Below are 56,242 nucleotides of genomic sequence, written 5' to 3'. Positions count from 1 at the left end.
CAGTTCCTCGGAGGTATTGGCCGTAACCTGGCTGCCAAAACCACCAGTGGCCATATTCAGGAATACCTGCCCACCGACCTCCCCGAGGTCGATGGCACTGGGGGCAACGTCCAGAAGCGCCAGTGCCTCATCCGGCTCCAGTGGAACACCGGCAGCACGGGCAAAATCGTTGGCGGTTCCCAGCGGCATCAATACCAGGCTGGCCTGCTGCGACTGTCCGGCCATCGCTTCGGCGATATCGCGCAGGGTACCGTCGCCGCCACCGGCGATGATTTGCCGATAACCTGCATCCAGCGCTTCACCCACCAGCCTTTGCGCATCCCCGGCCTCCCACGTCAATCGAACGGCCAGCTCCCAGCCTTGTTCACGCTTGCTGTCGACGGCGGCCCGAACCGCTTCGTTGAGCGCCTGCTTGCCATGCAAAATCAACAGCGCCTTGCGTTCGCTCATTGTCGTCACTCCCATTATTGAATGGCGTATGGGACATGTGACCTTGCTTCCCTGCGGAAAAGTCGCAAAAAACTGAATTATTTACACTTGAGTCCAATAAGGAGATTTTTCTTACAAAACGTGAGGAAACGGCTCAATTGACCAGAAATGGCGATTGGTCCACTTTTGTGTCAGCGGTTTTCAGTCATCAGCAGGACAGACGCAAGGATGTGCAATGCAACAACATGACATCAGGTCACCGGTGGTTCCGGTGATGCCGCTCGTAATGAAACGGGCCAATCATCAAGCTGAATTCGTCAGCGATGGAAAATCCAGCGGAGAAGTTGATATGCCACATCGCCTCAACGAGCTTGAGACACTGGACACCCTGCGCAGCGACCTGGAAAAGATTCGCAGTGACATCAAGTCCGTCAGGCACAGGCTTGCCTATTCGGCGGTCGGAACAGCCGTAGTGCTGGGGCTGCTGGGCTGGATCGCCAACAGCCGTTTTGATCAGGTGGTACTGCTGCTGTTGGCCCATTGATCGGACAGGGGTGCAAAACCCGGCGCGATCGACCGGGCTTGCACGCCTGGCGGCGGCCAGACTCAGCCCAACACTTCGCTCAGCGGGATGAAGTAGACGACATCGCCTGGCACCAGTGTTCGCTGCTCCATGACCTCGACCAGTCCATCGGCCCAGGCCGCACTACGCAGCACACCGGAACTCTGATTGCTATAGATGATGGCCCGGCCGTTCTCCAGCCGACCGCGCAGGTACTCGCGTCGGTTGCCGGCCTTGGGCCAGTCGAACCCAGCTGGCACTTGCACCTTCAGAGGCTCCACTTCCAGGACACCCATGCGCCGCAGCAGATAAGGCCTTGCCAACAAGGCAAAGGTCACCAGGGTCGAGGCGGGATTGCCTGGCAAGCCGATCACCGGTACGCCACGAAAATGCCCGAAAGTCAGGGGTTTTCCTGGTTTGATGGCGAGTTTCCACAGCGCCAGCTCGCCCTCTTCTCTCAGGGCGATACCCAGAAAGTCGGCCTCCCCCACCGATACGCCACCGGTCGAGAGAATCAGGTCGACATCCCCCAACTCGCCCAGGCGTGTGCGCGTGGTGTCCAGGTCATCCGGCAGAATCCCGGCATCAATGACCTCGCAACCCAGGCGCTGCAACCAGCTGCAGAGCAACACACGGTTGCTGTTGTAGATTTGCCCTGGCCCCAACGCCTGACCTGGCTCGATCAGTTCGTCGCCAGTGGACAGCACCGCTACGCGTACCTTGCGAATCACTTCCAGCTCGGCACACCCCAGCGAGGCTGCCAGGCCTTGTTCGATTGGCCCCAGCCGTGTTCCTGCGGGCAGGATCAGTTCGCCCACGGTGGTTTCCTGTCCTTGCGCACGAATGTTCTGCCCGATGACCAGGGTTTCGGTGAAACGTACACGTTCATCCGCCAGGACTTCGGCGTTCTCCTGCATCTCGACACAATCTGCACCGGGCGGCACAGGTGCCCCGGTGAAGATTCGTGCACAGGTGCCCGGCGTCAACTCAACAGGGGCCTGGCCAGCAAACACTTTCTGACTGACGACCAGCGGCTCTGTGTTCCAGTCGGCCACGCGCAGGGCATATCCATCCATCGCGCTATTGGGCCACGGCGGCAGATCGAGGGACGACAGCAGATCATCGGCCAGCACCCGGCCCTGGACTTGCGCCAATGGCAAACGCTCGCGCTCGACAATCCGTGAGGCGTCCGCCATTTCCAGCAAGCGTGCCAGGGCCACCTCGACCGGCATCAGGGTGCCAGTCTTGCCCGGCTTACCCGCGGGATTCACAGGGTGCCGCCTGTTTCAGGTGAGTCACGAAATTGCACGGGCGATGCCGCGAATCCAGCTGCTCGCCAAGAATGCCATCCCAACCGGTGCGTACCGCATTGGTCGACCCCGGCAAGCAGCACACCAGCGTGCCGTTGGCCAGGCCGGCCAACGCGCGGGACTGGACGGTCGAGGTGCCGATGTCCGCCACCGATATCTGGCGGAACAACTCACCAAAACCATCGACTTGCTTGTCGAGCAGGCAGCTCACCGCTTCCGGCGTGCTGTCACGACCGGTGAAGCCCGTGCCGCCGGTGATCAGCACCACCTGTACGACGTCGTCGGCGATCCAGTTGGCAACTTGCGCGCGAATCTTGTAGAGATCATCTTTGAGCAAGACCCGACAGGCCAGGTTATGTCCGGCAGCCGTCAGGCGGTCAACGAAGACCTGGCCTGAGGTATCGGTTTCCAGGGTACGGGTGTCGCTGACCGTCAACACCGCGATGTTGAGCGGTGCGAAAGGTACATCAGCCTTGGCTTTCATAGGCTCGTCCAGTTGTAGGAGAAACAGCCCGGTGTTATATCACAGCGACCCCATTTTTCGCCGCCCCCACGGAGGCCTGCCATGACTTCAAACCCAGCGTTGCCACCCTGCTCCATTTTGCTCCTGGCAGGCGGCCGTGGCCAACGCATGGGTGGCCAGGACAAAGGATTGCTGGAATGGCACGGCGAGCCGCTGATTGCGCATTTGCACCGCAAGACGCGCCCTCTGAGCGATGACTTGATCGTTTCGTGCAACCGGAACCTGGAACAGTACGCGCCTTACGCCGATCAATTGGTCCATGACGACGAAGGCGACTTTCCGGGCCCTTTGGCGGGCATTCTTGCAGGTCTGAAGGCTGCTCGGCATCCACACCTGCTAGTCTTGCCTTGTGATGTCCCGCGCATCGACAACGCACTGCTCACCCGCATGCGCGAAGCCGCCGCCGAGCATCCCGACAAACCGTTGATGCTGCGCCATGACGATCACTGGGAGCCCCTGTTGTGCGTAATTCCCCTGGCCCTGCGGGTTGATTTCGAAACGGCCTGGAAGGAGGGGGAGCGTAGCCCGGGTCGACTCATGCGCAGGCTGGGCGCTACTGCATTGCAGTGCCCCGACAACGATCCGCGCCTGGCAAACCTTAATACGCCGGAACTATTAAGCATGCCACACGGTGTGTCAGACTGAGTATCAAGGAACTTGCACGCGCTGTTTACGTCTCAACCCCAGCAACCAAAAGAATTCATTTTCGGAGACACTTCCATGACTCAACGGACCCTGGCCACTTTCATGCTCGCACTGGGCCTCGCTACCCTCGCCGGTTGCGCATCGCCTACCGTGATCACCTTGAATGACGGTCGCGAAATCCAGGCCGTCGATACGCCAAGCTATGACAAGGATTCGGGCTTCTACGAATTCGAACAACTGGATGGCAAGCAAAACCGCATCAACAAGGATCAGGTTCGTACCGTCAAAGAGTTGTAATTTTCGCGGTGACTACCGGATACATGAAAATGCCCCGACTTGTCGGGGCATTTTTGTATGCAACCGAAAACCCGGTGCTACGGGTTCGGCTCGTTGTTCAGTTTATCCACCCGTGCCAGCGCCTGGGTGGCTTCGGTGATGCATTTCTTGTCATCCTTGGCAGCCCGGGCCGCTTCAGCGCTGGCCTGCATCCGCTTGATTTCCATGGTGGTGTTTTCGGACGTGGCAGGCAGGCTGGTGACCTTGTCCTTGAGTTCCTGCAGCTTGATGGTGCACAGATCGTTGTCTGCGGCATAGACGGAAGAGGACAACATGGCGGCGCAAATCAACATTCCAGCGAAAACAGTGCGTTTCATGAAAATCTCCTTGCTTGGGAGGTCTCGGCGCGCCTGATAACCCTGCGGCGGCGCCAAGTTCATCGGACGCCACATGCGTGGCGCCTGATCAAAAGACTGTAGCGCTGCGCACAAATTCGATTTTTTTGACGCCCTTGCTCACCATTGCAGTGTGATTGCGCTCTCGAACTCCCTGTCCTCGCCGGTTACCGGGTCTACAAATTTCAGGCCCTGGGCCAGCAGCTTCAGCGGGTTGGCGTAGTCATCCTGCACATCCTTGAGCACCTGGGGATAAAACGGATCGTTGCAGATGCTCGCGCCCAACGCCGTCATGTGCACCCGCAACTGATGCTTCTTACCCGTTACCGGATAAAGACCATAACGCCAGAGATCACCGTTCTTCTCCCGGACTTCGACAGCCGTCTCGGTGTTGCTCGCGCCCGGACCTTCCTGCATGCGAAAGAAAGGCTCGCCATCAATGAGCCGGCTCTTGTGCACCAGGGGGAACGTCAATTCAGGCAATGCCCGGGCAATAGCTTCGTAGCGCTTTTCAATTTTTCGGGTTGGAAACAACGATTGATACGCCGATCGGCTTTGCGGGTTGGCTGAAAACAGCACAAGCCCCGCCGTATGCCGGTCGATGCGATGCAAGGGCACAAGGTGCGGGTTATCCAGTCGACGGATAAGACGGCGCAACAGGGTCTGCTCAACGTACTCTCCCGCCGGGGTCACGGGCAGGAAATGAGGCTTGTCTGCCACGACCAGATGCTCGTCCGCGTACAGGATCGACTCGACCACGGGGATCGATTTTTCATCCGGCACTTCGCGAAAATAGTGAATCCGCAGGCCTTCCTTGTAAGGCAGGTCCAGGGCAATGGGCGCACCCTGCCCATCGAGAACGCGGCCGCGAGCGATTCTGTCCAGCCACTGTTCACGACCGATGGCGCTGAAGTGCTCGCACAGGCAATCGAAAACGGTCTGCCACGGGCCAGGCGGCAAGTACAACGTGCTGGCCTGGCTGTGTGCAGCAGAAAAAGATGAAGTGGACATACAAAAGCTCTTACCTTGAATGCAGAGCGGCATTATCCAACAGCAACGCAAGCGAACCTAGCGCAGAATCCTCAAGCCGGTATCTGCGCACGCCCGGCTGCCTCGGTGTACTCCTTGAGCCAGCGCAACACGTCGACCGCCTCCCAGCGACCCGGGTCATACAGTGCATACAACAACCCCTGATAGCCCACGACATCCAGCTGCCGGTGGTAGCCTGCACGCTGAAACAAGGCTTCGATTTCAGCGAAACAGGTATTGAAATGCAGCTTGTTGAAGGGTGTCTTGCCCTCCGTCACCAAGCCGTCCAGACGCAATTCGGCGACGGCTTCGCGTACTACATCCACCGACATGCGGTTAACGCTGCTCTTCAATTGTTCGACATTGACCACGACTGACCCTCTCACGCCCGGATTTGCCCCGCTCAAAGCCGAAAATCAGCGCAGACAAGGCAACAACCCGAATAACTGTATGCGCATACAGTATCCGAATCCGGCCAATTAAGCCAAGGGGATAGAACCTGAAGTTCGACGGGCGGAACAAAATCATTAACGCAAGAAGGCCACCACTTCGTCGGGACTGAAGGGCCAACCCAGTTCCGAGCCAGTGTCGACCCGACGCAATACCGGAATGCGCAGGCTGTAGGCCTGGAACCATGTTTCGTCTTCAGCGATGTCCACCAGCTCCACCAGCAAGCCATGCTCGACAAAATCCATCAACATGGCTTCGGCCACTTCGCAGAGATGGCACCCAAGCGTGCCGAACAGCTGACATTCAGGAAGCATGAGCGCTCTACCAAAAAATTAAGAGCCTATTCTAGGCCTGCCCCGAAATGCCGTCGAGCCAATGAATCCACGGTTAATCCTGGCTGACGGCGCCGATCTTGTGCACCGACAAGTCCGCGCCGTAATACTCTTCTTCCTGGCTCAGGCGCAAACCATGGAACGCCTTGATCACGCCATACACCGCAAAGCCACCGGCCAGCGCCACCATCACACCCAGTGCAGTGCCGATCAACTGGCTGAGCAGGCTCACACCGCCCAAGCCACCCAGGGCCGCCTGGCCAAAAATGCCGCAGGCAATCCCGCCCCAGGCGCCACACAGACCATGCAGCGGCCAGACGCCCAGCACGTCATCGATATGCCATTTGCCTTGCGCGGCCGTAAAGCACCAGACAAACAGCGCCCCGGCGATGGCACCGGTGGCCAGCGCACCCACCGGGTGCATCAGGTCGGAGCCGGCACAGATCGCCACCAGGCCGGCCAGTGGACCGTTGTGCAGAAAGCCCGGGTCGTTGCGCCCAACGATCAGCGCCGCCACCGTACCGCCGACCATGGCCATCAGCGAGTTCACCGCTACCAGCCCGCTGACCCCTTGCAGGGTTTGCGCGCTCATCACGTTGAAACCGAACCAGCCAACGATGAGAATCCACGAGCCCAATGCCAGAAACGGGATGCTCGACGGCGCGAACGCCACCAGCTTCCCTTCGCGATAACGCCCATTGCGTGGCCCTAACAACAGCACTGCTGCAAGCGCCAGCCAACCGCCCATGGCGTGCACCACCACGGAACCGGCAAAATCGTGGAAGCTGGCGCCCAAGTGCTCCAGCAGCCAGGCCTGCAGACCCAGGTTGCCGTTCCAGATAATGCCTTCGAAGAAGGGGTAGATGAATGCCACGATCAACGCCGTCGCGCACAACTGCGGAACGAACCGGGCACGTTCGGCGATGCCACCGGAAATGATTGCCGGGATCGCCGCGGCAAAGGTCAGCAGGAAGAAAAACTTCACCAGGCCGTAGCCGTGATCGGCATTGATCACTGCCGCCGGTTGCATGAAAGTGACCCCGTAGGAAATCCAATAGCCTATAAAGAAGTAGGCCAGGGTCGAAACAGCGAAGTCGCTGAGAATCTTCGACAAGGCGTTGACCTGGTTTTTTTGCCGAACCGTCCCGACTTCAAGAAAGGCGAACCCGGCATGCATGGCCAGTACCATGACCGCGCCGATCAGGATGAACAACGTATTGGAGCTATGGACCAGGGTGTCCACAGCGCTTTGCAGATTTTCCATGGATTTGGCAGACCTTAAGGCTGAAAAAAGCACCAAAGCAGTTCGCGCGGGCAATCCATGCACCAAGTTGAGACTTCAACAAGTCTCTCCCAATGAACCGTTTTGGAGCACAGGGTTCATCAAGGCCAATCACGACCGGGACATTCGCGCGGGTTTCGATTGTTTGAGTTAAGGTTTTACGGGAATCTTGCCCAGCAACAGCGCAACAGCGCGGGCTGACGCACCACGACACAGCAAAAGTTGTACCAGTCATTTGTACTGAACCTTCGCATAAGGCTCATACTCGAACGATTCAGACGCCACTTATGGAGATCACCAATGGCCAGCATCAAGGCAAAGACTGCTCAAGAAATTTTGATGAGCGATTTTCAGACACTGGTCAGCGATACCGAACGGTTGCTGGAGCACACCGCCTCCCTGGCCGGTGACCAGGCCGATGAATTGCGCGACCAGATCCACGACAGTCTGCTGCGTGCACGTGAAACCCTGAAGCTGACCGAAGACTCCCTGCGCGAACGCGGCAAGGCTGCCGTGACCGCTACCGAGGACTATGTCCAGGCCAACCCATGGCAATCGGTCGGAATCGCGGCCGGCGTGGGCTTCCTGATTGGCTTGCTAGCTACTCGGCGCTGATATGGCCATCGATGAATCCGGCTCGTCCGGGACAGGCCCAAGTTCCTCACCGCGGCGCCTGGGTGCCGCTTTCCTTGGACTGCTGCACAGCCATGTCGAATTGTTCGGCATCGAACTGCAGGAACAAAAAGCCCGCACCGTGAGCCTGTTGCTGTTTGCAGGCCTGGCGCTGGTGTTTGCCTTGCTGTTGCTGGTGGGATTGTCGACCCTGGTGCTGATCCTGTTTTGGGACACTTACCGCTTGCCTGCCATCATCGCGCTTTGCGTGTTCTACACCCTGGCATGCGTCTTCTGCGGCATGCGCCTGAGAGCGGCGATCTTCGATGAGTCCTCGCCGTTCCATGGCACGCTGGAAGAGCTGGCCAATGATCGGGAGCGCCTGCTGCCATGAACCTGCCTGAACTGCCTCGAAACAGCTCGCGCACGGAAATGCGCAAGGCACTGATACGCCTGCGCATGGAAATGCATCGCCAGGAGATCCGTCACGAATCCGCGCAACTACTGCAACCCCTGCAGCGGGTACGTGGAATGACCCAAAGCCTGCAAGACGGGTTCGGCATCAAGCATGCCCCGCTGTGGGGCGTGGCCGCTGTCACCCTGCTGGGGTTTCTGAGCGGCAAGGGTGCCAGGAAGGGCAACGGCGTGGGTAGCCTGGCCCGACTGGTCCGCCTGGGCACCACTCTGGGGCCTCTGGTCAAACTGGTCTTGCAAGGTTCTTCGCGCAAACACTGACCCTGTCAGTATCTGGCTACATTCTTGCAGTACCCACGGGATCGAACCTCTCCATCGAGGGGTTCAATCCTGCGCGCCTATCCGGTGACCCGGGCTTTATCCAAAAACAAGATCCATCAAGGAGGCCTTGTGATCGACGGGCAACCGCTCGCCTGCTTTCAGCCGTTCATCGATACCGCCACCGGCGGTATCGCCGGCGTGGAGGCATTGGGCCGACTGCGCCGGGCCGACGGCCAACTGGTTTCGGTCGGGCCGCTGTTCGCTGATCCCAGAACCAACGCCGTTGCGCTGCGTCGGCTGGACCGCCAGCTACGCGATAACGCGCTGAGCCGCCTGCATGAAGCACCCAGCGACTGGTTTCTCAGCCTGAACATTTCTCCGCTCTGGATCAGCCGCCTACGCCCGGACCAACCGTTGCCGAGCCTAGGCCAGCTGCAAAAGCATGGCGTCGATCCGCAGCGCATCGTTTTCGAAATCACCGAACTGGGTGGTGACGTCCAGCGCCTGGCTCATGTGGTGGCCCGCTATCGGCAAGCCGGCGCACGGATTGCCATCGATGATTTCGGCGCCGGGTACTCTCAGCTCGATCGGGTTCTGGCGCTGCAACCGGACATCCTAAAACTCGATATGCGCCTGTTCCAGGCGGCGGCTCTGGGCGGGCCCAGCAGCGATGTGGTCAAGGCCCTTGCACAAATGGCGGAAAAAACCGGTTGCTGGATCATTGCCGAAGGCGTGGAAACCGAAGCGCAACTGAATTTTGCCCTGGAGTGCGGCTCACGTTACGTCCAGGGGTTTCTGTTTGCCGGGGCACAAGCGGATTTCTTTGCCGCTGACGCCTTCGTCGAGCGCTTTGCGCATCTGCGCCAGCGCTATGTGCAGCAAAAGCTGGCCGAGCGCGTTCGCCTGAAGATCTTGCGCCAGCAACTCAGTGAGCTGATGGCGATCCTGCAGGCCTGGGCACAGGCCAGGGCGCCCCTGAGTGCCCTGCCACAACTGGAGGCCTTTCCCTGGCTACTGCGCTTCTACCAGTGCGACCGTCACGGTACGCAGATGACGCCCAACCTGGAGTGGCGCAATAGCGAGTGGGTCGCCGACAACCGCTATCTGGGCCATAACTGGTCGTGGCGTCCGTATTTCTATCACCTGCTGGCGCAGGGTTGGGACGAGTGTCAGCTGACCCTTTCCAATACGTATCGCGACGCCACCAGCAATCAGTACTGCCTCACCGCCGGGCAATTTTTCGACAACGGCGAACGCCTGCTGCTGATCGATATCGATGCCGTGGGGCTGTAGTGACACTTGCAGGTAACGACGCGAACCGGGAAGCTAGCCAATCAGTCACCTGACGGAGCGAACCAGCCTTGGATTGGCCTACCCTGCTTACCCGCGAACGCCTCGGAAAGCCCCTGTACAGCCCGGAAGAAGTGGGCCGCAGTCCTTTTCACAAAGACCACGACCGCATCATTTTCTCGGGGGCGTTCCGCCGTCTCGGACGCAAGACTCAAGTTCATCCGGTCCACAGCAACGACCATATACACACGCGCCTGACCCACTCGCTGGAAGTCAGCTGTGTAGGCCGTTCATTGGGCATGCGCGTCGGTGAAAGCATCCGTAGCGCCCTGCCCGACTGGTGTGAGCCCAGTGATCTGGGAATGGTGGTCCAATCGGCCTGCCTGGCCCATGACATCGGCAATCCACCCTTCGGCCATTCCGGCGAAGACGCGATTCGGCATTGGTTCCAGCAAGCCGCTGGACGGGGCTGGCTGGATGCGATGAGTGAAGCGCAGCGCAATGACTTCCTCAATTTCGAAGGTAACGCCCAAGGCTTTCGGGTACTGACCCAGCTTGAATATCACCAGTTCGACGGCGGAACCCGGCTGACCTATGCCACCTTGGGCACTTACCTGAAATACCCATGGACAGCCAGGCATGCCGACTCCCTGGGGTACAAGAAGCACAAGTTCGGGTGCTACCAGAGCGAACTGCCGCTGCTCGAGCAGATCGCGCAAAAACTGGGCCTGCCGCAGCTTGAAGAGCAGCGCTGGGCACGCCACCCGTTGGTGTACCTGATGGAAGCTGCGGATGACATCTGCTATGCGTTGATCGACCTCGAAGACGGCCTGGAAATGGAGTTACTGGAGTACGCCGAAGTCGAGTCCCTGTTACTGGATCTGGTGGGCGACGATTTACCGCAAACCTATCGCCTGCTTGGCCCGAACGATTCGCGGCGACGCAAACTGGCGATCCTGCGGGGCAAGGCCATCGAGCACCTGACCAACGCAGCGGCCCGCGCCTTTGTCGAGCAACAGGATGCACTGTTGGCCGGCTCCCTGCCTGGCGACCTGGTGGAGCATATGCACGGTCCGGCCAAACGCTGCGTCCTCAATGCAAAGGACATGGCTCGGCAGAAAATCTTCCAGGACAAACGCAAGACGCTGCACGAAATCGGTGCCTACACCACCCTGGAAATTCTGCTCAACGCTTTCTGCGGTGCCGCACTGGAGCAACACAATGGTCGAACGCCGTCCTTCAAAAGCCGACGGGTCCTCGACCTGCTGGGCAACAATGCGCCCGATCCGAACGGCCCACTGCACAACTCGTTCCTGCGCATGATCGATTTCATCGCTGGCATGACCGATAGTTACGCCAGCCATATGGCTCTCGAAATGACGGGACGCTCCAGCCACTGACAACTATTGATCGATCGGCTATTACCCCTCCGGTAATGGCCGTTCAGTCCTGAAGGTCAAAAAACTTTCAATGAATACCGAATTCCCCTACAGCATCTGTCGAGTGCACTGATCGAACGTGCGGTTTTGACAGGAAACAATCACGCCTATCGGTTCCGATAGAAGAAGCGTGAATAATATGATGGACGACAGTCTGCGCATCATGCTGGTGGAAGATCACCCATTTCAGCTCAAGGCTACTCAATGCCTGCTTGAGAGTTACGGCTTCATTCATTTAACCACCAGTGACTGTGCCACGGGCGCATTGCAACACATGCTCAGGGCAGAACAGCCGTTCGATATTTTGTTATGCGATCAGTGCCTACCCGAAGTATCCGGTATTGACCTGATAAAAATTGCCAGTCATCAGGGAATGATCAAGCAGGCAATACTTTTAAGTAGCCTGACATCTACCGAACTGAGCGAACTTGAAAGGATGGCATTCCTCAATGGATTGCCATTACTTGGCTGCTTGATAAAACCTTTGAAACAATGCGAACTGAGACACCTATTGAAACTTATTCCATAACCCTTCGAACAGGCGCAGATGAAAAATCTGTGACCTGCAAATTTTCGTCTGATCGCCATAATTAAACAGCAACACTAATTGCGCCAACCGCACCAAAAACCAGTTGACACGTAAGTAATTTCTTTTTCGCGTGTAGGAACTTTCCTATATTGCCATGACGGACCCGTCAGTTCATACGGCACCTCAACTATCTGAGCTAAGGTGCGCGCTTTATCTGAGCTCGCATGGGATTTGATTATGAACTCCGTTTTTATCGTCGACGATCACCCTGTCATCCGCCTTGCCGTTCGCATGTTGCTTGAGCACGAGGGCTTCAAAGTCGTCGGTGAAACCGATAATGGTGTCGATGCCATGCAGATGGTGCGTGAATGCATGCCCGACCTGGTCATTCTCGACATCAGCATTCCCAAACTGGATGGCCTTGAAGTGCTGACCCGTTTCAACGCCATGCATACACCCCCGAGAATCCTGATATTGACCGCGCAATGCCCGACACTGTTCGGTATACGCTGCATGCAATCCGGCGCCTCGGGATATGTTTGTAAACAGGAAGAACTGAGCGAACTGGTGAGCGCCATTAAAGCGGTACTGTCAGGTTATAACTATTTTCCCAGTGAAGCCTTGAACCCTACCCGTGGTGACGAAGCGCGGTGCGCAGAACTCGAACTGTTCAAGTCAGTCAATGACAGGGAGCTCATGGTCATGCAACTTTTTGCACAAGGTCGCAATAACAAGGAAATCGCCAAGGGCATGTTCCTCAGCAACAAAACGGTCAGCACTTATAAAAAACGACTCATGCAAAAACTCAAGGCCAAATCACTGGTTGAACTCATCGAGATGGCAAAACGTAACTCGTTAGTGTGAGGCACAGGATGCCCAGTCGCTTGAAGGACTATCTGCTGATCATGATCACAAGCTTGTGCCTGTGCACCCCGCTGCACGCCGCCCAGGCCTCTGAGCAACTCACCTTGCTCAGTCGTTCAGCCCCCCTGCACCTGAAAGTCGAGCTGGATCAATCACAGCGACATTGGGCCCGAGGTAAACAGGAACTGATCCTGGGTACTTCAGCACCCGACTATCCCCCCTTCGACCTGACCAGCAGCGGTCATGACTACGAAGGTTTTACTGCGGACTACGCGGGCATTCTTGGCAAGGTCCTTGACCTGCCCATCAAGGTCCGGCGCTTCAACTCCCGGGGAGCTGCAATCGAAGCACTCGAAAACGGCGAGGTAGACCTGCTGGGCACCGCCAACGGATTCGAGGCGAGCAATGACCACATCGCGCTTTCCAGGCCCTATGCGGTAGATCAACCGGTCCTGGTGACACGTGAAGGCGAAACCCGCACGCTCAATGATGGGCTGTCCGGGTTGCGGCTGAGCATGCTTTATCACTACTTGCCCCTGGAGGAGGTAAAGGCCCTGTATCCGAAGGCAATCATCACGTCCTACCCCTCCTACCAGAACGCGATCAATGCCGTTGCTTTCGGCCAGGCCGATGTTTTTCTCGGTGACACCGTTTCAACCCACTACATGATTAACAAGGGCTATCTGAACAACATTCGCATGGCCAGTTTCGGCAAGCACGAAGCCCATGGTTTCAGCTTTGCGGTGCACAAGACCAATCCACAACTGCTCGACATCATCAACACGACGCTCAAGGCTATCCCCGCCAGCGAACGGGAAAACATCGCCAAGCGCTGGAGCGCCGGGAGCGATATCCTGCTCACCGACCAGAAACTGGAGCTCAGTTACAATGAGGAGCACTGGCTGGCGCAACATCCGGTGGTCCGGGTGGTCGTCAATGAGGCCTATGCGCCACTGACTTTTTTTGACAGTGCCGGCAACTTTCGCGGAATTGCCGCTGATCTGCTCGAGTTGATCAGGTTGCGTACCGGCCTGCGCTTCGATATTCAGCGCAGCCGCAGCGACAGCGACATGATCGAGCTGATCAAGACCGGTCAGGCCGACCTGATCGCCGCGCTGCTCCCCAGCGCGAAACGGGATAACTTGCTGAACTTTACCCGTCCCTACCTGCAGAACTCCTACGTCCTGTTGACACGCAAGGCGCACGACAGTCCGGCGAACCTTGCCCAGCTCAAGGGCAAGAGCCTGGCAATTGCCCGAGGCAATCCCCTGGTCGAGTATCTGCGCCGCGAGTTCCCGCAGATCCGGTTGATCAAGACCCCGGACACCTTCAGTGCCGTAGAAATGCTCGCCGAAGGCCGGGTGGAAGGCGCAGTGAATTCGTTGGTGATCGCCAATTACTTCATCGCCTCGCAACTGTTCGAAACCGATCTGCAAATCAGCACCACCATCGGCACCCGGCAGGCGGCGTTCTCCCTGGCAACCGGGCGCGATGCCAAGGAACTCAATGACATCCTCAACAAGGCACTGTTGAGCATCGCGCCACAGGAACTGGGCGTCATCAATAACCGTTGGCGCGGCTATTCGGCTTCCTCGCAAAGTACCTGGCGCAATTATCAACGGGTCTTCTATCAGATCGTCATCGGCGCGGGGTTACTGTTGTTGATCTCCGTGACCTGGAACGCCTACATGCGGCGCCAGATCAATCAACGCAGGGCGGCCGAGCGAGCGCTGAACGATCAATTGGAATTCATGGGTTCATTGGTCAATGGCACGCCTCATCCAATTTATGTACGTGATCGTCAAGGACTGCTGCAAAGTTGCAATGACAGTTACCTGCGAACCTTCAATACCAAACGCGAAGACGTGATCGGCAAAAGCGTGATCCAGGGCACCCTGGGCAACGCTTTCGAAGCTCGGGAGTACCAGGTCGACTACCAGCGTGTCGTGACCGAGGGCACGCCCATGATCCTTGACCGTGCGCTGCACATTGGCGACCGCCGGTTGACGATCTATCACTGGATTCTCCCGTACCGTGACTCAAGCGGTGAGGTCCAGGGCATCATTGGTGGCTGGATCGACATCAGCGAACGGCGGCAATTGCTCGATGACCTGCGTTGTGCCAAGGAACGTGCCGACGAAGCGAACCGGGCCAAGAGTACGTTCCTGGCAACCATGAGTCATGAAATTCGCACCCCGATGAATGCCGTCATCGGCATGCTCGAACTGACGCTCAAACGCATCGAACTCCAGCCCCCGGATCGTCCCGCCATTGATGTGGCCTACCACTCGGCGAGGGACCTGCTGGAACTGATCGGGGACATCCTCGATATTGCCCGCATCGAGTCCGGACACCTGAGCCTGAACCCGGAACGGGTCAATCCAGAGGAACTCGTGGCGTCGGTGGCGCGTATTTTCGATGGACTGGCGCGACAGAAGGGACTCGAATTGCAATTGGAATTCAATCCGGCCAACCCGACGATCGACGTGTTGCTCGATCCCCTGCGCTTCAAGCAGGTGTTGTCGAACCTGGTCAGCAATGCCATCAAGTTTACCGAGCACGGCCAGGTCAGGATTATTGTCGCACTGCACCTGACCGAAGAACCCAACCAGGTTCAAATGCTGCTGCTGGTCGAAGACACTGGCCCGGGAATCAGCCATGAGGATCAACAACGCCTGTTCGAACCTTTCGCCCAGGCCGGAAATGCAGCTCAGTCGGCCAGGGGGGGTGCCGGGCTTGGCCTGGTAATCAGCCGCAGCCTGTGTGAGATGATGAACGGCAGCCTGCAGTTGAGCAGCCAGCCTTGCGTCGGTACCCGGGTGAGGATTTCATTGCCGTTACCCACACTGCCTCGCCAATCACGGGAGCAAATAGCTGAGCCCACCATCCACTGCGCCACGGTCCCATTGAATGTGCTGGTGGTCGACGACCACGCGGCCAATCGTTTGCTGATGTGCCAGCAGCTGGAGTTTCTGGGCCACCGATTCAGCGTCGCGGCAGATGGCCAGGCTGGCTTGGACGCATGGAAATCCGACACATTTGACCTGGTGATCGCCGATTGCAACATGCCGGTCATGAACGGATACGAACTGGCCCAAGCCATTCGTCGACATGAACAGCACACACAATTGCCACGCTGCACCCTCCTGGGCTTTACCGCCAATGCTCAACCGGAAGAGATTCAACGGTGCAAACAGGCCGGGATGGACGACTGCCTGTTCAAGCCGCTGTCCCTGGCCGCCCTGGGTCAATGGGTCAAGGGCATCCAGCCCGCGGCCGCCGCACCAGCCTTCAGCCAGCAAGGCTTGCATGTGTTGACGGGTGGCAATCCGACGTTAAACCTGCGCCTGCTGACCGAACTGCTGAACAGTAGCCGCCTGGATCGACAGGGCCTGCAAGCGCTGTCAGGCACACAGGAACCACAGGCATTTCTCGACATTGCCCATAGAATCAAGGGCGCCGCCCGAATCGTCCAGGCCACTCGGTTGATCGACAGCTGCGAGGCGCTCGAGGCTGCCGGCCATGCCCCCTTCTCCCCCGAGAAAGTAAGCGAATGCTGCGACGCCGTAGAGCGCGCCTTGCTCGAACTGGAGCAGGCATTGCTGCAACAAATCGAGCAAAACGCCCCCTGCACAATGAGCGAGCCTTAACTATGCTTGGACGCGGAGCAGTGTGTTAACCATCACGGAGTGACCTGCATGCCCAGCCCACTGCGTCCGGATCAACGCCGTTTTCCCCTGCACGTTCATATCAGCGTGATGTTCACTTGCCTGCTGTTGCTGACCGGGATCGTGCTGGGCATTTTCAACTATCAGCAAACCACGCAAATCATTCTGTCGAGCAGTGAAAAACTGTTCAGTCGAATTGAGCAGGACGTGCGCCTGGACCTGCACGCCACCTATGAACCGATTCGGCACCTGCTGAGCCTGTTGACGCATACCCCTGCCACCCAGGCGCTCGATCTGCAGCAGCGCCTGGCGTTGCTACTGCCCTTCAGTCAGTCACTCCAGGACAACCCCGACCTGGCTTCGCTGTACGTGGGGTACGACACCGGTGACTTCTTCATGGTTCGCCCGCTGCGCACCCCAGATCAGAAGGCGTTACTCAAGGCCCCGGATACCGCGGCCTACCAGGTCTGGAGTATCGAGCGAAACAGCAGCGGCCAGGTGCATTCGCAATCCTTGTTTTTTGATCGGGACCTGACGCTCGTCAGCCGTCAGGACAACCCTGAAGAAACCTACGATCCGCGTGGCCGCGCCTGGTTTATCAGCGCCAGCCAAAACGCTGACCAGATCACCACCGAACCCTACGTTTTTTTCTCGACCCACAATGTCGGTACCACCCTGGCACGGCGCAGCGGCGAGCATGCCGTACTCGCTGCCGACCTGACCCTGGCCGAGCTTTCGGCCACACTGGCCAAACATGTGGTGACGCCCGCTACCGAGATCGTGCTGTTCGACGCGCAAGGCAATGCCATCGCTTATCCCGACAGCCGTCGCCTGATCGTTGACGATCAAACCGCCCACCTGAGCAAGGCCGCCGACCTCAGTCCCGCCCTGCAGGCGCTGCTCAGTACACCTGCGCCGGGTAATCGCCTGACTGCCATGGGCCGTCAATGGATTGTTGCGCGTAGCCGCATGCAGGAAGGCGGCCCCCAGGGGCTGCAACTGGCAATGCTGATACCTGAAGATGAACTGCTCGTCGATGCCTACCGCATGCGCTGGCAAGGCGCACTGATTACCCTGGCGACCCTGCTGCTGTGCGTACCACTGGGTTGGCTGACGTCCAGGATCCTGGTCAAGCCCCTGCGCTCCCTCGTGCAGGAAGCGGATGCCATTCGCAGTTTCGATTTCAACTTTCCGGCCACACGCCGCTCTCCGGTACTTGAGGTCGACCAGCTAAGCCTTTCCATGGAGCGTATGAAAGATACCCTGGCAAGCTTTTTCCAGATCACAGACAGCCTGAGCGCCGAGACCCGGTTTGCCCCATTGCTGGAGCGGGTGCTGTTTGAAACGGTAAGGATCGGCCGGGCCCAGGCTGGCCTGATCTACCTGCGCGAAGGGGATGGCGACCTCATGGAACCCCAGGGCCTGGTGATCAACGACACCGCACACGCCCTGTCTTCATTCGACCTTCGCGCACACGCATTCAAGGACACAGACAGCCCCGCCTGGCTGCAGCAGCTGTCGACAGCCGACAACGTTGTCACCCACCTGGGCTTCGAACAGGCGGGGGATCTCCAAAAAGTCCTGCTGGCAATGGCCTGTCCCCGCGTTCACCTGATCGGCATCCGCTTGCACAATCGTCACAACGAAACCGTCGGCCTGTTGGTGTTTCTGCTGGCCGACAGCGGCAACCAGAGCGACCTGGACAAACTGCGTCCCGACCGCATTGCATTCCTGCAGGCGGTGTCCGGTGCCGCCGCTGTGAGTATTGAAAGCCATCGCTTGCAGGACCGGCAAAAAAAGCTGCTGGACGCCTTCATCAAGCTGCTGGCCGGCGCGATAGATGCCAAGAGCCCCTATACCGGTGGCCATTGCCAACGAGTTCCGGCGCTGACGTTGATGCTCGCCCAGGCCGCAGCAGCCAGCCAGGACCCGTCTTTCAGCGGCTACCAGCCTACGGACGATGAGTGGGAGGCGCTGCACATAGCCGCCTGGCTGCACGACTGCGGCAAAGTGACAACCCCGGAATACGTCGTCGACAAAGCCACCAAGCTCGAAACCCTGAACGACCGCATCCACGAAATACGCACCCGCTTCGAAGTGCTCAAGCGCGATGCCTGGATCAACTATTGGCAAGCCATTGCCCAAGGTGGCGATGAGCAGCCCCTGGCGCAACAGCGCGATGCCACTTTGGCGGAACTCGATGACGATTTCGCCTTCATCGCCCGCTGCAACCTCGGCGGCGAGACCATGGCCGAAGCCGATCTGCAACGCCTGCGCAGTATCGGTCAACGCACCTGGACGCGGACCCTGGATGACCGCCTGGGAGTTTCCTGGGAGGAGAACCAGCGCCAGGCACGCACGCCCGCACCGACGCTGCCCGTCTGCGAGACGTTGCTGGCGGACCGGCCCGAGCATCTGTTCGAACGCGCCGAAGCCGAAGTGATTGCCGAGGATAATCCCTGGGGTTTCAAGCTCGATGTCCCGCATTACAAGTACAACCGCGGCGAACTCTACAACTTGAGCATTACCCGAGGCACCCTGACACGCGAAGAGCGCTACATCATCAACCACCACATGGTGCAGACGATTCTGATGCTCAACCACCTGCCCTTCCCCGAGCATCTGGGCAACGTAGCGGAGATCGCCGGCGGTCACCACGAAAAAATGGACGGCACGGGTTATCCGAAACGCTTGAAGCGTGAGCAGATGAGCCTGCCGGCGCGGATGATGGCGATTGCCGATATCTTCGAGGCGCTGACCGCCGCCGACCGCCCCTACAAGAAAGCCAAGACCCTGAGTGAAGCGCTGGGCATCATGGCCAACATGTGCCGGGATGCCCACATCGACCCACCGTTGTTCGAACTGTTCATCAACGCGCAGATTTATCTGCAGTACGCCCGGCGCTTCCTCGACCCACAACAGGTCGATGCAGTGGATGCGCCAAGCCTGCTGGTCAAGGCAGGCTTGAGAGCGTGATCAGCAGTCGGTCAGGCGCAGGAAAATAGCGGCCAATTGCTCGATGCCCGCTTGATCCTGCGCGGTGAAACGCGCCAGTTGGGGGCTGTCGAGATCGAGCACGCCGATCAGGCGACCGTCCTTGACCAAGGGCACGACCAGTTCGCTGTTCGACGCACTGTCGCAGGCGATATGCCCGGCAAACGCGTGCACGTCTTCGACTCGCTGGGTTTGCAAGGTCGCCGCCGCCGTCCCGCACACGCCCCGGCCGAACGGAATCCGCACGCAGGCGATTTGCCCTTGGAACGGGCCCAGCACCAGCTCGCCATCACGATTGAGGTAGAATCCGGCCCAGTTCAAGCCCTCGAGTTGATTGAACAGGAACGCCGAAAACTGAGCGGCGTTGGCAATGAAATCACGCTCATCCGCCAGCAAGGACTCCAGCTGCGCGTGCAGCATGCCGTAGCCCTCGAGGCCCTGGCCGCTCTTTTGTAAATCGATCATGCCTTGTGCTCCAACAGTTTCAGCCCCACCCAATAGCGGGCAAATTGATACGCGCAACGTCCGTTGCGATTGCCCCGTCCCGTGGCCCAGCGCACCGCAAGGATGTCCAGCTCTTCGGTGCGTTGCCACGGCAGGCCTGCCCTGTCGGCCAATTGACCGATCCAGTGTTCGACCACATCGAGGAAGTGCTCCTGGGTGAACGGATAGAACGATAGCCACAACCCGAAGCGATCCGACAGGGCGATCTTGTCTTCCACTGCCTCGCTGGGGTGCAATTCACCATCGACCCGTTTCCAGTTTTCGTTATCGCTTTCCTTTTCCGGCACCAGGTGTCGACGGTTGGAGGTGGCGTACAGCAACACGTTGTCCGGTGCCTGTTCGAGCGAACCGTCGAGAACGCTTTTGAGCACGCGATAATCGCCCTCGCCTGACTCGAACGACAGGTCATCGCAGAACAATACGAAACGCTGCGGTAGCTTGGCGAGCTGCTCGACCACCCGCGGTAAGTCCGCCAGGTGATCACGCTCGATTTCGATAAGGCGCAGACCAGCCTCGGCGTGCTCAGCCAGCAAGGCGCGCACCAGCGACGATTTGCCAGTGCCACGCGAACCCCAGAGCAGGGCGTGGTTGGCCGGCATGCCATCGAGGAACTGGCGGGTATTTCGTCCCAGTTGCTCCACCTGGCGGTCGACGCCGATGAGGTCGCTCAGACGCATGTCCAGGCTGACCTGCAGCGGCAGCAGAAAACCGCTGCGCCTCTCACGCTGCCAGCGCGCAGCCAGGCAATGGGTCCAGTCGATGGCTTGCCGAGGGGTGGGCAACAACGGTTCGATACGGGCCAGAACGGCATCGGCACGTTCAAGAAAAGCATTTAATCGGGAATCCACGTCTTCTCCTCGGGCACGTTCACAGTAATGATGTCGATACAGCAACGAAATACAGCGTTCGATGAACGGTCAACCGCCCTGTAGCGGGGCTCGCGGGATCACCCTGCATGATCGACTATGCTTGAGCAGCGAAGGAAAACGGAAGTGATTCAACACCCCATGGACATCAAGTTCACCAACCGGCTGTCTTACAAACAAGCGCGGCTCACCGTGCTGGTCGGTTTTGTTCTGGGTATGCTGCTCAGCGTGCTGCAAATAGGCATCGATTATGCCAGTGAAGACGCCTCCATCAACCGCGAAATCCTGTCTTTACTCGAAATCAGTCACAACCCCGCCTCGCGCATCGCCTACAACATCGACGCCGAACTCGCCCAGGAACTGACCTTGGGCCTGTTGCGCTCACCTGCGATCGTCGGAGCGAAACTGACAGACAACAACGGCAGTATCCTGGCCAAGGTCAAGCGTCCAGGCCTGCAAAGCGACTATCGGGTCTTGAGTGACCTTCTGTTCGGGGCCAACCGGCAGTTCGAAGACCGCCTGTACCTGGATCATTTGCCCAGCGAATCCCTGGGTACCCTGCAATTGGACGTCGACACTTACTCGTTCGGCTACCGATTCCTGCGGCGGGCCGAGGTAACCCTGATCAATGGTTTCGCCCGCAGCCTGCTCCTGAGCGGTATCCTGCTGGCGCTGTTCTACGTGATGCTGACCAAGCCGTTGGTGCGGGTCATCCGCGAACTCAGTGGCCGCGATCCGCGCAGCGCGGAGCCGACCTCCCTGGAATGTCCGGCGGGGCATGCCAACGATGAAATCGGCGTACTGGTGAAAGTCGCCAACCAGCAATTCGAAAACATCGCCACCGAAATCCAGCAGCGACGCAACGCCGAAAACCGTCTGACCGACTATCTTGGCCAGCTGGAAAACATCGTTTCGGCGCGCACCACCGAACTCAAGACCATCAACGCCCGGCTCAGTCAGTCCAACCAGGAGCTGGAAGTCGCGCGCAGTACCGCCCTGGACATGGCCGAAGCGCGTTCCGTGTTCCTGGCCAACATGAGCCACGAAATTCGCACCCCCCTCAATGGCCTGCTGGGCATGATCGCGCTGTCGCTGGACGGCCCGCTGTCTGCCGAGCAACAGCAACAGCTGGCCATCGCCCATGACTCGGGCAAAGTGCTGGTGGAGTTGCTCAACGATATTCTCGACCTGTCGAAATTCGATGCCGGCCAGCTCGAACTCGAGCACATCCCGTTCGACCTTGGTTCGCTGGTCGAAGACACGGCCAACCTGCTGTCGCAGAACGCCGCGCCGAGTGTCGAACTGACCTGCCTGATCGATCCGGACTTTCCTGCGCTGGTGCTCGGCGATCCGACACGGGTCCGGCAGATCGTCAGTAATCTGCTGTCCAATGCGCTCAAATTCACCCGTTTTGGTCGGGTCGATGTGCGTCTGTCGACCTACCAGGATGGCGTCAGCATCGAAGTCTGCGACACCGGCATTGGCATCCCCCGGGACGCTCAGGTGAAGATCTTCAAGCCCTTCACCCAGGCCGGGGCCGGGATCACCCGACAATTTGGCGGCACCGGGTTGGGTTTGGCCCTGACCCACAACTTGTGTGAAGCCATGCAAGGCCGGCTAACCATCAGTTCTGAACCCGGTTTCGGCAGCCAGTTCTGCGCGCAACTGCCCCTGCCCAGTCACACCCGGGCACTGGCCCCGGCTCCCCTGCAGGGCAAGGTCATCGCGATTACCGCCGCCAGCAGCGGTCTGGCGGAACTGCTGAGCCGTGTATTGCCCGGGTGGGGGCTCGATTATCAGCAACGGTCGATCGATGATCCATTGCTCGGCCTGAACCCCGATGTACTGATCACCGACTGCCCCGAGTGCCTGTTCAACCTGCGCCCTACCGTCGGTGCGCCAATCCTGCTGGTGACCGCTTACGGCAGCTTCATGCCCAGCGAACAAGTCAGCGCCCTCGCCCCCCTGCAGCAGCAGGCACGCCCACTGGCACGCAATGCGCTGTATCAGACTTTGCGACGAATCTTGCTGGCGCAAACCGACACCCCCATCGATACCCGCGTCGATAGCCACGTCCCGCAGCGACGTGCGCGAGTGCTGCTGGTGGAGGACAACCCGGTCAACCAACTGGTGGCCAAGGGCATGCTGGGTAAACTCGGTTGCGACGTGATTGTCGCCGCACACGGAGCCGAGGCGCTGGATCAATTGGAAGGCCGCGACTTCGATCTGGTGCTGATGGATTGCAATATGCCGGTCATGGACGGCTATGAAGCCAGTCGGCAAATCCGTCGCAGTGGTCGGTGGCCGCAACTGCCCATCGTCGCCCTGACCGCCAACGCCATGTCCGAAGAACGCGAACGCTGCCGTGCGGCGGGCATGAGCGACTACCTGGCCAAGCCTTTCCGCCGGGAAGAGCTTGCCGCCCTGCTGGACGTTTGGATACCGGCTACGACAACGCCTTGATTTGCCCCAGCAAGTGGTCAAGGCCGTCGCGCAGGTCATTCAGCCGATCCAGATCCACACCGCTGTCGCATAACAGGCGGGCCTTGAGCGGCCCGACCTGATCACGCAGTGCGGTGCCCTTGGGCGACAAGCTCAGGTGTACCTCGCGCTCATCGCGCGCCGAGCGCTGACGCTGAACCAGTTGTAGTTGCTCAAGACGCTTGAGCAGCGGCGTCAGCGTGCCGGAGTCCAACGCCAGGCGCTCACCCAGCGCCTTGACCGTCGGCTGCTCCGGGGCAACCGCCTGCCATTCCCACAACACCAGCATCGCCAGGTACTGTGGATAAGTCAGGCCCAACTGATCGAGCATCGGCTTGTAGGCGCGAATGACCGCGCGGGACGCCGCATACAGTTTGAAGCAGAGCTGGCTGTCGAGGCTCAGCGAGTCGACGGACAAGCTGTTCATTTGAGCAGTGCTTCGATCTCACCGCTCAAGTCCTGCGGCTTGGTCGCTGGTGCGAAGCGCTTGACCAGCTGGCCGTCCTTGCCGATCAGGAATTTGGTGAAATTCCACTTGATACCTTGGGAACCGAGCACACCCGGTGCACGCTTTTTCAACTGCACAAACAAGGGATGGGCGCCGTCGCCATTGACTTCAATCTTTTTGAACAGCGGGAAACTGACACCGTAGTTCAGCTCGCAGAACTCGCTGATCGCCCCTTCGTTGCCCGGTTCCTGCTTGCCGAATTGATTGCAGGGGAAGCCAAGCACCACCAGGCCTTGATCCTTGTAGGTCTGCCACAGTTCCTCAAGGCCTTTGTATTGCGGGGTGAAACCGCATTTGCTGGCGGTGTTGACCACCAATACCGCCTTGCCGGCGAAATCCGCCAAGGTTTTTTGTTCGCCCTTGATGGTGGTGCAAGGGATGCTTAGGAGGTTGTCGCTCATGATCGAGGCACTCGAAAAGGGGTGATGCGACAAACATAGCGAGCAATTGAATTGTGTGCAATCTAATAAATCCCACCTGCCCCTCAATCCACACTCAATCCCTGTAGGAGCTGCCGCAGGCTGCGATCTTTTGATCTTGATCTTTCGCGATTGAGAGAAAAAACAAAGATCAAAAGATCGCAGCCTGCGGCAGCTCCTACAGGGTTCGCGTTACGAGCGGGGTACCAGGTCCAGGCACACCGAGTTGATGCAGTAACGCAGGCCGGTTGGCGGCGGGCCATCCGGGAATACGTGGCCCAGGTGCGCGTCACATTTGGCGCAGACCACTTCGGTGCGGATCATGCCGTGGCTGACATCACGAATCTCGGTCATGGCGCTATCTCCGATCGGCGCATAAAAGCTTGGCCAGCCGCAGCCGGAATCGAACTTGGTGCTGGAATCGAACAACGGCTCGCTACAGCAGATGCAGTGGTAGATACCGTCGGTCTTGGTGCCGTTGTACTTGCCGGAAAACGGGCGTTCGGTGCCCTTGAGGCGGCAAACGTTGTACTGTTCCGGATCGAGCATGGCTTTCCATTCTTCCAGGGTTTTTTCCAACTTTTCCATCATCACACCTCAGCAACTGAAAAAGCCCGATCTGTACCTTTTCCACGGATCGGGCGGCACGTATGATTGCGCCTCGTCAAACGCCAGTCTGGCAGCCAGGCCACGCGCATTCAAACGGATTTATGGGTGCTGCCTCTCAAGGCGTCAGGCCTGTGTGATTACGCAGGATTCCCAGCACGGTTGTCCACACACCGCCTGGATCGTTCATTTTCGGGAACACATCGCCATGCAGGTCAGCAAATCGAACAAGCTCGCCAACGTCTGCTACGACATTCGCGGCCCAGTGCTCAAGCACGCCAAACGCCTGGAAGAGGAAGGCCATCGCATCCTCAAGCTGAACATCGGCAACCCGGCGCCCTTTGGTTTCGAAGCGCCGGATGAAATCCTCCAGGACGTGATCCGCAATCTGCCCACCGCCCAGGGCTACAGCGACTCCAAGGGCCTGTTCAGCGCGCGCAAGGCCGTGATGCAGTACTACCAGCAAAAACAGGTGGAAGGCGTCGGCATTGAAGACATCTACCTGGGCAACGGCGTTTCCGAGCTGATCGTGATGTCGATGCAGGCCCTGCTCAACAACGGCGACGAAGTGCTGGTACCGGCGCCCGACTACCCGTTGTGGACCGCCGCGGTAAGCCTCTCGGGCGGCAACCCGGTGCATTACCTGTGCGACGAGCAAGCGAACTGGTGGCCGGACCTGGCGGACATCAAGGCCAAGATCACCCCGAACACCAAGGCACTGGTGATCATCAACCCGAACAACCCGACCGGTGCGGTGTACTCCAAAGAAGTCCTGCTGGGCATGCTGGAGCTGGCCCGCCAGCACAACCTGGTGGTGTTTTCCGACGAAATCTACGACAAGATCCTGTACGACGACGCCGTGCACATCTGCACCGCGTCCCTGGCGCCGGACCTGCTGTGCCTGACCTTCAACGGCCTGTCCAAGTCCTATCGAGTGGCGGGTTTCCGTTCCGGCTGGATCGCCATTTCCGGACCGAAACACCACGCCCAGAGCTACATCGAAGGCATCGACATGCTGGCTAACATGCGCCTGTGCGCCAACGTGCCGAGCCAGCACGCGATCCAGACCGCACTGGGTGGCTATCAAAGCATCAACGACCTGGTGCTGCCGTCGGGGCGCCTGCTGGAGCAGCGTAACCGCACTTGGGAACTGCTCAACGACATTCCCGGTGTGAGCTGCGTCAAACCGATGGGCGCACTGTATGCGTTCCCGCGGATCGACCCGAAGGTCTGCCCGATCCACAACGACGAAAAATTCGTCCTCGACCTGCTGCTCTCGGAGAAGCTGCTGGTGGTGCAAGGCACGGCGTTCAACTGGCCATGGCCCGACCACTTCCGCGTCGTGACCCTGCCGCGCGTCGATGACCTGGACATGGCCATCGGACGCATTGGCAATTTCCTCAAATCCTATCGCCAATAAGCAGCCAGTCACCGTGCGATACCAAAAACATCGCACGGTGATTCATTCTGCAACATATGCTCGCGCCCTACCCGTGACCTCACTCCCGATGCCCGTGCACTGCCCCATTGCCTGGTCACATCGAGCAACGACGGGCACTTTGTTGCCGGTTGGCTGGCAAATCTCTTTGCCATCCCTTGTCGGAAATGCCCTGCAAACAGCTACGCTGTTGCTGTAGGACACAGTTTGAAATAGTCACTCGGTTGAATACCCCGTTGCGGCACCTTATATACCCCGCAGTACGCTACATCTTTAGCTTGAGGAGATTTCTACAACCATGATGCGCATCCTGCTGTTCTTGGCCACTAACCTGGCGGTCGTGCTGATTGCCAGCATCACCCTGAGCCTTTTCGGCTTCAACGGGTTCATGGCGGCCAATGGGGTTGATCTCAACCTCAATCAGCTGCTGATTTTCTGTGCGGTCTTCGGTTTCGCCGGTTCCCTGTTCTCGCTGTTCATCTCCAAGTGGATGGCGAAGATGAGCACCAGCACCCAAATCATCAGCCAGCCACGCACGCGTCACGAGCAATGGCTGCTGCAAACGGTCGAGCAATTGTCCCGCGAAGCCGGGATCAAGATGCCGGAAGTCGGGATCTTCCCGGCCTATGAGGCGAACGCGTTTGCCACCGGCTGGAACAAGAACGACGCACTGGTCGCGGTCAGCCAGGGCCTGCTGGAGCGTTTCTCGCCGGATGAAGTGAAAGCCGTCCTGGCCCACGAAATCGGCCACGTGGCCAATGGCGACATGGTGACCCTGGCCTTGATCCAGGGCGTAGTGAACACCTTCGTGATGTTCTTCGCACGGATCATCGGCAACTTTGTCGACAAGGTGATCTTCAAGAACGAAGAAGGCCAGGGCATTGCCTACTACATAGCCACCATTTTCGCCGAACTGGTCCTGGGTATCCTGGCCAGTGCCATCGTCATGTGGTTCTCGCGCAAGCGCGAATTCCGCGCGGACGAAGCCGGTGCACGCCTGGCCGGTACCAACGCGATGATTGGCGCACTGCAACGCCTGCGCGCGGAACAGGGCCTGCCGGTGCATATGCCTGACACCCTGAATGCCTTCGGCATCAACGGTGGCATCAAACAGGGCTTCGCCCGCATGTTCATGAGCCACCCGCCGCTGGAAGAGCGTATCGACGCACTGGCGCGTCGTCGCGGCTGAACGCTGGCGATATAAACAAGAAGGCCCGCAATGATGCGGGCCTTTTTTTGCCTGCTGATTTATACGGCGCTCATCAGGGCCCCTTCGCGGGCAAGCCCGCTCCCACAGTTGGCCGAGTTATCAAGATGAATGAGGTCTAATGTGGGAGCGGGCTTGCCCGCGAAGGGGCCGGCACTGGCGGCTACAACCTATCGGCTGGAAACCCGATACACCCGCTCTTCAAGCCGCGTAACGCCTGCCTCCAGAAATTTGCCGCTCTCGCTCAACACATCCTGGTCTTCGAGGGTCTTCAGCGTCCACGAAGCACCGAACAACCGCTGCACTTCTTCATCGAGCACGGCAAAAGGCGGCCCCTCCATTTGCGCCTGGTCGTAGTCCAGGGTAATCAACAACCCGTTGGAGCCCTTGGGCAGGATCCGCGTCAAATGAGCTGCATAGCGCTCACGCATTGGCGCGGGCAACGCAATCAATGCGGCTCGATCATAGACGGCCGAGCAGTCGGCGACATCGCCTGGCGTCAGATCGAAGAAATCGCCACACCACAGCTCGATGGAACCTGCGCGATATACCTTGAAAGGTCCTTGTTCATCCACTGCTGGATCAAATTGATGCTCGCTGAAGAAATCCTCGACAGCCTTTTCCGACAGTTCGATCCCCAGCACCTCATGGCCTCGCTGCGCCAGCCACAGCAGGTCCAGGCTCTTGCCGCATAACGGCACCAGTACGCGAGCGCCCTCTTCCAGGCCCAGCGCCGGCCAGAATCGCTGGAGATACGGGTTCACTTGCGGCAAGTGAAAACCGATCTGATTCGATTTCCATTTTTTGTGCCAAAACTCCGGCTGCATAAATAACCCCAAAATTCGATCAAAACACCCTAAAACTTATATTAGATTTAGATCAATGATCTGACAGAAGATGGCTCTATCTTAACTCTCAGGAGCTCATCCATGTTCCCCAGCCTCTACATATCCCATGGTTCGCCAATGCTGGCCCTGGAACCTGGCGCCAGTGGGCCGGCCCTCGCTCGCCTGGCGACAGAGATGCCCAGGCCAGACGCTATCGTGATTGTCTCTGCGCATTGGGAAAGCGATGAACTGCTGGTCGGCGGCAACCCGCAGCCGGACACCTGGCATGACTTGGGCGGTTTTCCACGGGCCCTGTTCGAGGTGCAATACCCGGCCCCCGGCAACCCCGACCTGGCCGCACAGGTGGTCAATATGTTACAGGCCAACGCCCTTCCCGCCCGCATCGACAGCACCCGACCGTTCGACCATGGTGTCTGGGTGCCGCTGTCGTTGATGTATCCGCAGGCCGATATCCCGATTGTTCAGGTTTCACTGCCTACCCGAGGCGGTCCCGCGCTACAGGCCCGCGTTGGCAAGGCCCTGAGCGGCTTGCGTGAACAGGGCGTGCTGTTGATCGGTTCCGGCAGCATTACCCACAACCTGCGAGAGCTGGACTGGCATGCCGGCCCCGAGAGCGTACAACCCTGGGCCAAGGTATTTCGCGACTGGATGATCGACAAGCTGGCGGCCAACGATGAAGCCGCCTTGCACGACTATCGCCGGCAAGCACCGAACGCGGTGCGTAACCATCCCAGCGATGAACATCTGTTGCCGTTGTACTTTGCCCGCGGTGCCGGGGGCCCATTCAGTATTGCCCACCAGGGATTCACCCTGGGCGCGCTGGGCATGGACATCTACCGTTTCGGATAAGGGCCAGAGCCTGCGGCGGCCAGGTTCAAGCCACATCGACCCCCACATGGATCGCATCGTGGCGCCAAAACTCCAGGTCACAATCGATCAGCCGCCCATGCTGATCGTAATTGACCCGGGCGATGCGCAGTCCAGGACTGCCCACCGACACCCGCAAAGCGGCCGCCGCGTCTGCCGACAACGCCGTCGGCACAATCTCGAAGCGCACCCGCCCGTAATGCAGGTCGTAGTGCCGCGCATACAGCTCGGTGATCGACTGATTCAGGTCGAAATCCAGAATGCCAGGAAAATACTGCGGATTGAGATAGTGCTCCACGTACAGCACCAGTCGCCCATCGATGCGCCGCGAACGACAGATCTGAATCACGCTCGACAATGCTGGCAACTGTAACCAGGCACAGACTGCCGCCGATGCCGGCTGCAATCGCGCCGAAATGACTTCGGTGGACGGCACCCGCCCCTGGGCGCTGACCATGGCGTGAAAGTGGCTGCGCTGCATCAGGTTATAAGCCAGGCGCGGTGGCGACACGAACCAGCCCCGGCGCTCCTCGCGATAGATCTGACCCTGGGCTTCGAGCTGCAGCAAGGCCTCGCGCACGGTTATGCGCGTGGTCCCAAACAACTCACTGAGCTTGCGTTCGGCTGGCAACTTGCTCCCCGGTGCCAGCAGCCCGTGATCGATCTGCTCCTGAAGCACCTGGCCAATGGCTGTCACCGCTTTTGTTGCCTCATCGCGCATCAACGTTACCTATCTGGACTAGACCAGCACACTTACAGGGCAGAACCGGCGAGATAACCGGCTGTTTAAAGATCCTGCAAGCGTAGGCAATGCAGATGACCGAGAGATGACATAGCCGCCCGACGGTCACCCCAATCGCGTGCAAGACATCGGCCAAGTCCTTGCGCAATGGGCCTTCGCCCATGGTCTACGCTTACTTGGCACCCGCCAATACCGGGCAAGTAAACGTTCATCGGGGCGGCGAACGACATCAAAGTGTCATCGAGTCACCCTAGATTGGCTCAGGTATTGCTGACCTAGACCAACACAACCGCAATCGCAGCGTTGAAAACGCCCATAGGAGCTTCGGAATGAAACAGCTTTTCCTGGCATCACTGTTAGGCTCGACCATTGCCATGTGCACCGCCGCCATGGCGGCTGATGATTTGAAAACCCTGGAAGCCGCTGCGAGAGCGGAAGGCGCCGTCAACAGTGTCGGCATGCCCGATGACTGGGCCAACTGGAAAGGCACCTGGGAAGACCTGGCGAAGAACTACGGCCTCAAGCACATGGACACCGACATGAGCTCGGCCCAGGAAATCGCCAAGTTTGCCGCCGAGAAAGACAACGCCAGTGCCGATATAGGCGATGTGGGCGCAGCCTTTGGCCCGATCGCGGTGAAACAGAACGTTACCCAGCCCTACAAGCCATCCACCTGGGACCAGGTCCCGACCTGGGCTAAAGACAAGGACGGTCACTGGGCATTGGCCTACACCGGCACCATCGCCTTTATCGTCAACAAGAAGCTGCTGCACGGCTCCGAAGTACCGACCAAGTGGGCTGACCTCAAAACCGGCAAATACAAGGTATCGATCGGTGACGTGAGCACCGCCGCCCAGGCTGCCAACGGCGTTCTGGCGGCTGCCTATGCCAACGGTGGCGACGAGAAAAACCTGCAACCGGCTCTGGCGCTGTTTGCCGATCTCGCTAAACAAGGTCGCCTGTCGATGTCCAACCCGGTCATCGGCGCCATGGAAAAAGGCGAGATCGAAGTGGGCGTGGTCTGGGACTTCAACGGCCTGAGTTACAAGGCCAAGATGGCCAATCCGGATGACTACGTGGTGCTGATCCCGTCCGATGGCTCGGTGATTTCCGGCTACACCACCATCATCAACAAATACGCCAAGAACCCGAACGCCGCCAAGCTGACCCGCGAGTACATCTTCAGCGATGCTGGCCAGATTAACCTGGCCAAGGGTAACGCCCGTCCGATCCGAGCCGAGCACCTGACCCTGCCAGCTGAGGTCCAGGCCAAGCTGCTGCCGAACGAGCAGTACAAGAAAGTCACGCCGATCAAGGATGCGGATGCGTGGGAGAAGACCTCCAAGTCCCTGCCACAGAAGTGGAACGAAGAAGTCATTGTTGAAATGAAGTAATGCTTCATCCGTAGGAGCCGGCTTGCTGGCGATACAGTCAACGCGGTCTCTTTGAGCATCGCGTTTATCCAATCGCCAGCAAGCCGGCTCCTACGGGTTTGGAGAACATCCACGGAGTTTTGCCCCCATGAAACACAACGTCATCCTTGTCGTGCTCGACGGCCTCAACTACGAGGTCGCCCGTCACGCCATGGGGCACCTGCAGGCCTACGTCGGCGCAGGACGCGCCGCACTCTACAAGCTGGAATGCGAGCTGCCGGCCTTGTCCCGACCGCTCTACGAATGCATCCTCACCGGCGTCACGCCGATCGACAGCGGCATCGTTCACAACAACGTCTCGCGCCTGTCCAACCAGCGCAGCATTTATCACTACGCCACCGCTGCCGGCCTGAAAACCGCCGCCGCGGCCTATCACTGGGTCAGTGAGTTGTATAACCGATCGCCGTTCGTGGCGGCCCGGGATCGCCATACCGACGACCCAAGCCTGCCAATCCAGCACGGGCACTTCTACTGGAACGACCACTACCCCGACTCACACCTGTTCGCCGACGCCGAAAACCTGCGCCTGCGCCACGCACCGAATTTCCTGCTGGTGCACCCGATGAACATCGACGACGCCGGGCACAAGCACGGCCTCGACACCTCGCAGTACCGCAACAGCGCGCGCTCGGCGGACATCATCATCGCCGACTACCTGCAAGGCTGGCTCGACGCCGGGTATCAGGTGCTGGTGACCGCTGACCACGGCATGAACAGTGACCGCTCCCATAACGGCTTGCTACCCGAGGAGCGTGAAGTGCCGCTGTTCGTCCTCGGCGACGCCTTCAGTTTCAATGCCGGCGCCACACCCAAGCAAACAGAACTGTGCGGCACCGTGTGCGAATTACTGGGTGTCCCCCACGACAAGCCGATCTGCCGGGAGCTACTCAAGTGAACGCCATGACCCGCGGCAAATGGCTGGCAGCCTTTTGCCTGATACCTTTCGCGCTGTTTTTCTTCGTGTTCCAACTCGCGCCGCTGTTCTGGGTGATGATCAACAGCCTGCAATCGGAAGAGTTCGGCTGGGGCCTGGCCAATTTCACCAAAATCTTCAACTCGAAATTCTACCTGCAGGCGATCCGGTACAGCCTCGAAATCAGTTTCTGGTCCAGCGTGTTCGGCATCATCATTGCCGTACTTGGCGCCTATTCCTTGCGCCGCGTCGACTCCAGGCTGCGTAATTTCGTCAATGCCTTTGCCAACATGACCAGTAACTTCTCCGGGGTACCGTTGGCGTTCGCCTTCATCATTTTGCTGGGCTTCAACGGCAGCTTCACCATCATGCTCAAGCAGGCCGGGATCATTCAGGACTTCAACCTGTACTCGAAAACCGGGCTGATCATTCTCTACACCTACTTCCAGATTCCCCTGGGCGTGTTGCTGCTGTACCCCGCCTTCGATGCGCTGCGCGAAGACTGGCGCGAATCCGCCGCGTTGCTCGGTGCCAACGGCTGGCAGTTCTGGCGCCACATCGGCCTGCCGGTGCTGACTCCGGCCCTGCTCGGCACCTTCGTGATCCTGCTGGCCAACGCCCTCGGCGCCTACGCCACGGTGTACGCCCTGACTACCGGCAACTTCAACGTGCTGACGATCCGGATCGCCGCGATGGTGTCGGGCGATATTTCCCTGGACCCGAACCTGGCCAGTGCCCTGGCCGTGGTGCTGGTGGCATTGATGACCCTGGTGACCATCGTCCATCAACTGCTGTTGAAGAGGAGCTACCATGTCTCGCGCTGAATTAGGGGCTGCCGGCATCTACCATCGGGTGGTGGTCTACCTGCTGTTTGCAATCATGCTGCTGCCGCTGATCGGCACCTTTGTCTATTCGATTTCCAGCAGTTGGTCGGCCACCATTCTACCCAGCGGTTTCAGTATCAAATGGTATGCGCAGCTGTGGAGCGATCCGCGCTTCCTGAGCGCTTTCGGCCAGTCACTGCTGGTTTGTGTCGGTGCGCTGATCCTGGCGGTCGTGCTGATCCTGCCGCTGCTGTTCGTGGTGCATTACCACTTCCCCAAACTCGATGCGCTGATGAACATCCTGATCCTGCTGCCCTTTGCCGTACCGCCCGTGGTGTCATCGGTGGGGCTTTTGCAGCTCTATGGCTCCGGGCCGTTTGCGATGGTCGGCACGCCATGGATCCTGATCGGCTGTTATTTCACCGTAGCGCTGCCGTTCATGTACCGCGCCATCACCAACAACCTGCAAGCAATCAACCTGCGCGACCTGATGGACGCCGCCCAGTTGCTCGGCGCGAGCACCTTCCAGGCTGCATTCCTGGTGGTGCTGCCGAACCTGCGCAAAGGCTTGATGGTGGCGCTGCTGCTGTCGTTCTCGTTCCTGTTCGGTGAGTTCGTGTTCGCCAACATCCTCGTCGGCACTCGCTACGAAACCCTGCAGGTTTATCTCAACAACATGCGCAACAGTAGCGGTCACTTCACCAGTGCGCTGGTGATTTCCTACTTCCTATTTGTGCTGGTCTTGACCTGGATTGCCAATATCTTGAACAGGGACAAAAGCGAATGAGCTATGTCAGCGTCCAACATCTGCAGAAAAACTACTCGGGCACCACAGTATTCAGCGACATCAACTGCGAAATCCAGAAAGGCGAGTTCGTAACCCTGCTGGGCCCGTCCGGTTGCGGCAAGTCCACGTTGCTGCGCTGCATCGCCGGGCTGACATCGGTCGATGGCGGCAAGATCCTGCTCGATGGCGTCGATATCGTGCCGTTAAGCCCGCAAAAACGCGGGATCGGCATGGTGTTCCAGAGTTACGCGCTGTTCCCCAACATGACCGTTGAGCAGAATGTCGCCTTCGGTTTACGCATGCAGAAAGTCAACGCTGACGACAGCCAGAAGCGTGTCGCAGAAGTATTGAAACTGGTGGAGCTGCAAGATTTTGCCGCCCGTTATCCGCATCAGTTGTCCGGCGGCCAATGCCAGCGCGTCGCCCTCGCCCGTTCGCTGGTAACCCGGCCCAGGCTGTTGCTGCTGGACGAACCGCTGTCAGCCCTGGATGCGCGGATTCGCAAGCACCTGCGCGAACAAATCCGTCAGATCCAGCGCGAACTGGGCCTGACCACCATCTTCGTCACTCACGATCAGGAAGAAGCGCTGACGATGTCCGACCGTATTTTCCTGATGAACCAGGGAAAGATCGTACAAAGCGGTGACGCTGAAACCCTTTACACCGCACCGGTGGACGTTTTCGCCGCCGGTTTCATCGGCAACTACAATTTGCTGGACGCCGACAGCGCGTCGAAGCTGTTGCAACGGCCGATCAAGCACCGCATCGCCATTCGCCCGGAGGCCATCGAACTGAGCCTCGACGGCGATCTCGACGCCCAGGTGCGCAGCCACAGCCTGCTGGGCAACGTGATTCGCTACCGGATCGAAGCCCGCGGCGTGGAACTGGTGGTGGATGTGCTCAACCGCTCGGCGTCCGACCTGCATCCCGATGGTCAGCGCCTGGCGCTTTCCATCGATCCGACGGCCCTGCGTGAGGTAGCCTGATGCCCTTGCTGAAGTTGAAGAGAGAACTGCACTGATGGCCCTGGCAATTTTTGATCTGGACGAAACCCTGATCCACGGCGACTGCGCCTCGTTGTGGAGCGAACAAATGGTCCGCCTCGGCTGGGTCGACGGCGAATCCTTCCTGCGTCGCGACAAGGAATTGATGGACGCCTACGGCAGGGGGCACCTGGCCATGGAGGACTACATGGCCTTCAGCCTGGAACCCTTGATCGGCCGAACTCCCGCAGAAGTCGAGCACTTGGTCGGCCCTTGGGTGGAAGACTTTATCGAACCGATCATCTTCAGCGACGCCACCAAAACCATCGCCGCCCACCGCAAGGCCGGCGACCGGATCCTGGTGATCTCGGCCTCGGGCGTCCATTTGGTCAAGCCGATTGCCGAACGCCTGGGCATCGATGAAATCCTGGGTATCGAACTGGAAGTGGCACACGGGGCCTATACCGGCAAGACCGTCGGCACCCTGACCTACCGCGAAGGCAAGATCACCCGGTTGCTGGAGTGGCTGGATGCCGAAGAGGAAAACCTGGAAGGCGCGAGTTTCTACTCGGACTCACGCAATGATTTGCCGTTGTTGCTGAAGGTCGATTACCCGCACGTGGTGAACCCCGACCCGGTGTTGCTTGAGCAGGCGCAAAAGGCCGGCTGGCCAATCCACACCTGGAAATAGTACCTCGCCCTGATCATTCCCACGCTCCGCGTGGGAATGCAGCCCGGGACGCAGAGCGTCCCAGAGCCGAACGCGGAGCGTCCGACGAGGCATTCCCACGCAGAGCGTAGGAACGATCGGTATCAGAGCAGGCTTTCGTCAATCACCAACACCAACTTCCCCGCCACCTTGTTACTCGCCAACTCGGCAAACGCCGCTTCGGCGTCCTTGATCGGGAAAGCCTTGGCCAGTTGCGGGCTCAAGCGTTTATCCGCAAACAGCGGCCAGACGTGCTGGCGCAGATCGCTGAACAGATCCGCCTTGAACTGATCATCGCGGCTGCGCAGGGTCGAGCCCAGCAACTGCACACGCTTGGCCAGCACCTGCGCCAGGTCGAGCGTGGCCTCGCGGCCGCCCATCAGACCGATCAGCACCCAACGGCCATCAGTCGCCATCAGTTTCAGGTTCAACGCTGCGTAGTTGCCGCCCACCGGATCGAGGACGACGTCGAATGGCCCCAAGTCGCGCAGGCTGTCCAGTTCGTCAGTGCGCACCACACCGCCCTGGGCGCCGAGCGCTTCGCAATAGGCCAGGCGCTCAGCAGAGCCGACACTGACCCAGCACGGATTGCCGAACGCCTTGCACAGCTGAATGGCAGCTGAACCGATTCCACTCGCTCCGGCGTGCAACAGCACTTTTTCACCGGGCTTGAGATGCGCAAGCTGAAACAAGTTCAACCAGACGGTTGCGTAGACTTCCGGCAACGCGGCCGCTTCCGCCAACGACATTTCGTCGGGAACCGGCAACACGTGCCGCCCGTCGACCACCACCTCCTGGGCCATCCCGCCCCCGGCCAGCAAGGCGCAAACCCGATCGCCCACCTGCCAGGACGATCCCGGTCCGACCTCGCTGATCACCCCCGAACACTCTAGACCAAGCACTTGGCTGGCACCCGGCGGTGGCGGATAAAGACCGGCCTTCTGCAACAAGTCGGCACGATTGAGACCTGCTGCCGCCACTCGAATACGAACTTGCCCTACATCACACGCAGGACTGGGCTCTTCAACCCACACCACTTGACCGTCAACGCCTTGCAATGCTTTCACAGTGCCTCCATAGTGAGTCTGGACTGAGCCCGAAGCTTGTAGCACCGGGCTTTTTGCATTATGCGACCGGCCCATGTGGAACCGGCGACTTCAAAGACGGCCTAATATGCGTTATCAATTGTCCCCGCGTCGAATCAACATGAAGCGTTTGTTCCCCAGCACTGCCCTCGCCCTTTTCATCGGTATCGGCCTGCTGCCGATGTCCGGCAATACTTTCGCAGCCAACAGCTGGGACAAGCTTCAGCCCGACCGTGACGAAGTCATCGCCAGTCTGAACGTCGTGGAGTTGCTCAAGCGCCACCACTACAGCAAGCCGCCGCTCGATGACGCGCGCTCGGTGATCATCTACGACAGCTACCTGAAATTGCTCGACCCGTCGCGCAGCTACTTCATGGCCAGCGACATCGCCGAATTCGACAAGTGGAAGACCCAGTTCGACGACTTCCTCAAGAGCGGCGACCTCAACGCCGGGTTCACCATCTACAAGCGCTACCTGGACCGCGTCAAATCGCGCCTGGACTTTGCCCTTGCCGAGCTGAACAAAGGCGTCGACAAGATCGACTTCACCAGCAAGGAAACCTTGCTGATCGACCGCAAGGATGCCCCTTGGCTCAAATCCACCGCGGAACTCGACGACCTGTGGCGCAAACGCGTCAAGGACGAAGTGCTGCGGCAGAAGATCGCCGGCAAGGATTCCAAGCAAATCCAGGAAACCCTGACCAAGCGCTACAAGAACCAGCTGGCGCGCCTGGACCAGACCCGCGCGGAAGACATCTTCCAGGCGTACATCAACACCTTCGCCATGTCCTACGACCCGCACACCAACTATCTGTCGCCGGATAACGCGGAAAACTTCGACATCAACATGAGCCTGTCCCTAGAGGGCATCGGCGCCGTATTGCAGAGCGATAACGATCAAGTCAAGGTCGTGCGCCTGGTGCCTGCGGGCCCGGCGGACAAGACCAAGCAAGTCGCACCGGCCGACAAGATCATCGGCGTTGCCCAGGGCAACAAAGAGATGGTAGACGTGGTCGGCTGGCGCCTGGACGAAGTGGTCAAGCTGATCCGCGGCCCCAAAGGCACCATCGTGCGCCTGGAAGTGATTCCGGCCAGCAATGCACCGAACGACCAGACCAGCAAGATCGTGCCGATCACTCGCGAAGCGGTTAAGCTCGAAGACCAGGCGGTGAAGAAGTCGGTGCTCAATCTCAAGCAGGATGGCAAGGACTACAAGCTCGGCGTCATCGAGATCCCGGCTTTCTACCTGGACTTCAAGGCGTTCCGTGCCGGCGATCCGGATTACAAGAGCACCACCCGCGACGTCAAGAAGCTGCTGACCGAGTTGCAAAAGGACAAGGTTGACGGCGTGGTCATCGACCTGCGCAACAACGGCGGTGGCTCCTTGCAGGAAGCCACCGAGCTGACCAGCCTGTTCATCGACAAAGGTCCGACCGTACTCGTGCGTAACGCCGATGGCCGTGTCGACGTCCTGGAAGATGAAAACCCGGGCGCCTTCTACAAAGGCCCGATGGCGTTGCTGGTCAACCGCCTGTCCGCCTCGGCTTCGGAAATTTTCGCTGGCGCCATGCAGGACTACCACCGCGCACTGATCATCGGCGGCCAGACCTTCGGCAAAGGCACCGTGCAGACCATCCAGCCGCTGAACCATGGTGAGCTCAAGCTGACCCTGGCCAAGTTCTACCGGGTTTCCGGACAGAGCACCCAGCATCAGGGCGTACTGCCGGACATCGATTACCCGTCGATCATCGATACCAAGGAAATCGGCGAAAGCGCCCTGCCCGAAGCCATGCCGTGGGACACCATCCGTGCGGCGATCAAGCCTGCGGTCGACCCGTTCAAACCGTACATCACCCAGCTCAAGTCCGAGCATGACGTACGCACGGCCAAGGACGCGGAGTTCGTGTTCATCCGTGACAAACTGGCCCTGGCGCAAAAACTGATGACGGAAAAAACCGTCAGCCTCAATGAGGCCGAGCGTCGTGCCCAGCACGCCGATATCGAAGCCAAGCAGCTTGCCATGGAGAATATCCGCCGCAAGGCCAAGGGCGAAGAGCCGCTCAAGGAGCTGAAGAAAGAAGACGAAGACGCTATCGCGGCCGAGGACGACAAGACCAAGCCGGAAGACGACGCCTACCTGAGCGAGACCGGGCGCATCCTGCTGGATTACTTGAAGCTCAATACGGCGGTAGCCAAGCACTAAGCTGATGGCAATTTAATGCTGACGCTCCCCGGAGCGTCATCAAATAGTCATCCTTCTGTCGTGAAATAACGGACCGGTAGCGCCTCTTTTAACCAAGAGCACGCCCGGTCCTTTTTTTTCGCCAGAGATCGCCATGACCACAACCGAACAGCTGAGTGCCTTGAGTTCAATCCTGGCTCAAAGCGGTTTGCACAGCCTGTTCCAACCCATCATCAGCCTCTCCGAGCGACGCATCCTGGGCTACGAAGCCCTGAGCCGCGGCCCCTCCAATAGTCCGTTGCACTCTCCTGTCGCCCTGTTCGCCGTCGCCCGCCAGGCGGGTCGCCTCAGCGAACTGGAAATCGCCTGCCGACAGAGCGCGTGCCGGCGCTTCAACGAACAACAGCTACCCGGCAAACTGTTCCTCAACGTCTCCCCGGAATCCTTGCTCGAAGCCGCCCACCAGCCCGGTCGCACCTTGCAGTTGCTGCAGGATTTCGGCATTAAACCGAACCAGGTGGTCATCGAACTCACCGAGCAGACCCCCACCGACGACTTCCAGCTGCTGCACACCGCCCTGCATCATTACCGGGCCATGGGGTTTTCCATTGCGCTGGACGATCTGGGCGCGGGTTACTCCAGCTTGCGCCTGTGGTCCGAACTACGTCCCGACTACGTGAAGATCGACCGACATTTCATCGACGGCATTCACCTGGATGCCCTCAAGCGCGAGTTCGTTGGCTCGATCCTGCAAATTGCCAACGCCTCGCGGGCACAGGTGATCGCCGAAGGCATCGAATTGCCGGAAGAACTGGCGGTACTGACCGAAATGGGCGTCGACCTGGTCCAGGGCTATCTTCTCTGCCGGCCACAGGAACATCCACCGCGCGATGCCCGCACCTTGATGCCCAGGCGCGACAGCAGCGCCGTGGCGCTGGGCGAAGACGGCAGCGACCTGAGTGCCCTGCTCAACGACCAGCCCGCGGTGGCCCGCCACACCCCGACCGCCACCGTGCTCGAAGCCTTCCGTCGCCAGGCCAACCTGAACTCGCTGGCGGTGCTGGATGAACAAGGCCAGCCTTGCGGTATCGTCCATCGCCATTCGCTTTCGGATGCCCTGCTCAAGCCGTTTGCCACCGACCTGTTCGCCCGCAAACCGATCAGCCGCCTGATGAGCGACGACTTCCTCGCCGTCGAGCTGGGCCAGTCGCTGCAGCAAGTCAGCCGGTTGATCACCAGCCGCGCCCGGCAACGCATCGAAGAAGACTTCATCATCACCCTCGATGGTAATTACCTGGGCCTGGGCCGGGTGATCGACGTGCTCAAGCTGATCACCGAACTGAAAATCCAGCAAGCGCGCTACGCCAACCCCCTGACCCTGCTGCCGGGCAACGTACCCATCCAGCAATGCCTGACCCGCCTGCTGCAACAGCAACGCGAATCGCTGATCTGCTACGTGGACATCGACAGCTTCAAACCCTTCAACGACATCTACGGCTACGGCCGTGGCGATGAAGTGCTGTTGTGCCTGGCGCAATGCCTGAATGATCGCATCGATCCGTCCCGAGATTTCGTCGGCCACATTGGCGGCGATGACTTCCTGCTGGTGCTGGGCCCGGACGACTGGCGCAAGCGCTTGAACCAACTGCTGGAGGACTTCCAGGGTCAGTGCCGACGTTTCTACCGCAGCGAACACCTGGAAGCCGGCTGCTTCATCGCCCCCAACCGCCAGGGCACGCGCCAGGAATTCCCATTGTTGTCACTGTCGGTCGGCGTGGTGCATCTACACCCACAGGCCTGCGCACATCTCGATGCCAGCCGGTTGGCGGAAATGGCCTCGCAGGCCAAGCATCACGCCAAGGATGTGCCGGGGTATAGCGTGCATGTGATGGATAGCCTGGAGGGGACGGGGCGAGGGAGTGAATGGTTGATGGCGCCATCGCACTCCACTTGACCAGCCGTCTGCAGTTGGCCTGACCACGAGTTCAGCGGATTTACCAGCATGCTTGGTCACCATGACCTGCGCAGGCTGCTCATTGCTTCAGTGCTCAGACTGCCAGGTCACCCGATCAACCAGCGGTGACAGTCATGCCACCGTCGGCCATGACCACGGAACCGACGATGAAGCTCGCGCGGTCCGAGGCGAGAAATGCCACCACTTCGGCGATTTCCTCAGGCTGCGCGGCACGGCCAATGGGAGCGGCTTCGCCATGCCGGGCCAGGAAGCCGGGACCGTCGTCAACCACGTCGTTGAGGATGTTGGTCACCACGTCGCCGACGCCGATGGCATTGACTCGAATGCCATGCTCGATTACCTCGAGCGCCAGCGTGCGGGTCAACTGGGCCAGTGCGCCTTTTGATGCGGTGTAAGCGGCAATGGTTGGGAATGCGAAATAGGCTGCGTAAGAGGCAATGTTGACTATCGCTCCCGATTTATTGGGCATCATCGCCTTGACCGCTTCGCGGCAATGCAGGAAGGCCGCGGTTGCGTTGACCGCCTGGATGCGCTCCCAGTCTTCGCGGGTCATGTCGATGACCAACTTGTTGATGATGATCCCGGCGTTGTTGACCAGAATGTCCAGCCGACCGAACGTCTCGACGGCCAATCCGACTGCGCGCTCGGCGACGCCGTCTTCGGTGATATCGGCCACCAGTGGCACTAACCCGGGGCGGGCGAGTTCTTCGACGCTGGGATTGCGGTCTTCAGCGATGACCTTGGCGCCGCGCGCATGCAGCAACAGTGCGATAGCCTTGCCGATGCCACTGGCAGCGCCGGTGACCAGCGCGACTTTGCCTTCGACTTCGTTGGGGATGCTGTGGTTGATCTCAGTCATGGTGCTCTCCTGCATTGCAAGCCACCGAGATATTCAGCGGCTCAGCGCCCGTGAGGCGCTGTCGTTATCGACGGCTTCACTGTCTCGCAATGGGCTGGATTGAGCTTTCGCAGGCTTGCCGAAGCTGTCGGAGTTTTGCGCTAACGTTAATACCGCCCCCAGCTTTTTCGATGGAGCCGCCAGTGCATCCGCACGACTATGAAGACCTGACGCCGCTCGATGCACAGCGCATCACGGCCGAATCGATGCCACGCCATCTGCCGGGAACACCGCAGGTGGTGCCGCGGCTCCCGCAGATGCCGGATGTGGTGGTGCAGTTGTTCAGCCATCAGAGCACCGTCGAGCCGATCCTGGTGCCTGCCGTGGTGGAGCCTCTGCTGGTATTGGTCCTGGCTGGAACGGCCAGGGTCGAAGAACGCTCCCTCGGTGGCGCATGGACAGCCGTCCAGGTGCAGGCTGGCGACTTCTTTCTCACCAATACAAGCGAGCCTTACGAGATGCGCTGGCAGACAATCGGGGGTGACACCTTCGAAGTGATGCATCTCTACCTCGGCCTTCCACTGATCGACCAGGCTGCCCGTGATCTTCTGGGCGAGCACACTGCTTCGGTGACTTTCCTCGATGTCTCCGGTGCCCGGGATGAGCGCGTGAATTTCATGCTTGATCAGTTGCGCCTGGAGTTGATCGAGGAACCTGAGCCCAGCCTGTTGCTCGTACACAGCCTGGCTCAGGCGCTGACCGTTCACCTGATACGCCGTTATCTCGATCTGCACAGCGCTCCCCGACGCAGTAATGCACTACAGGCTTACAAGTTGCGACGCGTCATCGATGCGATGAACGAGCATCTGGCCGATGAATTCCGCCTTGCGCACTTGGCTGATATCGCCGAACTGAGCGAGTATCACTTCAGTCGGATGTTCAAACGCGCCACCGGGCTGGCGCCATCGCAGTACTTCATCCGTCTGCGCATGAGTCGCGCCCGCCATCTGCTGCTTGAGACCGATCGCAGCATTATTGATGTTGGATTGGAAGTGGGTTATTCCAGCCCCAGCCATTTCTCCCAGGTTTTTCGTCGTGAGGTGGGTGTCACGCCCAGCGCTTTCCGCCAAGCGTGACATGCCCTACAAGTTCGCGATTAGTGGATCGTGAGGTTTGCCGCCAGAAAATCCATGAAGACTCTGACGCGTGTGGGCAACTTTCCTCCCTGCCCTACGTAAACCGCATGCACTTCAGTTTTCGCAATGGGCATGAAGTCCTGTAATACCGGGAGAAGCCGGCCATCCGCAAGATCGTGCTCGACCTGGCAAAATCCTACGCGCGCAAGGCCGAGCCCGAGGATTGCAAGTTCCCGTACTCCATTGCCGTCACTGACCCGTGCATTGCCGGTCACGGATACCGGAACAGGTAGGCCGTCATCGCCCATGAAGTTCCACTCCATCATGGGTTGGCCAAAAGTGAACCCCAGACAGTTGTGGTCTACGAGATCGGCCGGAGTTTTTGGTAGGCCGCGTGCTGCCAGATAGTCCGGTGATGCCACGATGAGAGTTCGCGTCTCGCCCAAGCGCCTGGCCACCAGATTGGAGCTTTTGAGCGGGCCGCTGCGGATGGCCACGTCAGCGCGTGCGCTGATCAGGTCGACGACTTCGTCGCTGAGGAAAACCTCCACTGATACCCCTGGGTGGTCTCGCAAGAAAGTCTTCAACAGGGGCAGCAGGTACAAACGCCCGATGTCGACATTGCAGTTGACCCGCACTGTTCCCTGAGGTGCGCTGCTTGCCGCCGCCTCCTGCTCCGCCTCATCGAGCGCGGCCAGGATAGTCAGGCTGCGCTCATAGAACGCGGCCCCTTCAGGGGTGAGCAACTGCCGTCTTGTCGAGCGATTGAGCAGACGCGTCCCCAAGCGGTTTTCCAGCCTTGAAACCAGCTTACTGACCGCTGATGGGGTCATCGCACAGTGCCTGGCGGCAGCCGTGTAGCCGCCATCTTCAACGACCCTGACGAACACGTTCATTTCGGCGAAGCAGTTTATGTCCAACCGTCTCATATGAATTCACGTCACAAGTTGTATGCCCCAGAACCGGCTATATCTGCCGCGCTCCCGCTCATACTCTAATCCAGAGCCTGAAAGGCGCAGGTGAAATTCAGCAAATGACGTGCCACCACTTGGATACCAAGTCTGGAGGATGAGATGAATAACGAGATGAAACTGGTCCTGATTCACAGTGGTGAAGATGAAGAAGGACTACAGCCTGCGCTGGTGAACTGGGTTGCCGATGTTCTAGCGCAACGTGCGGAGTTCGAACCCTGGTGGGTAGAACCCGCCCACCTCATGGCCAGGTCTGACAATGCAGTCGTTCAGGAAAGTCTTCGTCATTTGGCCGACGCTGATGCGTTCCTGATCATTACATCGGAACACCGCAATGTGCATCACTGCGAGCTGAAAGCATTCATTGAACGGGTTTCGGATCGTTGGCACGCAAGGCCGGTGGCATTCATCGGCTACGGCGCAGCGTCGGGTGGACTGTGTGCGATTGATCAGCTTCGCCAGATACTGGCCGGACAGCACGCAGTACCCATCTGCAATTTCGTGTCCTTCCCTGATCCTTGGGCGCTAATCGATGGGGATGGAGTGTTACGTCAGCCTGATCAAGCCAGGCTTCCAATGGCTCGAATGCTGGTACAGCTGAACTGGTGGGCGAGAGCCCTGAAGGCTGCGCGGCAACAGATGCCCTATGCACTGGTGAGCTGAACCTTAGTGCAAAAGCTTCACCGCAGAAATAGGCAAAAGGTACGCAGTATTTGACTAACGGAAACGTGTTGTCCGTCCCTAACCTTGTTTCCAGACCCGCTTCCTGGGCGAACAGAAGAGGAAACCGATCATGTTGAACATCAAGGACAAAGTCATCGCAATTACCGGTGCAAGCAGCGGTATCGGAGAGGCTGCCGCGCGACTGCTGGCTAGCCAAGGCGCGAAAGTAGTACTCGGCGCGCGTCGTACCGACCGACTTGAAAAGATTGCTGGCGATATCAACGCCTGCGGCGGCAGGGCTGAATTCCGTGCCCTGGACGTCACAGACAGAAAGGATGTCCAGGACTTCATTGACTTCGCCGTTACCTGTTTCGATCGGGTCGATGTGCTGGTCAATAACGCGGGTGTGATGCCTCTTTCCAAACTCGAGGCACTCAAGGTGGATGAGTGGGACCGTATGATTGACGTGAATATTCGCGGAGTGCTGCACGGTATCGCTGCCACGCTACCGCTGATGCAGCGCCAACGGACGGGGCAGATCATCAATATTGCCTCTATTGGTGCCTACGCAGTGAGCCCGACCGCGGCCGTTTATTGCGCCACCAAGTACGCCGTCCGGGCCATTTCCGAAGGTTTGCGACAAGAGGTGGGCGGCAATATTCGGGTTACCGTCATCGCCCCGGGCGTCACTGAATCAGAGCTGGCCGAAAGCATCTCTGATGAAGGGGGGCGCGCAGAGATGAAAGAGTTTCGCAAGATCGCGATTTCGGCCGACGCCATAGCGAGAGCAATTACCTATGCCATTGAACAACCTGCGGACGTGGATGTAAGCGAGCTGATCGTTCGGCCGACGGCGAGCCCATTCTGACGAGGCAGGCAATTGCCAGGTGGCCAGCGTATTGGCCACGGCCTCGCAGAACGAGGTCGTTCAACCGATTGAATTCATCAGGGTTGATGTTGAAATGGTTTCCTTGGCTAATCGGCCAGGGATCATCTGCACCCCAGACGCTGTCTTAACAGCGGGCAGGCCCAAGGGGAAACCATGACCACGCAAAAAATCACCATCAAAGACCTGCAGTTGAACGTTTCCATCCGCGGCCAAGGCTCACCGCTGCTCTTGCTCAACGGCCTGGGCGGTTTGATCCGTACTTTCGACCCCTTGCGCGATGAACTGGCGGACTACAGGACCATAACGCTGGACGTGCCCGGGGTCGGCAAATCGCAAATGCCGCGCTGGCCAATGCGTCTGCCGCGCCATGCCGACCTGATCGCCGAGCTGCTCAAGCAATTGGGCATCGACCAGGTCGATGTGTTCGGCGTAAGTTGGGGCGGTGCATTGGCGCAGGAATTCGCCCTGCGTTACCCGGGGATGGTGCGCCGGTTGATCCTGGCGGCGACATCGGCTGGCCCGGCAATGCTGGTGAAGCCCGCCGACATCCTGGACTTTTTTGCCAGCAGCAAAAGCCCCAGGCAACACACGCAAAAAGGCTCGCGCAATTCACTGCAGACACTGCTGCGCTTCGGTGTGACGAAGGGCATGCTCACGGCCAACCCGCGAACCTATTACCACCAGCTCACCGCCCTGGTCGGCTGGACCAGCCTGTTGCGGCTGTTCCGCCTGCGACAGCGCACGCTGATTCTCACCGGCGAACGCGACACCCTGGTGCGGCTGTACAACGCGCACATCCTGCGCCGCACCATTCGCCGAGCCGAACTGCGCACCCTGCAGGGCGAGGGGCATTTTTTCGTGGTGACCAGCGCCAGGCGAACCGCCGAAGCGATACGCGAATTCCTCTGCCGGCAGCACGACGATGAAGAGCCGGTGCCAATGATGGGTGACGCCCGCGTTGACGTCGATGTACTTGGCTCTAATCCAGGATGAACAGGTCCCCTTCCACATCCGTATCGCCGTGTTTACGACTCTGCGCCGCAGAGTCGTAGACGATCATCAGAACCTCCCCAGGCTGCCCGCCCGATTCAAACAGACACATGCCTTCAGCGTGATCGTTGCCTTGCCCGAAAGGCACCTCCAGCACCTTCTCCAATTGATCGGCGAAAACCACGTTTTGCTCGTCAGACGCGAAACCGCCGCCCCAGCGCAAGACCGTTACCGGACCGTCCAGCTCCATCGTGGGGCCCGCCAGGATCAGCAGATCGTCACCGCGGGTGCACAGGTCACGCAAGCCCAGGCCATTGAGCGCGAAGAAGTGCTTGCGGTAGCGGCACCCATCCGGACCGATCTTCTTTAGCACCAGGGTGTCAGACGAAGCGTCGTTCAGCTCGGGTTCGATCTCCAACAACACGGCCCAGCCGCGTAGCACCGGCCCACGCAGCCCCAGCAGGAGACGCGAGCCGATCATCACCATCCCTTCGATATCGAAGCCGTTGTCCTTACCCGGGATACGCAGGAAGTCGCGTAGCTGAGGATCTTCAGCAATAGCCGCGGTCAGGTCGTTACCGACTTCGTTGCCCCGCAGCTGCGCCGCTGTACGTCCATCGGCATCCACTTTCCTGGCGAGTACATAGCTGTCGTCCTGCTGCACGACAGGGATGCGGGCCAGCAGAAAACGATTGCCATGCGCCTCTACCGTCGACAGGCGCTTGATATTCTTCTGTGCAGAAGTGCCGGCCTTGCACTTCTTGCGCTTCAGGCTATGAGAGCCCACCACCCAGAGGTAACCACTGTCAGGAACATAGGCCAAGCCCTCGATATCGATCTCGGCGTCTTGTTTCGGTAGGGGCAGATCCAGATAGTCCAGGAGCGGAAACGAATGGTGCTCGTCGCACCTTACAACACCGTCGGGCGCAGCATCCTGGATTTTCAGGCGTTCCAGGCTCGTGGTTTCGTCGTTCGCAACCCAGAGTGTGTCGTCAATCTGCTGAACGACAGAAAGGCCATCGCGCAACGACGCAAGCTCCGGATCAAAGCTCAACAGCGCAAAATTGCTTCGGCGGCTCATGAGCGGTCTCCTGTCTTTATGGCGCGGCGGCCGGTTATTTAGAACCGGATTCTGCGCGTGTTCTTCATCCAGTGCATGCACTCGTCCCTTCCGACCTGAACGCTGGTGTTGGCCTGGGTCCCTTCTCTGCAGCGACTGCGCACCGCGGATTAGTTCCATCCAAAACAAAAATAGCCGACGAACGGTAAAACACGTAGGCACAAAGCCTGCACCAAACACCTTGACGAGCATTTGACGTCAATCTACCGCCATACGGATTTTCCTAATCAGCAGGCCCAATTGATACAGCTCAATAGCGTCGGTTCGAGTGCAACTGTGGCCGCAACATTCCCCCGCATACAGGATTATTGACATGATCGATCTCGCCACCTGGAATTTAAGCATCCCTGAAGGCAGCCCACCGGTCACAATAGAAACACCTCGATTGGCGCAAGGCTTCAAGGACCAGTATTTCAGCTCCGAAGCCGCTACGCTTTCCTTCTGGGCACCTGTGACCGGTTCCAGGACGGCCAACGCTATTTATCCGCGCAGCGAGTTGCGGGAAACCTATAGTGATGGAACGCTGCGCAACTGGCAGTACTCAGCGGCGGATAACATCCTGCGGGCGAGCCTGACAGTCAATCAGGTCCCCAGCACCGGCAAGATCGTGATTGGACAGATTCACAACAAGGACAGCAACAAACCCATGGTGAAGCTGGAATACCAATACAAAACGTCGGCTTCGACGGGGAACATTGTCGCCAAGGTACGCATGCACCCCGACGATGAAGAGGGCCGGGTCATTAACATTGCGACGGGTGTGCCACTCGACCGCGACTTTTCCTACCAGATCCACCTCAGCCCGAAGGGCGCACTGGGCATCAGCGCAGCAGGAAACAACTGGAGAACCACCATCGACCCGAGCTGGAAGACTAAACCACTCTATTTCAAAGCAGGGGCGTATGTGCAGGACAACACCGGCTATCCCACCGAGGGCGCAAGAGTGACGTTCAGGATGCTGGAGATCCAACACAACATTAAGTCGCCTCTCTAGGTCACTATCGTTGGCATGCCGATCCGAAGGGTGAAGACTCAAGTGGACTTCCCCGTCGATCGGCTACCAAGTGATCGCTGTCTGAAACTCAACAACGCGGGCGGCAGGTGCCCTTGTTTGCTTATCGAAGAATAAACGAATTACTGAGAAGACCCGCCAGCCGCCAACTCTTTGAGTTTGATCTCGGCCAATGGATGTCCGGCCTTGGCCGCCATTGCCCAGAACCGCGCCGCTTCCGCCGGATCCGGCGCCTTGCTCGGGCTGCCAGCCAGGCTGATCACACCCACTTGGTAGGCGGCTTTGCCATCACCGGCCAGTGCCGCCAGGCGCAACAGCCGAATACCCTCTTCCCGCGCGCCCAGCCCGACACCACGAAAGGTCAGGATGTGCCCATAGAAACTCTGCGCGCCGACATCGCCCAGGTTGGCCATGCGTGCGAATTGACCCTCCATCCAGCGCCAGCCGCGAGGCTGGCGCACGAACCATGGCCAGTGAAACAACCGGCGGGCCAGCCAGTAGCCGGCCCGCGCCTTGAGCTTCAGGAACACTCAGGCTTCCGCCGATTCGGGGTACTCGTATTCGAATACGCGAACCACTTCCGAGGCATGCCATGAGGCAGCGGCGACGCCGTCGGACGGGCCGGTGAAGCGCCCCAAGCGCTCGACGCATTCGAAGAATCCGGTACGCGGCAAGCGGCTGGCACCCTGGCTGATCACCAGGGAACTGCGCAGCGGCTGTTCGGCCTTGGCATCCAGTGCGGCCAGATGTTCAAGTGCGGCGGTCAGGGTTTGCATGGCGGGCGTAGGAAGCTGCAATCGCTCCAGCAATGCCCGGTAGGTCAGGAGGTGACGCTGTCGGCGCGCCTGATCCAGCTCGCCCAGCAATCCATCCCAGTGTTGACGACTGATGCGTACGCTCACGATTCATCCCTCCACCCTGGCACCGTCAACTCCCAGGCCAGGCTGCGGCGAATCGCGGCGTCGGGCAGACGCTCGCCACTTTCGATCATGGCCAGGTAAGACGGGCTGATGCCTACCGTGCGGGCGAGCGCCTCGATGGCGATGCCCTTCCCTTCGCGCAAACTGCGTAATTGATCCAGACCCGGAAGAATGGTGTCTGGCGTTGTCGCGAGCGGCGTCGGGGCCGCACGTGACGGTGCTTCGTTGATGCCTGCTGCTTTCAGTAGAGCCTGATACTGAGCCCACGGCAGAACCGCGTATTCGGGCTCGCCTTCGCGTGTAATTATCTGAATATCCATGATTACCCCGTAGGACAACAACACTTAGCGAGTCGGCACTTTTCCCTAGAAGTGTAATCCTAACAGCGGCCAAGGTCGCGGGGGCTATCTATATGAAGCACAGACGGGATCGAATCAGGTTTTTTTCGGTTTCTGCAGCTTGAGTTGTTCAGGGGTGTCGGGCAATCGCTCGACCACCGCGAGCTTTTCCGGGACCTGGCGTTTGCGCCAGGCGCGGAAGGCGTTGAGTTCATCGTCGAGAACTTTCATCAGCCAGGCCAACACGGCGATGTCATCGATCATGCCGAACAGCGGCAGAAAATCCGGAATGGCATCGACCGGACTGAGGAAATACATCAGGCCGGCGACCACCGATATCAGCGCCTTGGGACTGATGGCCCGGTATTCGCCACGCCAGTACGCCAGGCACAACGCCTGTAACAGGCGCAGATCATCCTTGAGCTTGCCCAACCGGTTACCCTGGCTGGCACTTTTGCTGGCCACCGCAAACAGTAAGGTCGGCAAGCGCCCACGGGCGAGCAGGCGTCCGGCCAAGGGCAGGAAACGAGCAAAATTCCAGGGTGCTTTCATGATGCCTCCGGCAGAAATGTTATCCACACAAATTGTGGATAACCTTGTGAACAGAGCCACTTTTCATGGCTGAAAGGCCCGCTGCATAAGGGCTGCACTTAGATCGGGCGTTTTTTACCCATCTAAAAAAACCTAATATTTCATTGACTTGGAGGTCTGCCGAAGGTTAGGCACGGCCCCCACACTGACTATGACTTCAGTGTACGGCAACTGTTCGCTTTGTTTACCTGTGCACAGGTTCGTGCAATCAACGCCAGATGCAACAACGCCCCGCATTAGCGAGGCGTTGTCGTTAAAGCAGACGCGAATTACTTGGCAGCGTCTTCTTTTGCTGGATCTTTGATTCCCAGCAGTTCCAGGTCGAACACCAGCACCGAGTTGGCCGGGATCGCCGGGCTTGGGCTTTGCGCGCCGTAAGCCAATTCGCTAGGAATGTACAGTTTGTACTTCTCGCCTACGTGCATCAGTTGCAGGCCTTCGACCCAACCCGGGATCACACCGCTAACCGGCAAATCGATCGGGCTGCCGCGCTCGACGGAGCTGTCGAAAACGGTGCCATTGGTCAGCTTGCCGGTGTAGTGGACGGTCACTACGTCAGTCGGCTTTGGCTGGGCGCCATCGGCTTTCTTTTCCACTTCATATTGCAGGCCCGAAGCGGTAGTCACGACGCCAGCTTTCTTGGCGTTTTCTTCGAGGAATTTCTTGCCGGCAGCTGCCGACTCTTCACTCATCTTGGCCATACGCTCTTCAGCACGCTTTTGCAGCGCGGCGAAGGCTTCTACCAATTCTTCATCCTTGAGTTTCTGTTCTTTCTTGCCGACCGCATCTTCAATGCCCTGGGCAACGGCTTTGGAGTCCAGATCATCCATGCCTTCCTGAGCCAGGCTCTTGCCCATGTTCAGGCCAATTCCGTAGGAAGCTTTTTGCGCCGGGGTTTTCAGCTCTACGCTGGTTTGCGAATCGCAACCCGCAAGTACCAGGCTAACCAGGGCCACCGCCGCCGCCAACCGATGCTGTTTCATGCTATTTCCTTGTTCATGCGCCTAAAGGGCAATCGAGTAAAGTCGCGAGCTTATCAGGCGGCCACGACCAATGGCTACCGGCATGAGAGCCACAAACTGGCGATAAGTTCAGGTGTTTAAACGCATTTCACCATGCTGATGATGAAACTTCCGTCATCTTGCACTCAGGGAGGCTGAACATCTGGCGTAATGGCCCCTTGCCGCATCCCTGGCCCTAAGGCATAACGGTAGCAATAATAGACAAGGATGGTCCACGTGCGCCTTTTGCTCCGCTTACTGGCTCTTTTTGTTGCTTTGGTGGTCCTCGCCCTGGCCGTGGTCCTGTACTACGTCGCCAACCCGAAACTGCCGCGCCACGCGGCCGCGCAACAGGTGCATTACCTGGAGCAATGGAACGCCGAAGACCGCCAGCGTTACTATTTCACGCCCCAGGGCACTCAGGTAAAGGGCTTGCACTACGACTGGTTCACCGCCCTGGAACTGCCCTTTTCGCAACAACGATTCGCCGCGCCGGAGTACCTCGCGCGCTTCGGTTTCCTGATCGACCCCGAGCAGAAACCCACGCCGAACAACCCCGGCAACCTGCCCGTGGGCTTCGCACGGCATCAGAATCCCGGCAGCGCGGATACATTTCTGGATATTACCTGCGCCGCCTGTCACACCGGTGAACTGCGCTTGAACGGGCAAGCCGTGCGCATTGACGGCGGCTCTGCGCAGCATGTGTTGCCCTCCAGCGTACCCACCTTGCAGGGTGGCAGCTTTGGCCAGGCGCTGGTCGCGAGCCTGGCTTCCACTTACTACAACCCCTGGAAGTTCGAACGTTTCGCCCGCAACGTCCTTGGACCGGACTACGAGGCCGGGCACCAGGCACTGCGCGAGGCATTCAAGGGTTCCCTGGATACTTTCCTGAAGGTGGCCTGGAACGATACTCACCGCGGGCTCTACCCCACCGAAGAAGGTCCCGGGCGTACCGACGCGTTCGGGCGCATTGCCAACGCCAGCTTCGGCGACGCAATTTCCCCCGCCAATTACCGCGTGGCCAATGCCCCCGTCGACTACCCACAGTTGTGGGACATGTGGACCTTCGACTGGGTGCAGTGGAATGGCTCGGCGCAGCAGCCCATGGCGCGCAATATCGGTGAAGCCCTGGGAGTAGGCGCTACGCTGAGCTTTTTCGATGCCGAAGGGCAGCCCCTCAAGGACGACAATCGATACCCGTCCAGCGTCCGGGTGCGGGATCTGCACCTGATCGAACAAACCTTGCAACGACTCAAGCCGCCGGCCTGGCCGGAAGAATGGTTGGGCGCGGTGGACAAGCCGCTGGCCGCCAAAGGTCGCGCGTTGTTCGCAGAGAACTGCGCCGGTTGCCACGTACCGCGCGTCAGCATCAGCGAAGGGCGCCCGGTGCAACAGTTGAAAATGCTGCCCGTGGAGGTAATCGGCACCGACCCGGGCGCCGCCAACAATATCGCCGATCACCGCTTCGACCTGACGGCCTTGCAGTGGGACCCGGCCGAGTTGGCGCGCCTGGACGTACAACTGCATCCAGCCCCCACCGAACCTCTGGACCTGAGCCAGCTGTCGGTGGCCAAGGGGCTGGCGTATGTCACGGCATTCGTCGGCAACCGCGCCTATCGCGAGGCCGCCGTCACGCCGGCCGAGCGCGCGGACATGGATGGCTTCGGCCTGCCGATCGGCGTCCAGGAACTGCGCGCCTACAAGGCCCGGCCCCTGCCGGGTGTATGGGCGACGCCGCCGTTCCTGCACAACGGTTCGGTGCCGAGCATTTATCAATTGCTTTCGCCCCAGGACGAACGCGCCACCACCTTCTACAAAGGCACCTTCGAGTACGACCCGCGGCATTTGGGCTATCGCACCGAAGCCTTTAGCAATGGCTTTGTGTTCGACACGCGCATAACCGGCAATCACAACAGCGGGCACGAGTTCCGCGCCGGCAAGCGTGGCAACGGCGTGATCGGACGCTTGCTGCAACCCGAAGAGCGCTGGGCGTTGTTGGAGTATTTGAAAGTGCTGGGCGGCCCTCTGGAGGCGCAACTGCCATGAAACGACTCTGGATGCGCCTGGGCGCCTTTCTCGGCAAGGCCCTGCTCTGTTTGCTGGTCCTGGGGTTACTCGGCTGGGCATTGGCCACGGCATGGTTCGCCTGGCAGCACCGTGGACCGGTATCTACGCAAGAGCTGATCCCCAACGGTGAAGCCGCAATGACCCAGGACATCATCCAGACGGCGGTGCGTATCGTCGACCAGCACCGTGAAAGCACACGCTACCTGCGCGATGCCCACGCCAAGGCTCACGGCTGCTTTAAGGCCGAAGTGCAGGTGTTATCGGAACTGGCGGCAGAACTGCGTCAGGGTGTGTTCAGCGAGCCAGGCAAAACCTGGCAGGCGACCCTGCGCCTGTCCAACGGCAACGCCTACCCTCAATTCGACAGCATCCGCGATGCCCGGGGCATGGCGATCAAGCTGCACGATGTGCCCGGCAAACAGCTGCTTGACGATCAACCGGGTCGAGGTGAACAGGACTTCGTGATGTTCAGCCATCCGAACTTCTTTGTCAGCGATGTCGCCGAGTATCGTCAGAATGTGGCTGCCCAGGCGGATGGCAAAAAGTTGCTGGCGTTCTTTCCGGGCTGGGACCCGCGCACCTGGCAGGTCCGCCATCTGTTTATCGCACTGGCGACACTCTCCCCCGCCCCGGAAAGCCCGACGCGCACCACTTACTTTTCGGTTTCGCCCTACAAGTTCGGTGAGGCCAATGCCAAGTTTCGGGTCGTGCCGGATCCTGGTAGCTGCCCGGCCTACACCTTGCCCGCGCAGAACCGTGAGTTACCGAATTTTCTGCGAAATGCGCTGTACCAGCAGTTATCGACCGATCGGATGCCCGCGTGTTTTGTCTTGCAGATACAGCGGCAGGACCCCGGCAAGTACATGCCGATCGAGGACACCAGTATTGAATGGCAAGAGAACGATGCGCCCTTCGAGACGGTGGCGCGGATCACCCTGCCCGCCCAGGATTTCGACACCCCGGCACTGAACCTGCAATGCGATAACCAGTCGTTCAACCCTTGGTTCGGGCTTGAGGCGCACCGCCCCATCGGCGGGATCAACCGACTGCGCAAAGCGGTTTATGAAGCGGTCAGCGACTATCGACACGCTCGTAATCAAGCTATGTAGGAGTAGGAGCGAGCACGCTCGCGAAAAACTGGAGGGCACCACGGGGTGTCAGGTATCCCGCGTCATCGTTAACGTCCATCGCGAGCATGCTCGCTCCTACAAGGGAAGAAAACCCAAACGCCAGACAGCAAAAAGCCCGCATTAAGCGGGCTTTCTGTGGTGACCTGGCGTTCAGTGTTCCAGGTTACCGAATATGGCGCAGCGGACGGGACTCGAACCCGCGACCCCCGGCGTGACAGGCCGGTATTCTAACCGACTGAACTACCGCTGCGCGAAACGCTTGAAACGAATGGTGGGTGATGACGGGATCGAACCGCCGACATTCTGCTTGTAAGGCAGACGCTCTCCCAGCTGAGCTAATCACCCTTCGCTTCGTTACGGGACGCATTATGCCACAGTTTTTCATAAAGTGTTGATTTATTTGAAGTTTTTTCAAAAAAATCTGAAAACCGGTGAAACGACACATCCCGCGGGTACAACGTACAAACTTGAGGCAGAAAAAAACCCGCCTTGGCGGGTTTTTCCATGGTGACCTGGCGTTCAGTGGTCCAGGTTACCGAATATGGCGCAGCGGACGGGACTCGAACCCGCGACCCCCGGCGTGACAGGCCGGTATTCTAACCGACTGAACTACCGCTGCGCTAAACACTTGAAACGAATGGTGGGTGATGACGGGATCGAACCGCCGACATTCTGCTTGTAAGGCAGACGCTCTCCCAGCTGAGCTAATCACCCTTCGCTTCGGTGTGGCGCGCATTCTACGGAGCGCCCCTACCTCTGGCAAGCACTTTTTTAATTAATTTTCTGATGCCTTCCAAAGGCTTAGAGAAGGGTTGGCCTATGGCACTCGGAGGACAATAATGCCCGCCTTTGTATATAAGGAGAGACTCACCCCATGTGGTTCAAAAACCTGCTTATCTATCGCCTGACCCAAGATCTGCCTGTTGATGCCGAGGCGTTGGAGACTGCACTGGCCACCAAGCTGGCGCGTCCATGTGCAAGCCAGGAGTTGACCACCTACGGTTTCGTCGCACCGTTCGGCAAGGGCGAAGATGCCCCGCTGGTGCACGTCAGCGGTGATTTCCTGCTGATCAGCGCGCGCAAGGAAGAGCGCATTCTGCCGGGCAGCGTCGTGCGTGATGCAGTGAAGGAAAAGGTCGAAGAGATCGAGGCCGAGCAAATGCGCAAGGTCTATAAAAAGGAACGCGACCAGATCAAGGATGAAATCATCCAGGCCTTCCTGCCGCGCGCCTTTATCCGTCGCTCCTCGACGTTCGCCGCCATCGCGCCGAAACAGGGCCTGATCCTGGTTAACTCGGCCAGCCCGAAGCGCGCCGAGGACCTGCTGTCCACCCTGCGGGAAGTGATCGGCACACTGCCGGTGCGCCCACTGACTGTGAAAATGTCCCCGACAGCGACCATGACCGAGTGGGTCACCACCCAGAAAGCCGCAGACGACTTCTTTGTGCTGGACGAGTGCGAACTGCGCGACACCCACGAAGACGGCGGCATCGTGCGTTGCAAGCGTCAGGACCTGACGAGCGAAGAAATCCAGCTACACCTGAGCACCGGCAAGGTGGTCACTCAATTGTCGCTGGCCTGGCAGGACAAGCTGTCCTTCGTCCTCGACGACAAGATGGTGGTCAAGCGCCTGAAGTTCGAAGACCTGCTGCAAGACCAGGCGGAACAGGACGGTGGCGATGAAGCCCTCGGCCAACTGGATGCCAGCTTCACCCTGATGATGCTGACGTTCGGTGATTTCCTGCCGGCGCTGGTCGAGGCGTTGGGTGGGGAAGAGACTCCGCAAGGCATCTGATTATCGAAATCGGCGGCGCCTGCAAAAAGATCGCAGCCTG

At 59.1% G+C, this 56,242-nt stretch carries 56 protein-coding genes and 4 tRNA genes (1 of these 60 cut by a window edge); 32 read left to right on the top strand and 28 right to left on the bottom strand.

All coding sequences use genetic code 11. The features are described from left to right. Window positions 1-450, bottom strand: partial view of a lipid kinase YegS gene (gene yegS / locus PG5_RS09180; protein ID WP_020796828.1) — the 5' portion only. 468 nt of this gene lie to the left of the window's left edge; the window shows 450 of its 918 coding nt (coding positions 1-450); it begins with the start codon at window positions 448-450; its stop codon lies beyond the left edge, outside the window. A gap of 214 nt (window positions 451-664) precedes the next feature. Between yegS and PG5_RS09175 the strand changes: the two genes are divergently transcribed. Continuing rightward, window positions 665-973, top strand: a complete 309-nt coding sequence (locus tag PG5_RS09175; protein ID WP_020796827.1) for a hypothetical protein — start codon at window positions 665-667, stop codon at window positions 971-973. A 62-nt stretch (window positions 974-1,035) separates the two neighbouring features. On the opposite strand, the gene glp is transcribed toward PG5_RS09175, so the two are convergent. Both glp and moaB read right to left on the bottom strand, forming a co-directional pair. Continuing rightward, a complete protein-coding gene (gene glp / locus PG5_RS09170; protein WP_020796826.1) occupies window positions 1,036-2,262 on the bottom strand; it encodes a gephyrin-like molybdotransferase Glp in 1,227 nt (408 codons plus the stop codon). After that, window positions 2,246-2,785, bottom strand: coding sequence for a molybdenum cofactor biosynthesis protein B (moaB, locus tag PG5_RS09165; RefSeq protein WP_020796825.1), 540 nt, complete (start codon window positions 2,783-2,785; stop codon window positions 2,246-2,248). The genes glp and moaB overlap by 17 nt, the downstream gene beginning before the upstream one ends. A gap of 81 nt (window positions 2,786-2,866) precedes the next feature. Here moaB and mobA point away from each other — a divergent pair, with 81 nt between their 5' ends. Then, window positions 2,867-3,469 (top strand): molybdenum cofactor guanylyltransferase MobA, encoded by a 603-nt coding sequence (gene mobA / locus PG5_RS09160; RefSeq protein ID WP_020796824.1) that lies wholly within the window; start codon window positions 2,867-2,869, stop codon window positions 3,467-3,469. Window positions 3,470-3,544: 75 nt separating this feature from the next. Next, window positions 3,545-3,766: a YgdI/YgdR family lipoprotein gene (locus tag PG5_RS09155; RefSeq protein ID WP_020796823.1), complete on the top strand. Its 222-nt coding sequence runs from the start codon at window positions 3,545-3,547 to the stop codon at window positions 3,764-3,766. 77 nt (window positions 3,767-3,843) lie between these two features. Here the strand turns inward: PG5_RS09155 and PG5_RS09150 are convergent, their stop codons facing one another. The 5 genes from PG5_RS09150 to PG5_RS09130 form a co-directional block, all read right to left on the bottom strand. Continuing rightward, window positions 3,844-4,122 (bottom strand): hypothetical protein, encoded by a 279-nt coding sequence (locus tag PG5_RS09150; RefSeq protein ID WP_020796822.1) that lies wholly within the window; start codon window positions 4,120-4,122, stop codon window positions 3,844-3,846. Between the two features lie 138 nt (window positions 4,123-4,260). Beyond that, window positions 4,261-5,151, bottom strand: coding sequence for a pseudouridine synthase (locus PG5_RS09145; protein ID WP_020796821.1), 891 nt, complete (start codon window positions 5,149-5,151; stop codon window positions 4,261-4,263). 71 nt (window positions 5,152-5,222) lie between these two features. Beyond that, window positions 5,223-5,540 (bottom strand): hypothetical protein, encoded by a 318-nt coding sequence (locus PG5_RS09140; RefSeq protein ID WP_020796820.1) that lies wholly within the window; start codon window positions 5,538-5,540, stop codon window positions 5,223-5,225. Window positions 5,541-5,696: 156 nt separating this feature from the next. Further along, on the bottom strand, window positions 5,697-5,933 hold the full coding sequence (locus tag PG5_RS09135; protein WP_020796819.1) for a glutaredoxin family protein: 237 nt from the start codon (window positions 5,931-5,933) through the stop codon (window positions 5,697-5,699). 73 nt (window positions 5,934-6,006) lie between these two features. Further along, the gene (locus PG5_RS09130) at window positions 6,007-7,215 is read right to left on the bottom strand and encodes an ammonium transporter (protein ID WP_020796817.1); all 1,209 of its coding nucleotides are present in this window, start codon (window positions 7,213-7,215) and stop codon (window positions 6,007-6,009) included. Window positions 7,216-7,533: 318 nt separating this feature from the next. On the opposite strand from PG5_RS09130, the gene PG5_RS09125 reads away from it, so the two are divergent. The 9 genes from PG5_RS09125 to PG5_RS09085 all read left to right on the top strand — a co-directional run bounded on the left by PG5_RS09125 (window position 7,534) and on the right by PG5_RS09085 (window position 19,346). Continuing rightward, entirely contained in the window at window positions 7,534-7,848 is a 315-nt protein-coding gene (locus PG5_RS09125; RefSeq protein WP_008055105.1) for a YqjD family protein, read from the top strand. A gap of 1 nt (window position 7,849) precedes the next feature. Further along, window positions 7,850-8,239, top strand: coding sequence for a phage holin family protein (locus PG5_RS09120; RefSeq protein ID WP_020796816.1), 390 nt, complete (start codon window positions 7,850-7,852; stop codon window positions 8,237-8,239). Then, entirely contained in the window at window positions 8,236-8,580 is a 345-nt protein-coding gene (locus PG5_RS09115) for a hypothetical protein (protein WP_020796815.1), read from the top strand. Before PG5_RS09120 ends, PG5_RS09115 begins: the two co-directional genes overlap by 4 nt. A gap of 129 nt (window positions 8,581-8,709) precedes the next feature. Then, on the top strand, window positions 8,710-9,873 hold the full coding sequence (locus PG5_RS09110; RefSeq protein WP_020796814.1) for an EAL domain-containing protein: 1,164 nt from the start codon (window positions 8,710-8,712) through the stop codon (window positions 9,871-9,873). Between the two features lie 68 nt (window positions 9,874-9,941). Beyond that, on the top strand, window positions 9,942-11,270 hold the full coding sequence (locus PG5_RS09105; protein ID WP_020796813.1) for a deoxyguanosinetriphosphate triphosphohydrolase: 1,329 nt from the start codon (window positions 9,942-9,944) through the stop codon (window positions 11,268-11,270). 178 nt (window positions 11,271-11,448) lie between these two features. After that, the gene (locus tag PG5_RS09100) at window positions 11,449-11,838 is read left to right on the top strand and encodes a response regulator (RefSeq protein WP_020796812.1); all 390 of its coding nucleotides are present in this window, start codon (window positions 11,449-11,451) and stop codon (window positions 11,836-11,838) included. Window positions 11,839-12,075: 237 nt separating this feature from the next. Then, window positions 12,076-12,702, top strand: coding sequence for a response regulator transcription factor (locus tag PG5_RS09095; RefSeq protein WP_020796810.1), 627 nt, complete (start codon window positions 12,076-12,078; stop codon window positions 12,700-12,702). An 8-nt stretch (window positions 12,703-12,710) separates the two neighbouring features. After that, window positions 12,711-16,352 (top strand): transporter substrate-binding domain-containing protein, encoded by a 3,642-nt coding sequence (locus PG5_RS09090; protein WP_020796809.1) that lies wholly within the window; start codon window positions 12,711-12,713, stop codon window positions 16,350-16,352. A 48-nt stretch (window positions 16,353-16,400) separates the two neighbouring features. Then, complete coding sequence (locus tag PG5_RS09085) at window positions 16,401-19,346, top strand: HD domain-containing phosphohydrolase (RefSeq protein WP_020796808.1); 2,946 nt, start codon at window positions 16,401-16,403, stop codon at window positions 19,344-19,346. Here PG5_RS09085 and PG5_RS09080 read toward each other — a convergent pair whose 3' ends face one another. Together PG5_RS09080 and PG5_RS09075 are read right to left on the bottom strand one after the other, a co-directional pair. Next, window positions 19,347-19,829, bottom strand: coding sequence for a GAF domain-containing protein (locus PG5_RS09080; RefSeq protein ID WP_020796807.1), 483 nt, complete (start codon window positions 19,827-19,829; stop codon window positions 19,347-19,349). After that, on the bottom strand, window positions 19,826-20,716 hold the full coding sequence (locus tag PG5_RS09075; RefSeq protein ID WP_020796806.1) for an ATP-binding protein: 891 nt from the start codon (window positions 20,714-20,716) through the stop codon (window positions 19,826-19,828). The genes PG5_RS09080 and PG5_RS09075 overlap by 4 nt, the downstream gene beginning before the upstream one ends. A 117-nt stretch (window positions 20,717-20,833) precedes the next feature. Between PG5_RS09075 and PG5_RS09070 the strand changes: the two genes are divergently transcribed. Next, on the top strand, window positions 20,834-23,197 hold the full coding sequence (locus PG5_RS09070) for a response regulator (protein ID WP_080725399.1): 2,364 nt from the start codon (window positions 20,834-20,836) through the stop codon (window positions 23,195-23,197). On the opposite strand, the gene PG5_RS09065 is transcribed toward PG5_RS09070, so the two are convergent. The 3 genes from PG5_RS09065 to msrB all read right to left on the bottom strand — a co-directional run bounded on the left by PG5_RS09065 (window position 23,181) and on the right by msrB (window position 24,730). After that, window positions 23,181-23,642, bottom strand: coding sequence for a MarR family winged helix-turn-helix transcriptional regulator (locus PG5_RS09065; RefSeq protein WP_020796804.1), 462 nt, complete (start codon window positions 23,640-23,642; stop codon window positions 23,181-23,183). The genes PG5_RS09070 and PG5_RS09065 overlap by 17 nt on opposite strands. After that, window positions 23,639-24,124, bottom strand: coding sequence for a glutathione peroxidase (locus tag PG5_RS09060; protein WP_020796803.1), 486 nt, complete (start codon window positions 24,122-24,124; stop codon window positions 23,639-23,641). Before PG5_RS09060 ends, PG5_RS09065 begins: the two co-directional genes overlap by 4 nt. A gap of 210 nt (window positions 24,125-24,334) precedes the next feature. Further along, entirely contained in the window at window positions 24,335-24,730 is a 396-nt protein-coding gene (msrB, locus tag PG5_RS09055) for a peptide-methionine (R)-S-oxide reductase MsrB (RefSeq protein WP_020796802.1), read from the bottom strand. Window positions 24,731-24,956: 226 nt separating this feature from the next. Here msrB and PG5_RS09050 point away from each other — a divergent pair, with 226 nt between their 5' ends. Further along, a complete protein-coding gene (locus PG5_RS09050) occupies window positions 24,957-26,168 on the top strand; it encodes a pyridoxal phosphate-dependent aminotransferase (protein WP_020796801.1) in 1,212 nt (403 codons plus the stop codon). 316 nt (window positions 26,169-26,484) lie between these two features. Continuing rightward, entirely contained in the window at window positions 26,485-27,375 is an 891-nt protein-coding gene (gene htpX / locus PG5_RS09045) for a protease HtpX (RefSeq protein WP_020796800.1), read from the top strand. A gap of 188 nt (window positions 27,376-27,563) precedes the next feature. On the opposite strand, the gene PG5_RS09040 is transcribed toward htpX, so the two are convergent. Further along, window positions 27,564-28,220, bottom strand: coding sequence for a thiopurine S-methyltransferase (locus PG5_RS09040; protein ID WP_020796799.1), 657 nt, complete (start codon window positions 28,218-28,220; stop codon window positions 27,564-27,566). 102 nt (window positions 28,221-28,322) lie between these two features. On the opposite strand from PG5_RS09040, the gene PG5_RS09035 reads away from it, so the two are divergent. Beyond that, window positions 28,323-29,090 (top strand): class III extradiol ring-cleavage dioxygenase, encoded by a 768-nt coding sequence (locus tag PG5_RS09035; RefSeq protein WP_020796798.1) that lies wholly within the window; start codon window positions 28,323-28,325, stop codon window positions 29,088-29,090. 25 nt (window positions 29,091-29,115) lie between these two features. Here PG5_RS09035 and phnR read toward each other — a convergent pair whose 3' ends face one another. Beyond that, window positions 29,116-29,829: a phosphonate utilization transcriptional regulator PhnR gene (gene phnR / locus PG5_RS09030; protein ID WP_020796797.1), complete on the bottom strand. Its 714-nt coding sequence runs from the start codon at window positions 29,827-29,829 to the stop codon at window positions 29,116-29,118. A gap of 350 nt (window positions 29,830-30,179) precedes the next feature. Here phnR and PG5_RS09025 point away from each other — a divergent pair, with 350 nt between their 5' ends. The 6 genes from PG5_RS09025 (at window position 30,180) to PG5_RS09000 (ending at window position 35,481) form a co-directional block, all read left to right on the top strand. Then, window positions 30,180-31,244, top strand: coding sequence for an ABC transporter substrate-binding protein (locus tag PG5_RS09025; RefSeq protein ID WP_020796796.1), 1,065 nt, complete (start codon window positions 30,180-30,182; stop codon window positions 31,242-31,244). A 127-nt stretch (window positions 31,245-31,371) separates the two neighbouring features. Then, a complete protein-coding gene (locus PG5_RS09020; protein WP_020796795.1) occupies window positions 31,372-32,178 on the top strand; it encodes an alkaline phosphatase family protein in 807 nt (268 codons plus the stop codon). Window positions 32,179-32,183: 5 nt separating this feature from the next. Continuing rightward, a complete protein-coding gene (locus PG5_RS09015) occupies window positions 32,184-33,020 on the top strand; it encodes an ABC transporter permease subunit (protein WP_162276379.1) in 837 nt (278 codons plus the stop codon). Beyond that, on the top strand, window positions 33,007-33,807 hold the full coding sequence (locus PG5_RS09010) for an ABC transporter permease (RefSeq protein ID WP_020796793.1): 801 nt from the start codon (window positions 33,007-33,009) through the stop codon (window positions 33,805-33,807). The genes PG5_RS09015 and PG5_RS09010 overlap by 14 nt, the downstream gene beginning before the upstream one ends. Next, window positions 33,804-34,793: an ABC transporter ATP-binding protein gene (locus PG5_RS09005; RefSeq protein ID WP_020796792.1), complete on the top strand. Its 990-nt coding sequence runs from the start codon at window positions 33,804-33,806 to the stop codon at window positions 34,791-34,793. Before PG5_RS09010 ends, PG5_RS09005 begins: the two co-directional genes overlap by 4 nt. A gap of 34 nt (window positions 34,794-34,827) precedes the next feature. Beyond that, window positions 34,828-35,481 carry an HAD family phosphatase gene (locus tag PG5_RS09000; RefSeq protein WP_020796791.1) on the top strand — a complete coding sequence of 218 codons (654 nt, stop codon included), beginning with the start codon at window positions 34,828-34,830 and terminating at the stop codon, window positions 35,479-35,481. A gap of 122 nt (window positions 35,482-35,603) precedes the next feature. Here the strand turns inward: PG5_RS09000 and PG5_RS08995 are convergent, their stop codons facing one another. Continuing rightward, window positions 35,604-36,566 (bottom strand): zinc-binding dehydrogenase, encoded by a 963-nt coding sequence (locus PG5_RS08995; protein WP_020796790.1) that lies wholly within the window; start codon window positions 36,564-36,566, stop codon window positions 35,604-35,606. A gap of 139 nt (window positions 36,567-36,705) precedes the next feature. On the opposite strand from PG5_RS08995, the gene PG5_RS08990 reads away from it, so the two are divergent. Continuing rightward, on the top strand, window positions 36,706-38,787 hold the full coding sequence (locus PG5_RS08990) for a carboxy terminal-processing peptidase (RefSeq protein WP_162276367.1): 2,082 nt from the start codon (window positions 36,706-36,708) through the stop codon (window positions 38,785-38,787). A gap of 133 nt (window positions 38,788-38,920) precedes the next feature. Next, window positions 38,921-40,720: a bifunctional diguanylate cyclase/phosphodiesterase gene (locus PG5_RS08985; protein ID WP_020796788.1), complete on the top strand. Its 1,800-nt coding sequence runs from the start codon at window positions 38,921-38,923 to the stop codon at window positions 40,718-40,720. Window positions 40,721-40,835: 115 nt separating this feature from the next. Here the strand turns inward: PG5_RS08985 and PG5_RS08980 are convergent, their stop codons facing one another. Further along, complete coding sequence (locus PG5_RS08980) at window positions 40,836-41,600, bottom strand: SDR family NAD(P)-dependent oxidoreductase (protein WP_020796787.1); 765 nt, start codon at window positions 41,598-41,600, stop codon at window positions 40,836-40,838. A gap of 170 nt (window positions 41,601-41,770) precedes the next feature. Between PG5_RS08980 and PG5_RS08975 the strand changes: the two genes are divergently transcribed. Further along, on the top strand, window positions 41,771-42,715 hold the full coding sequence (locus tag PG5_RS08975) for an AraC family transcriptional regulator (protein WP_050511618.1): 945 nt from the start codon (window positions 41,771-41,773) through the stop codon (window positions 42,713-42,715). 20 nt (window positions 42,716-42,735) lie between these two features. On the opposite strand, the gene PG5_RS08970 is transcribed toward PG5_RS08975, so the two are convergent. Then, on the bottom strand, window positions 42,736-43,644 hold the full coding sequence (locus PG5_RS08970; RefSeq protein ID WP_033043076.1) for a LysR family transcriptional regulator: 909 nt from the start codon (window positions 43,642-43,644) through the stop codon (window positions 42,736-42,738). Window positions 43,645-43,788: 144 nt separating this feature from the next. Between PG5_RS08970 and PG5_RS08965 the strand changes: the two genes are divergently transcribed. From PG5_RS08965 to PG5_RS08955, 3 genes are all read left to right on the top strand, one after another. Beyond that, window positions 43,789-44,349 (top strand): NADPH-dependent FMN reductase, encoded by a 561-nt coding sequence (locus tag PG5_RS08965; protein ID WP_020796784.1) that lies wholly within the window; start codon window positions 43,789-43,791, stop codon window positions 44,347-44,349. Window positions 44,350-44,479: 130 nt separating this feature from the next. After that, window positions 44,480-45,217: an SDR family oxidoreductase gene (locus PG5_RS08960; RefSeq protein WP_020796783.1), complete on the top strand. Its 738-nt coding sequence runs from the start codon at window positions 44,480-44,482 to the stop codon at window positions 45,215-45,217. Window positions 45,218-45,391: 174 nt separating this feature from the next. Next, window positions 45,392-46,231: an alpha/beta fold hydrolase gene (locus PG5_RS08955; RefSeq protein WP_020796782.1), complete on the top strand. Its 840-nt coding sequence runs from the start codon at window positions 45,392-45,394 to the stop codon at window positions 46,229-46,231. Here the strand turns inward: PG5_RS08955 and PG5_RS08950 are convergent. Then, the gene (locus PG5_RS08950) at window positions 46,218-47,309 is read right to left on the bottom strand and encodes a DUF3616 domain-containing protein (RefSeq protein ID WP_020796781.1); all 1,092 of its coding nucleotides are present in this window, start codon (window positions 47,307-47,309) and stop codon (window positions 46,218-46,220) included. The two genes, PG5_RS08955 and PG5_RS08950, sit on opposite strands and share 14 nt — an antisense overlap. Window positions 47,310-47,661: 352 nt before the next feature. Between PG5_RS08950 and PG5_RS08945 the strand changes: the two genes are divergently transcribed. Next, window positions 47,662-48,342: a polysaccharide lyase family 7 protein gene (locus PG5_RS08945; protein WP_020796780.1), complete on the top strand. Its 681-nt coding sequence runs from the start codon at window positions 47,662-47,664 to the stop codon at window positions 48,340-48,342. A 140-nt stretch (window positions 48,343-48,482) separates the two neighbouring features. Here the strand turns inward: PG5_RS08945 and PG5_RS08940 are convergent, their stop codons facing one another. The 5 genes from PG5_RS08940 to PG5_RS08920 all read right to left on the bottom strand — a co-directional run bounded on the left by PG5_RS08940 (window position 48,483) and on the right by PG5_RS08920 (window position 51,192). After that, window positions 48,483-48,890: a hypothetical protein gene (locus PG5_RS08940; protein ID WP_020796779.1), complete on the bottom strand. Its 408-nt coding sequence runs from the start codon at window positions 48,888-48,890 to the stop codon at window positions 48,483-48,485. Then, window positions 48,891-49,262: a hypothetical protein gene (locus PG5_RS08935; protein ID WP_020796778.1), complete on the bottom strand. Its 372-nt coding sequence runs from the start codon at window positions 49,260-49,262 to the stop codon at window positions 48,891-48,893. Then, window positions 49,259-49,600 (bottom strand): helix-turn-helix transcriptional regulator, encoded by a 342-nt coding sequence (locus tag PG5_RS08930; protein WP_033043089.1) that lies wholly within the window; start codon window positions 49,598-49,600, stop codon window positions 49,259-49,261. Before PG5_RS08930 ends, PG5_RS08935 begins: the two co-directional genes overlap by 4 nt. A 114-nt stretch (window positions 49,601-49,714) precedes the next feature. Continuing rightward, window positions 49,715-50,170, bottom strand: coding sequence for a YkvA family protein (locus tag PG5_RS08925; protein WP_020796776.1), 456 nt, complete (start codon window positions 50,168-50,170; stop codon window positions 49,715-49,717). Between the two features lie 308 nt (window positions 50,171-50,478). Next, window positions 50,479-51,192: an FKBP-type peptidyl-prolyl cis-trans isomerase gene (locus tag PG5_RS08920; RefSeq protein ID WP_020796775.1), complete on the bottom strand. Its 714-nt coding sequence runs from the start codon at window positions 51,190-51,192 to the stop codon at window positions 50,479-50,481. A 255-nt stretch (window positions 51,193-51,447) separates the two neighbouring features. Here PG5_RS08920 and PG5_RS08915 point away from each other — a divergent pair, with 255 nt between their 5' ends. Next, window positions 51,448-53,256 (top strand): di-heme-cytochrome C peroxidase, encoded by a 1,809-nt coding sequence (locus PG5_RS08915; protein WP_020796774.1) that lies wholly within the window; start codon window positions 51,448-51,450, stop codon window positions 53,254-53,256. Further along, on the top strand, window positions 53,253-54,386 hold the full coding sequence (locus PG5_RS08910) for a catalase family protein (RefSeq protein ID WP_020796773.1): 1,134 nt from the start codon (window positions 53,253-53,255) through the stop codon (window positions 54,384-54,386). Before PG5_RS08915 ends, PG5_RS08910 begins: the two co-directional genes overlap by 4 nt. A gap of 194 nt (window positions 54,387-54,580) precedes the next feature. Here the strand turns inward: PG5_RS08910 and PG5_RS08905 are convergent. From PG5_RS08905 to PG5_RS08890, 4 genes are all read right to left on the bottom strand, one after another. After that, window positions 54,581-54,657: transfer RNA gene (locus PG5_RS08905), tRNA-Asp, on the bottom strand. 19 nt (window positions 54,658-54,676) lie between these two features. Next, window positions 54,677-54,752 (bottom strand) — tRNA-Val (locus PG5_RS08900). Window positions 54,753-54,949: 197 nt separating this feature from the next. Continuing rightward, a tRNA-Asp gene (locus PG5_RS08895) sits at window positions 54,950-55,026 on the bottom strand. Between the two features lie 19 nt (window positions 55,027-55,045). Then, window positions 55,046-55,121, bottom strand: a tRNA-Val gene (locus tag PG5_RS08890). Between the two features lie 160 nt (window positions 55,122-55,281). Between PG5_RS08890 and rdgC the strand changes: the two genes are divergently transcribed. Continuing rightward, window positions 55,282-56,202: a recombination-associated protein RdgC gene (gene rdgC / locus PG5_RS08885; protein WP_008060875.1), complete on the top strand. Its 921-nt coding sequence runs from the start codon at window positions 55,282-55,284 to the stop codon at window positions 56,200-56,202. Window positions 56,203-56,242: the final 40 nt, after the last annotated feature.

This window comes from Pseudomonas sp. G5(2012), assembly GCF_000408945.1.
Classification (GTDB): Bacteria; Pseudomonadota; Gammaproteobacteria; order Pseudomonadales; family Pseudomonadaceae; genus Aquipseudomonas; species Aquipseudomonas umsongensis.
This window is presented reverse-complemented; position numbering and strand designations above follow the sequence as displayed.

What these genes read in the sequence shown, in the direction of transcription:
- PG5_RS09175 (WP_020796827.1), top strand. Translation starts at nt 665, where the DNA reads ATGCAACAACATGACATCAGGTCACCGGTGGTTCCGGTGATGCCGCTC.
- moaB (WP_020796825.1), bottom strand. Translation starts at nt 2,785, where the DNA reads ATGAAAGCCAAGGCTGATGTACCTTTCGCACCGCTCAACATCGCGGTG.
- mobA (WP_020796824.1), top strand. Translation starts at nt 2,867, where the DNA reads ATGACTTCAAACCCAGCGTTGCCACCCTGCTCCATTTTGCTCCTGGCA.
- PG5_RS09155 (WP_020796823.1), top strand. Translation starts at nt 3,545, where the DNA reads ATGACTCAACGGACCCTGGCCACTTTCATGCTCGCACTGGGCCTCGCT.
- PG5_RS09150 (WP_020796822.1), bottom strand. Translation starts at nt 4,122, where the DNA reads ATGAAACGCACTGTTTTCGCTGGAATGTTGATTTGCGCCGCCATGTTG.
- PG5_RS09145 (WP_020796821.1), bottom strand. Translation starts at nt 5,151, where the DNA reads ATGTCCACTTCATCTTTTTCTGCTGCACACAGCCAGGCCAGCACGTTG.
- PG5_RS09135 (WP_020796819.1), bottom strand. Translation starts at nt 5,933, where the DNA reads ATGCTTCCTGAATGTCAGCTGTTCGGCACGCTTGGGTGCCATCTCTGC.
- PG5_RS09130 (WP_020796817.1), bottom strand. Translation starts at nt 7,215, where the DNA reads ATGGAAAATCTGCAAAGCGCTGTGGACACCCTGGTCCATAGCTCCAAT.
- PG5_RS09125 (WP_008055105.1), top strand. Translation starts at nt 7,534, where the DNA reads ATGGCCAGCATCAAGGCAAAGACTGCTCAAGAAATTTTGATGAGCGAT.
- PG5_RS09120 (WP_020796816.1), top strand. Translation starts at nt 7,850, where the DNA reads ATGGCCATCGATGAATCCGGCTCGTCCGGGACAGGCCCAAGTTCCTCA.
- PG5_RS09115 (WP_020796815.1), top strand. Translation starts at nt 8,236, where the DNA reads ATGAACCTGCCTGAACTGCCTCGAAACAGCTCGCGCACGGAAATGCGC.
- PG5_RS09100 (WP_020796812.1), top strand. Translation starts at nt 11,449, where the DNA reads ATGATGGACGACAGTCTGCGCATCATGCTGGTGGAAGATCACCCATTT.
- PG5_RS09095 (WP_020796810.1), top strand. Translation starts at nt 12,076, where the DNA reads ATGAACTCCGTTTTTATCGTCGACGATCACCCTGTCATCCGCCTTGCC.
- PG5_RS09090 (WP_020796809.1), top strand. Translation starts at nt 12,711, where the DNA reads ATGCCCAGTCGCTTGAAGGACTATCTGCTGATCATGATCACAAGCTTG.
- PG5_RS09085 (WP_020796808.1), top strand. Translation starts at nt 16,401, where the DNA reads ATGCCCAGCCCACTGCGTCCGGATCAACGCCGTTTTCCCCTGCACGTT.
- PG5_RS09080 (WP_020796807.1), bottom strand. Translation starts at nt 19,829, where the DNA reads ATGATCGATTTACAAAAGAGCGGCCAGGGCCTCGAGGGCTACGGCATG.
- PG5_RS09070 (WP_080725399.1), top strand. Translation starts at nt 20,834, where the DNA reads ATGCTTGAGCAGCGAAGGAAAACGGAAGTGATTCAACACCCCATGGAC.
- PG5_RS09065 (WP_020796804.1), bottom strand. Translation starts at nt 23,642, where the DNA reads ATGAACAGCTTGTCCGTCGACTCGCTGAGCCTCGACAGCCAGCTCTGC.
- PG5_RS09060 (WP_020796803.1), bottom strand. Translation starts at nt 24,124, where the DNA reads ATGAGCGACAACCTCCTAAGCATCCCTTGCACCACCATCAAGGGCGAA.
- msrB (WP_020796802.1), bottom strand. Translation starts at nt 24,730, where the DNA reads ATGGAAAAGTTGGAAAAAACCCTGGAAGAATGGAAAGCCATGCTCGAT.
- PG5_RS09050 (WP_020796801.1), top strand. Translation starts at nt 24,957, where the DNA reads ATGCAGGTCAGCAAATCGAACAAGCTCGCCAACGTCTGCTACGACATT.
- htpX (WP_020796800.1), top strand. Translation starts at nt 26,485, where the DNA reads ATGATGCGCATCCTGCTGTTCTTGGCCACTAACCTGGCGGTCGTGCTG.
- PG5_RS09040 (WP_020796799.1), bottom strand. Translation starts at nt 28,220, where the DNA reads ATGCAGCCGGAGTTTTGGCACAAAAAATGGAAATCGAATCAGATCGGT.
- PG5_RS09035 (WP_020796798.1), top strand. Translation starts at nt 28,323, where the DNA reads ATGTTCCCCAGCCTCTACATATCCCATGGTTCGCCAATGCTGGCCCTG.
- phnR (WP_020796797.1), bottom strand. Translation starts at nt 29,829, where the DNA reads ATGCGCGATGAGGCAACAAAAGCGGTGACAGCCATTGGCCAGGTGCTT.
- PG5_RS09025 (WP_020796796.1), top strand. Translation starts at nt 30,180, where the DNA reads ATGAAACAGCTTTTCCTGGCATCACTGTTAGGCTCGACCATTGCCATG.
- PG5_RS09020 (WP_020796795.1), top strand. Translation starts at nt 31,372, where the DNA reads ATGAAACACAACGTCATCCTTGTCGTGCTCGACGGCCTCAACTACGAG.
- PG5_RS09015 (WP_162276379.1), top strand. Translation starts at nt 32,184, where the DNA reads ATGACCCGCGGCAAATGGCTGGCAGCCTTTTGCCTGATACCTTTCGCG.
- PG5_RS09010 (WP_020796793.1), top strand. Translation starts at nt 33,007, where the DNA reads ATGTCTCGCGCTGAATTAGGGGCTGCCGGCATCTACCATCGGGTGGTG.
- PG5_RS09005 (WP_020796792.1), top strand. Translation starts at nt 33,804, where the DNA reads ATGAGCTATGTCAGCGTCCAACATCTGCAGAAAAACTACTCGGGCACC.
- PG5_RS09000 (WP_020796791.1), top strand. Translation starts at nt 34,828, where the DNA reads ATGGCCCTGGCAATTTTTGATCTGGACGAAACCCTGATCCACGGCGAC.
- PG5_RS08990 (WP_162276367.1), top strand. Translation starts at nt 36,706, where the DNA reads ATGAAGCGTTTGTTCCCCAGCACTGCCCTCGCCCTTTTCATCGGTATC.
- PG5_RS08985 (WP_020796788.1), top strand. Translation starts at nt 38,921, where the DNA reads ATGACCACAACCGAACAGCTGAGTGCCTTGAGTTCAATCCTGGCTCAA.
- PG5_RS08980 (WP_020796787.1), bottom strand. Translation starts at nt 41,600, where the DNA reads ATGACTGAGATCAACCACAGCATCCCCAACGAAGTCGAAGGCAAAGTC.
- PG5_RS08975 (WP_050511618.1), top strand. Translation starts at nt 41,771, where the DNA reads ATGGAGCCGCCAGTGCATCCGCACGACTATGAAGACCTGACGCCGCTC.
- PG5_RS08970 (WP_033043076.1), bottom strand. Translation starts at nt 43,644, where the DNA reads ATGAGACGGTTGGACATAAACTGCTTCGCCGAAATGAACGTGTTCGTC.
- PG5_RS08965 (WP_020796784.1), top strand. Translation starts at nt 43,789, where the DNA reads ATGAATAACGAGATGAAACTGGTCCTGATTCACAGTGGTGAAGATGAA.
- PG5_RS08960 (WP_020796783.1), top strand. Translation starts at nt 44,480, where the DNA reads ATGTTGAACATCAAGGACAAAGTCATCGCAATTACCGGTGCAAGCAGC.
- PG5_RS08955 (WP_020796782.1), top strand. Translation starts at nt 45,392, where the DNA reads ATGACCACGCAAAAAATCACCATCAAAGACCTGCAGTTGAACGTTTCC.
- PG5_RS08950 (WP_020796781.1), bottom strand. Translation starts at nt 47,309, where the DNA reads ATGAGCCGCCGAAGCAATTTTGCGCTGTTGAGCTTTGATCCGGAGCTT.
- PG5_RS08945 (WP_020796780.1), top strand. Translation starts at nt 47,662, where the DNA reads ATGATCGATCTCGCCACCTGGAATTTAAGCATCCCTGAAGGCAGCCCA.
- PG5_RS08930 (WP_033043089.1), bottom strand. Translation starts at nt 49,600, where the DNA reads ATGGATATTCAGATAATTACACGCGAAGGCGAGCCCGAATACGCGGTT.
- PG5_RS08925 (WP_020796776.1), bottom strand. Translation starts at nt 50,170, where the DNA reads ATGAAAGCACCCTGGAATTTTGCTCGTTTCCTGCCCTTGGCCGGACGC.
- PG5_RS08920 (WP_020796775.1), bottom strand. Translation starts at nt 51,192, where the DNA reads ATGAAACAGCATCGGTTGGCGGCGGCGGTGGCCCTGGTTAGCCTGGTA.
- PG5_RS08910 (WP_020796773.1), top strand. Translation starts at nt 53,253, where the DNA reads ATGAAACGACTCTGGATGCGCCTGGGCGCCTTTCTCGGCAAGGCCCTG.
- rdgC (WP_008060875.1), top strand. Translation starts at nt 55,282, where the DNA reads ATGTGGTTCAAAAACCTGCTTATCTATCGCCTGACCCAAGATCTGCCT.